Annotated in this window: 51 protein-coding genes and 2 pseudogenes (1 of these 53 only partly in view); 33 read left to right on the forward strand and 20 right to left on the reverse strand. The window is 36.8% G+C overall.

Translation table 11 applies throughout. The features are described 5' to 3' along the window. The 8 genes in view from nuoG to ACOH2D_RS07155 are tightly spaced (at most 31 nt apart) and all read left to right on the forward strand, a layout consistent with a single transcriptional unit that may run on beyond the window. On the forward strand, positions 1-853 hold the 3' portion of the coding sequence (nuoG, locus tag ACOH2D_RS07120; RefSeq protein ID WP_449534829.1) for an NADH-quinone oxidoreductase subunit NuoG. 1,820 nt of this gene lie to the left of the window's left edge; the window shows 853 of its 2,673 coding nt (coding positions 1,821-2,673); its start codon lies beyond the left edge, outside the window; its stop codon occupies positions 851-853. Continuing rightward, positions 846-1,805: an NADH-quinone oxidoreductase subunit NuoH gene (gene nuoH, locus ACOH2D_RS07125; protein WP_348036400.1), complete on the forward strand. Its 960-nt coding sequence runs from the start codon at positions 846-848 to the stop codon at positions 1,803-1,805. The genes nuoG and nuoH overlap by 8 nt, the downstream gene beginning before the upstream one ends. A gap of 31 nt (positions 1,806-1,836) precedes the next feature. After that, positions 1,837-2,352, forward strand: coding sequence for an NADH-quinone oxidoreductase subunit NuoI (gene nuoI / locus ACOH2D_RS07130; protein WP_348036401.1), 516 nt, complete (start codon positions 1,837-1,839; stop codon positions 2,350-2,352). A 14-nt stretch (positions 2,353-2,366) separates the two neighbouring features. Further along, entirely contained in the window at positions 2,367-2,909 is a 543-nt protein-coding gene (gene nuoJ / locus ACOH2D_RS07135) for an NADH-quinone oxidoreductase subunit J (protein ID WP_348036402.1), read from the forward strand. After that, on the forward strand, positions 2,906-3,211 hold the full coding sequence (gene nuoK / locus ACOH2D_RS07140) for an NADH-quinone oxidoreductase subunit NuoK (protein ID WP_348036403.1): 306 nt from the start codon (positions 2,906-2,908) through the stop codon (positions 3,209-3,211). The genes nuoJ and nuoK overlap by 4 nt, the downstream gene beginning before the upstream one ends. Before the next feature lie 15 nt (positions 3,212-3,226). Next, positions 3,227-5,098 (forward strand): NADH-quinone oxidoreductase subunit L, encoded by a 1,872-nt coding sequence (gene nuoL / locus ACOH2D_RS07145; protein WP_348036404.1) that lies wholly within the window; start codon positions 3,227-3,229, stop codon positions 5,096-5,098. Continuing rightward, complete coding sequence (locus ACOH2D_RS07150) at positions 5,095-6,708, forward strand: complex I subunit 4 family protein (protein ID WP_449534830.1); 1,614 nt, start codon at positions 5,095-5,097, stop codon at positions 6,706-6,708. Before nuoL ends, ACOH2D_RS07150 begins: the two co-directional genes overlap by 4 nt. A 3-nt stretch (positions 6,709-6,711) precedes the next feature. Further along, entirely contained in the window at positions 6,712-8,169 is a 1,458-nt protein-coding gene (locus ACOH2D_RS07155) for an NADH-quinone oxidoreductase subunit N (RefSeq protein WP_449534831.1), read from the forward strand. A 245-nt stretch (positions 8,170-8,414) separates the two neighbouring features. Here ACOH2D_RS07155 and ACOH2D_RS07160 read toward each other — a convergent pair whose 3' ends face one another. From ACOH2D_RS07160 to rpe, 11 genes are all read right to left on the reverse strand, one after another. Further along, positions 8,415-9,491 carry a tellurite resistance/C4-dicarboxylate transporter family protein gene (locus ACOH2D_RS07160; protein WP_449534832.1) on the reverse strand — a complete coding sequence of 359 codons (1,077 nt, stop codon included), beginning with the start codon at positions 9,489-9,491 and terminating at the stop codon, positions 8,415-8,417. 12 nt (positions 9,492-9,503) lie between these two features. Beyond that, entirely contained in the window at positions 9,504-10,025 is a 522-nt protein-coding gene (locus ACOH2D_RS07165; protein ID WP_348036408.1) for a nucleoside-triphosphatase, read from the reverse strand. Further along, on the reverse strand, positions 10,022-11,056 hold the full coding sequence (locus ACOH2D_RS07170) for a hypothetical protein (protein ID WP_449534833.1): 1,035 nt from the start codon (positions 11,054-11,056) through the stop codon (positions 10,022-10,024). Before ACOH2D_RS07170 ends, ACOH2D_RS07165 begins: the two co-directional genes overlap by 4 nt. A 306-nt stretch (positions 11,057-11,362) precedes the next feature. Continuing rightward, positions 11,363-11,764, reverse strand: coding sequence for a cupin domain-containing protein (locus tag ACOH2D_RS07175; RefSeq protein WP_348036410.1), 402 nt, complete (start codon positions 11,762-11,764; stop codon positions 11,363-11,365). Positions 11,765-12,031: 267 nt separating this feature from the next. After that, positions 12,032-12,508 carry a Dps family protein gene (locus ACOH2D_RS07180; RefSeq protein ID WP_348036411.1) on the reverse strand — a complete coding sequence of 159 codons (477 nt, stop codon included), beginning with the start codon at positions 12,506-12,508 and terminating at the stop codon, positions 12,032-12,034. Positions 12,509-12,543: 35 nt separating this feature from the next. Further along, on the reverse strand, positions 12,544-12,861 hold the full coding sequence (locus ACOH2D_RS07185) for a phosphoribosylpyrophosphate synthetase (RefSeq protein ID WP_348036412.1): 318 nt from the start codon (positions 12,859-12,861) through the stop codon (positions 12,544-12,546). Between the two features lie 68 nt (positions 12,862-12,929). After that, a complete protein-coding gene (locus tag ACOH2D_RS07190; protein ID WP_348036413.1) occupies positions 12,930-14,600 on the reverse strand; it encodes a molybdopterin-dependent oxidoreductase in 1,671 nt (556 codons plus the stop codon). A 136-nt stretch (positions 14,601-14,736) separates the two neighbouring features. Then, entirely contained in the window at positions 14,737-14,955 is a 219-nt protein-coding gene (locus tag ACOH2D_RS07195) for an SHOCT domain-containing protein (RefSeq protein WP_348036414.1), read from the reverse strand. A 92-nt stretch (positions 14,956-15,047) separates the two neighbouring features. Beyond that, positions 15,048-15,422 (reverse strand): hypothetical protein, encoded by a 375-nt coding sequence (locus ACOH2D_RS07200; protein WP_449534834.1) that lies wholly within the window; start codon positions 15,420-15,422, stop codon positions 15,048-15,050. Positions 15,423-15,454: 32 nt separating this feature from the next. Then, a complete protein-coding gene (locus tag ACOH2D_RS07205) occupies positions 15,455-16,513 on the reverse strand; it encodes a class I fructose-bisphosphate aldolase (protein WP_348036416.1) in 1,059 nt (352 codons plus the stop codon). 364 nt (positions 16,514-16,877) lie between these two features. Further along, positions 16,878-17,531: a ribulose-phosphate 3-epimerase gene (gene rpe, locus ACOH2D_RS07210; RefSeq protein WP_449534835.1), complete on the reverse strand. Its 654-nt coding sequence runs from the start codon at positions 17,529-17,531 to the stop codon at positions 16,878-16,880. Between the two features lie 345 nt (positions 17,532-17,876). Between rpe and nhaD the strand changes: the two genes are divergently transcribed. From nhaD to ACOH2D_RS07300, 18 genes are all read left to right on the forward strand, one after another. Next, on the forward strand, positions 17,877-19,178 hold the full coding sequence (gene nhaD, locus ACOH2D_RS07215; protein ID WP_348036418.1) for a sodium:proton antiporter NhaD: 1,302 nt from the start codon (positions 17,877-17,879) through the stop codon (positions 19,176-19,178). Between the two features lie 668 nt (positions 19,179-19,846). Beyond that, positions 19,847-20,245 carry a hypothetical protein gene (locus ACOH2D_RS07220; RefSeq protein WP_348036419.1) on the forward strand — a complete coding sequence of 133 codons (399 nt, stop codon included), beginning with the start codon at positions 19,847-19,849 and terminating at the stop codon, positions 20,243-20,245. A gap of 50 nt (positions 20,246-20,295) precedes the next feature. Continuing rightward, entirely contained in the window at positions 20,296-20,985 is a 690-nt protein-coding gene (locus ACOH2D_RS07225; RefSeq protein ID WP_348036420.1) for a VIT1/CCC1 transporter family protein, read from the forward strand. A gap of 33 nt (positions 20,986-21,018) precedes the next feature. Beyond that, positions 21,019-21,444 (forward strand): MgtC/SapB family protein, encoded by a 426-nt coding sequence (locus ACOH2D_RS07230; RefSeq protein ID WP_348036421.1) that lies wholly within the window; start codon positions 21,019-21,021, stop codon positions 21,442-21,444. Positions 21,445-21,454: 10 nt separating this feature from the next. After that, on the forward strand, positions 21,455-22,312 hold the full coding sequence (locus ACOH2D_RS07235) for a mechanosensitive ion channel family protein (RefSeq protein ID WP_348036422.1): 858 nt from the start codon (positions 21,455-21,457) through the stop codon (positions 22,310-22,312). Position 22,313: 1 nt separating this feature from the next. Continuing rightward, a complete protein-coding gene (locus tag ACOH2D_RS07240) occupies positions 22,314-24,911 on the forward strand; it encodes a phosphatidylglycerol lysyltransferase domain-containing protein (RefSeq protein ID WP_348036423.1) in 2,598 nt (865 codons plus the stop codon). A 280-nt stretch (positions 24,912-25,191) separates the two neighbouring features. Beyond that, positions 25,192-25,749 (forward strand): hypothetical protein, encoded by a 558-nt coding sequence (locus ACOH2D_RS07245; RefSeq protein ID WP_348036424.1) that lies wholly within the window; start codon positions 25,192-25,194, stop codon positions 25,747-25,749. Positions 25,750-25,789: 40 nt separating this feature from the next. Beyond that, positions 25,790-26,434, forward strand: coding sequence for a DUF998 domain-containing protein (locus tag ACOH2D_RS07250; protein WP_449534836.1), 645 nt, complete (start codon positions 25,790-25,792; stop codon positions 26,432-26,434). 165 nt (positions 26,435-26,599) lie between these two features. Next, positions 26,600-27,304 carry a Crp/Fnr family transcriptional regulator gene (locus ACOH2D_RS07255; protein WP_348036426.1) on the forward strand — a complete coding sequence of 235 codons (705 nt, stop codon included), beginning with the start codon at positions 26,600-26,602 and terminating at the stop codon, positions 27,302-27,304. 172 nt (positions 27,305-27,476) lie between these two features. Further along, positions 27,477-28,007, forward strand: a complete 531-nt coding sequence (locus ACOH2D_RS07260) for a hypothetical protein (protein WP_449534837.1) — start codon at positions 27,477-27,479, stop codon at positions 28,005-28,007. Between the two features lie 67 nt (positions 28,008-28,074). After that, complete coding sequence (locus ACOH2D_RS07265) at positions 28,075-28,749, forward strand: hypothetical protein (protein WP_348036428.1); 675 nt, start codon at positions 28,075-28,077, stop codon at positions 28,747-28,749. Between the two features lie 170 nt (positions 28,750-28,919). Beyond that, positions 28,920-29,591, forward strand: coding sequence for a hypothetical protein (locus tag ACOH2D_RS07270; RefSeq protein ID WP_348036429.1), 672 nt, complete (start codon positions 28,920-28,922; stop codon positions 29,589-29,591). 189 nt (positions 29,592-29,780) lie between these two features. Next, positions 29,781-30,314: a hypothetical protein gene (locus tag ACOH2D_RS07275; RefSeq protein WP_348036430.1), complete on the forward strand. Its 534-nt coding sequence runs from the start codon at positions 29,781-29,783 to the stop codon at positions 30,312-30,314. A gap of 98 nt (positions 30,315-30,412) precedes the next feature. Next, a complete protein-coding gene (locus ACOH2D_RS07280; RefSeq protein WP_449534838.1) occupies positions 30,413-31,084 on the forward strand; it encodes a hypothetical protein in 672 nt (223 codons plus the stop codon). Positions 31,085-31,263: 179 nt separating this feature from the next. After that, the gene (locus ACOH2D_RS07285) at positions 31,264-31,911 is read left to right on the forward strand and encodes a hypothetical protein (RefSeq protein WP_348036432.1); all 648 of its coding nucleotides are present in this window, start codon (positions 31,264-31,266) and stop codon (positions 31,909-31,911) included. A gap of 459 nt (positions 31,912-32,370) precedes the next feature. Beyond that, positions 32,371-32,880 (forward strand): hypothetical protein, encoded by a 510-nt coding sequence (locus ACOH2D_RS07290; protein WP_348036433.1) that lies wholly within the window; start codon positions 32,371-32,373, stop codon positions 32,878-32,880. 95 nt (positions 32,881-32,975) lie between these two features. Then, positions 32,976-33,434 carry a universal stress protein gene (locus ACOH2D_RS07295; RefSeq protein WP_348036434.1) on the forward strand — a complete coding sequence of 153 codons (459 nt, stop codon included), beginning with the start codon at positions 32,976-32,978 and terminating at the stop codon, positions 33,432-33,434. Between the two features lie 23 nt (positions 33,435-33,457). Then, the gene (locus ACOH2D_RS07300; RefSeq protein WP_348036435.1) at positions 33,458-34,882 is read left to right on the forward strand and encodes an AcvB/VirJ family lysyl-phosphatidylglycerol hydrolase; all 1,425 of its coding nucleotides are present in this window, start codon (positions 33,458-33,460) and stop codon (positions 34,880-34,882) included. Between the two features lie 251 nt (positions 34,883-35,133). Here ACOH2D_RS07300 and ACOH2D_RS07305 read toward each other — a convergent pair whose 3' ends face one another. Continuing rightward, complete coding sequence (locus ACOH2D_RS07305; protein ID WP_449534839.1) at positions 35,134-35,910, reverse strand: M90 family metallopeptidase; 777 nt, start codon at positions 35,908-35,910, stop codon at positions 35,134-35,136. A 185-nt stretch (positions 35,911-36,095) separates the two neighbouring features. On the opposite strand from ACOH2D_RS07305, the gene ACOH2D_RS07310 reads away from it, so the two are divergent. From ACOH2D_RS07310 to ACOH2D_RS07320, 3 genes and pseudogenes are all read left to right on the forward strand, one after another. Further along, positions 36,096-36,467, forward strand: a complete 372-nt coding sequence (locus tag ACOH2D_RS07310; protein ID WP_449534840.1) for a hypothetical protein — start codon at positions 36,096-36,098, stop codon at positions 36,465-36,467. A 242-nt stretch (positions 36,468-36,709) separates the two neighbouring features. Further along, entirely contained in the window at positions 36,710-36,997 is a 288-nt protein-coding gene (locus ACOH2D_RS07315) for a hypothetical protein (RefSeq protein ID WP_348036438.1), read from the forward strand. A gap of 114 nt (positions 36,998-37,111) precedes the next feature. Beyond that, positions 37,112-37,951: pseudogene (locus ACOH2D_RS07320) on the forward strand (arylamine N-acetyltransferase family protein). A 106-nt stretch (positions 37,952-38,057) separates the two neighbouring features. On the opposite strand, the pseudogene ACOH2D_RS07325 reads toward ACOH2D_RS07320, so the two are convergent. Further along, positions 38,058-38,459, reverse strand: a pseudogene (locus tag ACOH2D_RS07325) (fasciclin domain-containing protein). Positions 38,460-38,887: 428 nt separating this feature from the next. On the opposite strand from ACOH2D_RS07325, the gene ACOH2D_RS07330 reads away from it, so the two are divergent. After that, positions 38,888-39,556 (forward strand): hypothetical protein, encoded by a 669-nt coding sequence (locus ACOH2D_RS07330; RefSeq protein ID WP_348036439.1) that lies wholly within the window; start codon positions 38,888-38,890, stop codon positions 39,554-39,556. A 251-nt stretch (positions 39,557-39,807) separates the two neighbouring features. Here the strand turns inward: ACOH2D_RS07330 and ACOH2D_RS07335 are convergent, their stop codons facing one another. From ACOH2D_RS07335 to ACOH2D_RS07365, 7 genes are all read right to left on the reverse strand, one after another. Beyond that, positions 39,808-40,500: a 2,3-bisphosphoglycerate-dependent phosphoglycerate mutase gene (locus ACOH2D_RS07335; RefSeq protein WP_449534841.1), complete on the reverse strand. Its 693-nt coding sequence runs from the start codon at positions 40,498-40,500 to the stop codon at positions 39,808-39,810. 144 nt (positions 40,501-40,644) lie between these two features. Continuing rightward, a complete protein-coding gene (locus ACOH2D_RS07340) occupies positions 40,645-41,688 on the reverse strand; it encodes an AI-2E family transporter (RefSeq protein ID WP_449534842.1) in 1,044 nt (347 codons plus the stop codon). Positions 41,689-41,783: 95 nt separating this feature from the next. Next, positions 41,784-42,704, reverse strand: coding sequence for a mechanosensitive ion channel family protein (locus ACOH2D_RS07345; RefSeq protein ID WP_449534843.1), 921 nt, complete (start codon positions 42,702-42,704; stop codon positions 41,784-41,786). Between the two features lie 47 nt (positions 42,705-42,751). After that, positions 42,752-43,606, reverse strand: coding sequence for a carbonic anhydrase (locus ACOH2D_RS07350; protein WP_449534844.1), 855 nt, complete (start codon positions 43,604-43,606; stop codon positions 42,752-42,754). A 203-nt stretch (positions 43,607-43,809) separates the two neighbouring features. Beyond that, positions 43,810-43,977 (reverse strand): hypothetical protein, encoded by a 168-nt coding sequence (locus ACOH2D_RS07355; RefSeq protein WP_348034840.1) that lies wholly within the window; start codon positions 43,975-43,977, stop codon positions 43,810-43,812. 608 nt (positions 43,978-44,585) lie between these two features. Then, positions 44,586-44,768: a hypothetical protein gene (locus ACOH2D_RS07360; RefSeq protein ID WP_348034841.1), complete on the reverse strand. Its 183-nt coding sequence runs from the start codon at positions 44,766-44,768 to the stop codon at positions 44,586-44,588. 15 nt (positions 44,769-44,783) lie between these two features. Further along, positions 44,784-45,173 (reverse strand): STAS/SEC14 domain-containing protein, encoded by a 390-nt coding sequence (locus tag ACOH2D_RS07365; protein WP_348034842.1) that lies wholly within the window; start codon positions 45,171-45,173, stop codon positions 44,784-44,786. Between the two features lie 208 nt (positions 45,174-45,381). On the opposite strand from ACOH2D_RS07365, the gene ACOH2D_RS07370 reads away from it, so the two are divergent. The 3 genes from ACOH2D_RS07370 to ACOH2D_RS07380 all read left to right on the forward strand — a co-directional run. Next, positions 45,382-45,627, forward strand: a complete 246-nt coding sequence (locus ACOH2D_RS07370; protein WP_449534845.1) for a hypothetical protein — start codon at positions 45,382-45,384, stop codon at positions 45,625-45,627. A gap of 314 nt (positions 45,628-45,941) precedes the next feature. Further along, positions 45,942-46,607 carry a hypothetical protein gene (locus ACOH2D_RS07375; protein WP_348034844.1) on the forward strand — a complete coding sequence of 222 codons (666 nt, stop codon included), beginning with the start codon at positions 45,942-45,944 and terminating at the stop codon, positions 46,605-46,607. Positions 46,608-47,329: 722 nt separating this feature from the next. Beyond that, the coding region (locus ACOH2D_RS07380; RefSeq protein WP_449534846.1) for a DUF6600 domain-containing protein at positions 47,330-48,332 on the forward strand (1,003 nt) is incomplete at its 3' end.

Genomic DNA, 48,332 nt, shown 5'->3' on the forward strand with positions numbered 1-48,332 from the left:
CGATGGCACCGTCGTAAACAATGAAGGCCGAGCACAACGATTCTACCGGGCGCATCAACCTGATAATGATATCCAGAGTAGTTGGGAGTGGATTCAGGAAATTATGATGGATAAATGGGGACCGGCAAGCTTTGATGACATTGTAAATGATATGATACAGGAATTCCCAGAATTGAAACCGGTGCAAGATGTCGCTCCTCTGGAAGGATTTAGGGAAGGCACACAAAAAATTCCCCGTGAACCGCATCGCTATAGTGGAAGAACTGCCATGCACGCTGATATGAATGTGAGCGAACCTAAACCGCCCGAAGATCCAAATTCTGCACTTTCCTTTACGATGGAAGGTTTTACCGGAGTGCCACCACCGTCGATTACACCTTTTTACTGGACACCTGGCTGGAATTCTGTGCAAGCGCTCAACAAATATCAGGTTGAAGTTGGCGGGCCATTGCAAGGAGGAAATCCAGGTAAGAGATTATTTGAACCAAAGGAAACTTCTGATTTGAGTTTTTCAGATCATAGGCCTTCGGAATTTTTTCCAAAACAGGATGTTTACTGTGGCCTACCATTGTATCATATTTTCGGATCTGAAGAATTGAGTGCCCAAAGTCCAGCTGTAATGGAACGGATTCCTCAAGCATACATCGCGCTTAACGACGATGACGCCATTAAGAATAATCTCCAGGAAGGAGATTTAATCGAAGTTACTATTAAGGACGAAAAAAGACAATTTCCTCTAAAATTTCATAAGGAAATCCCAATAGGAATTTTGGGTTTGCCAAAAGGATTAACGGAAACGGCAGGCATCGATTTTCCTTTCGAAACCATAATAAAACGGATGAGTCATGAATGAAACATTTAAATTAACGCTTATTGCGCTAGCAATACTGCTGGTGCTTGTCAGCATCGCAGCTGGTCTAATCTGGGTAGAGCGAAGAATGCTTGCTGCCTGGCAGGATCGGTATGGCCCAAATCGAGTTGGCCCTTTTGGACTGCTTCAGGTTTTGGCCGACATGATTAAATTGTTTTTTAAAGAAGACTGGATCCCTCCATTTGCTAATAAAATCGTATTTGTTCTGGCGCCGACTATCGTGATGGTAACGATCTTGCTCAGTTTTACAATCATTCCATTTGCACCTGGAATTTTGGTGGCAGACCTCAATATTGGAGTGCTCTTTTTCCTGGCCATGTCATCATTAGGGGCGTACAGTGTGGTGCTGGGCGGTTGGGCATCCAATAATAAATATTCCCTTTTAGGTGGCGTTCGAGGCTCAGCCCAAATGATTTCTTACGAAGTTTTTATGGGACTTTCCCTGATGGGCGTTGTTATTATGGCCGGTTCGTTCAACATGACCGATATCGTATTGGCACAGGAGAAGATATGGTTTTTTATTCCTCAATTTTTAGGGTTTATCATCTTCTTTATTGCTGGCCTCGCTGAGACGCATCGGCTTCCTTTCGATCTTCCTGAAGCAGAAAATGAATTGATTGCAGGCTACCATACAGAATATTCTGGGATGAAATTCGGGATGTTCTTTGTTGGAGAATACCTCGGCATTACGTTGATTTCGGCACTCATTACGACCCTGTTTTTTGGAGGATGGCTGGGGTTTGGATTTTTGCCACCAGTTGTTTGGTTTTTAATTAAAATGTTCGCTTTTATTCTGTTTTTTATTTTGTTGCGGGCGTCATTGCCCAGACCAAGATATGACCAGTTAATGACTGTAGGATGGAAGATACTTTTGCCACTTTCACTTTTGAACCTGTTGGTAACTGGTGCGTTTGTACTGTATTTTAATTCATAATGGATTTTGGATCACATAAAAAAATAATCTCATGTTCAGCATTATAAGATCAATTTGGTTGACGTTTTTACATATGTTCCATAAGCGGGTGACGATTGAGTATCCCGAGAAAAAAGCATATTTAGCACCACGATGGCGAGGCAGAATTATACTTTCTCGTGACCCAGATGGGATGGAACGCTGCGTGGGGTGTTATTTATGTGCAGCGGCCTGTCCTGTAGATTGTATTTCACTTCAGGCGACAGAAGATGATGAAGGACGACGATATCCTGAGTTTTTCCGTATCAATTTCTCGCGGTGCATCTTTTGTGGCTATTGTGAGGATGCTTGTCCTACGTATGCTATCCAATTGATTCCCGATTTTGAAATGGCCGAATATGACCGTCAGAATCTAGTGTATGAAAAAGAGGATTTGCTGATCATGGGGCAAGGAAAATATCATGGCTATAATTATTACAAGCATGCTGGGGTTGCTGTAGGAGTCAAAGAAAAAGGAGAAGGAGAACAAGAAGATCAACCTGTAGATGTGAGAAGGCTTATGCCATAAAAATCAATAATAAGATGGAAATATTCTTTTACATAGCGGGTATTTTGGCCATTCTTTCCACACTAATGGTGGTTGTCGCAAAAAATGCAGTACATGCCTTATTGTATTTCATTGTGTCGCTATTATCAGTTTCGGTGATTTTTTTCATTTTGGGCGCACCTTTTATCGCGGCTTTAGAGGTGATCATTTACGCCGGTGCCATAATGGTTTTGTTTGTTTTTGTGATTATGATGTTGCATATAGATAGTTCAGATGACGATAAAGCATATGATTTTATGAAGCCAAAAGTCTGGATCGGGCCGTCTATTATCGCCTTGATTTTGGTGGTCGAGATGTTATATATGTTATTCAGTGATAGCTATCATCCCATGGCAAATCACACGATATCTCCCGAGGTAGTAGGCAAGTTAATGTTTACCAAATATGCACTGGTCGTTGATTTGGCTGGGTTTTTATTGACGGCCGGAATTGTGGGCGCCTACCATTTAGGGCAAAAAGAACGAAAAAATCTCCACAGATATCTAAAGGAAGAACATGATAAAATAGAAACTTCATGAATATACCTATGGAATATGGTCTTTTACTGGCAGTGATTTTATTCTGCATCGGATTGGTGGGTTTACTCATACGACGGAATATTATATTCATGTTGCTATGTATAGAAATCATGCTCAATGCTGCAGGATTGGCCTTTGTGGTGGCCGGTGCATCCTGGGGACAAGCGGATGGGCAGGTTATGTTCATTTTTATATTGGCGATGGCCGCTGCTGAGGTTTCTGTGGGCCTAGCATTGATTATACAGCTCTTTAAGCAATCGGGATCGCTGGATGTGAGCAAAGTCAATAAAATGAAAGGATGATAAAAATGCAGTAATATGAAGGATCTTCTTTGGTTAATTGTGGCATTACCTTTTGCAGGAGCACTCATCCTGGCATTTGCTGGTGGAAAATTGCCTCGTGCCCTCAGTGCCGCAGTCGGAGTTGGATCTGTCAGTCTTTCAGCGATTTTGACCTTAATTGTGGGCTATGAATTTTTGGGTGATACTACGCCTTATCTTCAGGTGGTCTGGCAATGGTTTGACGTTTATGGTTTGTCTCCAAATATTGGATTCCATCTGGACACTGTTTCGCTTATTTTTATTTTTATTATCACTTTTGTCGGGGCTTTGATTCATTTGTATTCGGCAGAATTTATGTGGAAAGAGGAAGGCTTCGTGCGCTTTTTTGTCTTTATGAACCTGTTTGTTGGCTTAATGCTAATACTCGTTTTGGCAGATAATTTACTCTTTCTTTATCTGGGATGGGAAGGGGTAGGTTTATGCAGTTATCTGTTAATAGGGTATTGGTATAAAGATCCAAAAAATGGTTATGCTGCGAGGAAAGCATTTATTGTAACACGCATAGGCGATGCTGCCCTCGCTGTCAGTTTTTACATCCTATTCATGAGTTTTAATACGCTAAATATCCAAAATATACTTATGGAAGCTCCTGAAACATGGACGGTAGGATCAGGTATTGCAGTGGCTACGGCTTTTTTACTATTGGGAGGAGCGGTTGGTAAATCGGCACAACTTCCTCTGCAAACCTGGTTGCCCGACGCCATGGCGGCACCTTCGCCAGTTTCAGCATTACTCCATGCTGCTACAATGGTCACCGCTGGGGTTTATCTGATTGCCAGAACGCATGTGTTATTTGAAATTGCTCCCATCGCACAGCATACGGTTGCTATTATCGGAGCGGCCACATTGCTTATTGCAGGTATGTCAGCATTGTATCAGCATGATATAAAAAAGGTATTGGCCTATTCTACGATATCACAAATTGGTTATATGTTCCTGGCGCTGGGAATAGGAGCATGGTCAGCAGCTTTATTTCACTTTATGATTCATGCATTTTTTAAAGCACTTTTGTTCTTGGGAGCGGGAGCTGTGATATGGGTGATGCGGGATGAACATAATATGTTTAAAATGGGAGGTTTGTGGAAAAAATTGCCCATAACTTTCTGGACGTTCTTGATTGCTTCAGCATCTCTTTCTGCTTTGCCCTTAATTACGGCAGGATATTATAGTAAAGATAAAATTATATGGTTGGCTTATGCCAGTGATAAAGGATCGAAGGGCTTATGGCTGGCTGCAATAGTAGGTGCTTTTATTACTGCACTTTATACTTTTCGAATGGTTTTTCTTACGTTCTTCGGAAAAGCGAAGGCTGAACCTACACATCGTCCTGGGTGGATGATCACTATTCCTTTGGTGGTCTTGGCCTTTTTCTCGTTCGCCGGAGGCTTTATCGAATTGCCTGATAATATGGGACATCTGACATTAGTTTCAAATTTTGTAGAAAAGACCTTACCGGCAACCACACTTTTGTCATTACAACCTTCAACGGAATTGATTTTCCAGATAATATCTGCAGTCGTTGCTTTGGTAGCGGTTTTTATAGCTTACAAACTCTTTTTTAACAAACCGTTTCCTGCTGCTGTGCCCCAACGAAATGCAATACAACAATTTTTCTTTAAAGGATGGGATTTTGATTTGGTTTATGACAAACTGATTGTAGAGCCCATGGTGTTTTTGTCTAAGATTAATAAAAATGATATTATCGATAAGTTTTATACAGGATTGGCATATATCGCCAGACAGTTAAACGTCTTATTGAGTGCTACTCAAAATGGCCAGTTACGTTGGTACGCCATGATTATAGCGACGGGAGCAATACTTATATTAACCATAATCTTTTTTCCATGATACTCGTTTGGATCCTCATATTGTTGATAGGAACAGGTTTGCTGGCTTGGCTAGCAAGCAGATGGAGCACTTTTCTTCCTAAGTTGATTAGTCTTGTTGGGACACTTGTGTATTTTGGGATTACACTGTGGTTATGGCTTGGACATGATTCAGGTATCGATAGTGAGGGATGGATTATTAGTTATACCGGGAATTGGATGCCATCTTTTGGTATTCAGTTTAAACTTGGGATGGATGGACTGAGCTTGCTGATGTTACTACTGACTTCTTTTTTGAGTGTGATTTGCGTATTGGTCTCATGGAAGGAAATAAAAACAAGGGTCGGTTTTTTCCATTTTAATCTGCTTTTAGAATTGGCGGGAATTACAGGGGTATTTCTTGCCTTGGATCTGTTTTTATTTTATTTCTCTTGGGAATTGATGCTAGTGCCCATGTATTTTCTGATCAGTATATGGGGGCATGAAGATCGAATTTATGCTGGTAAAAAGTTTTTCCTGTTCACACAAGCAAGTGGTTTGTTGATGCTTCTTGGTATTTTGGGATTATATTTTATCCACGGACAAAATACGGATGTATATACCTTTGACTACGAACAGTTGTTGGGTACTGTTATTCCGAAGGGAACAGCTTTTATACTCATGCTTGGTTTTGTAGTTGCTTTTGCCGTTAAACTCTCTACCGTGCCGCTCCATAGTTGGTTGCCCGATGCGCATACCCAAGCACCTACTGCAGGTAGCGTGATCCTTGCAGGTTTATTGCTAAAAACTGGTGCTTATGGTTTGATACGATTTGCCTTGCCATTATTTCCAGAGGCATCTCATCAGCTTGCACCTCTGGCAGTTTTATTAGGCGTTATCAGTATTTTATATGGCGCTAAACTCGCATTCGCGCAAACCGATTTTAAGCGGCTAGTGGCCTATATCAGTGTCAGTCATATGGGTTTTATTTTGTTAGGCATCTATTCTTTTAATGAGATGGCTATGCAGGGCGTTGTCATGCAGATGATTGTTCATGCGGTCAGTACCGGTGCACTGTTCATTATCGCAGGATCTCTTTACGATCGCATCCATACCAGAGATTTGGCTCAAATGGGAGGACTGTGGCGTCAGGTTCCTAGAATGGGAACAATGGGGTTGGTATTTGTAATGGCTTCCATGGGATTACCAGGACTTGGAAATTTTATTGCAGAAATTTTAATTCTGATTGGGTCTTATCAAGGGCCTTTTAAAGTGCTGACCATCATCGCGACCATGGTTCTTATAACAGCTACAGCCTATGCACTTCGAATCATTCAGAAAGTATTTTACGAAGAAGAACGTAAAGTCTGGGTGATTCCAGATTTTGGGGTGCGTGAAATGATCGTCATGCTTTCTCTTACGGGTGTCATTCTTTGGTTAGGTTGGTATCCTTCATCGGTATTGCGTATGTCTGAAGTTCCGGTGCAAAAAGTGATTCAAGAAGTTAGGATGTCGAAGTCAGGCGAAAAGGAAGAACTTGGAAGTATCGATAAAAATACCGTTTATAATGGGGGAGACTTTCTGAATGAAAAATCTATGGATGTGAAAAAGGAAAATCAGGCTCAAAAAATTAAATCAATCAAAACTGAATAAGACATGTCAGAACAAGATATAACCAGCTTATTGCCAGTTGTGATTCTATGCGGAGGAATTCTTTTGACTCTGCTTTTAATCGCTATGCGGCGCCGTCATGTTTTGACATTTGCATTGACCTTGGTTATTTTGCTGGCTTCACTGATCGCGGTATTTATGAGTTGGCCTGAGACATCTTATGCTATCAGTGATCTTTTTATTATTGATGCTTTTGGTTATTATTACCTGGCCTTGATTTTGTTAACCACTTTTGTTGTGGCCATTTTTAGTTATATCAGTTTGAGAGATTTTTATCCAGAAAAAAGAAAAGAAGAGTTCTATCTCTTATTGATGTTGGCGAGTTTGGGTGCGGGAATGTTGGTTTTTAGTACACATTTTATAACCCTTTTTGTGAGTTTGGAAATCTTGAGTATCTCCTTATATACGCTCATCGCTTACTATAGAGAAAGAGAAAAAGCCATTGAAGCCGGATTGAAATATCTGATTCTCGCCGCTTTGGCAGCAGCATTTTTATTGTTGGGAATGGCTTTGGTTTATGCTGCTTCTGGCACGATGTCCTTCAGCGCATTGTCAACAATTTCTTCCGATTTAACAGGCACGTCACAGGTGATGCTGATTGCCGGAATTGCCTTAATGATTGTAGGTATCGGATTTGAGTTGGCGGCTGTTCCTTTCCATATGTGGACACCAGATATTTATGAAGGCGCTTCCTCGCCGATAAGTGCATTTATTGCATCAGTTGCCAAGGGAGCCATTGTAGCCATATTATTAAGGTTTTTTATATTGGCTGACCTGTATAGATTTGAAAATATTGTATGGGTATTCACAATTCTATCTGTTCTTTCTATGGTAGTGGGCAATTTATTAGCGTTGTTGCAAGATAACGTAAAGCGGATGTTGGCGTATTCCTCTATTGCTCATTTCGGATATTTATTGGTGGCTATCATTGCTGGTGGAGAAATGGCTGTTCCGGCAGCTACATTTTATCTAACAATATATGTAATCTCTATCCTGGCGGCTTTTGGATTAATTACACTTGTTTCCAAATCAGAGGAAGAGGCGATTGATATTGAAGATTACCAAGGATTGTTCTGGAGGAAGCCATTTTTAGCACTTGCCTTTACCGTGAGCTTGCTTTCCTTGGCCGGAATACCTTTAACTGCAGGTTTTACAGGTAAGTTCTTTGTTTTGACAGCAGGAGTAGGGCAATCTCAATGGTTGCTTGTTATCGCTTTAGTGATAGGAAGCGTTATAGGTTTATATTACTATTTGCGAGTGATTGTTGTGATGATGCGTCAAGAAAAGGATGTCGTTCCTACCATACGACTGGACCCAAAAGGCGAGAGCAAAGTTTCTTCACTTCTTGCGGGTAGTCTGGCATTGATGCTCTTAACGGTATTTATGATTTGGTTGGGTGCCTATCCAAGTTGGCTTTTGGATATTATCAATGGTCTGCCTTGATACAGAATTTCTTGGGTACGGTTTGGGCTAAAGCCCTTTCCTCTTCACTTTTATGCCCCGAGCTAAAGCATGGGGTTATTGGGTTTTTTAACTTTGAATAACCTACAGCATTAGCTGGAGGTCAGAAAATAAAAAGTAAAAGGCTTTAGCCAAAAAATCCTATTTTGGTACAGTTGGGCTAAAGCCCTATGCTCTTCTACATTTCTATATCCCGAGCTAAAGCTCAGGTTTATTGGGACTTAAATTTATTGTTTTATGATGCCATTTAAAACAATAGTATAAATCAAACCAATAAAAATAACCGCCCATACACCAATGGCAAAAAACACGAAAACTGAAGAAATACCCATTAAAAAAGGCAACGCTATAGCTTCAGATAATCTTAGGGTACATACGGTGTACATGCCCAAAGGGAATACCATTCCCCAATATTGGGAGTTATATCTCAATGGCACTTTTTTTATAATATGTCGCCATACACCCAAAATTAAAATCAACGGAATCCACCAAGTTCCAATAGCCCAAAACAACAATGTGAATCCTTTAAGAAAAGGAAGTAATTCGGTTAAAAAAGGCCATTTTTCAGCACTGATAATGAGAGCAGAACCTGCTAAAACAGTAATGGCATCAGCGCCCATGTTGATCCAATAAGGAGGGCCAAGTTCTTCGGCATGCAGATTGAAAAATATAAGTCGATAGATGATCAGTGTTATGATGATGATATAAAACATGCATCCGCATAAAAATAACATAAGAGAGAAAAAGAGAACTTCTTCATGAGAAAATGGCAGGAATTCCTCCAGTTTTGTACTCAATATGGAAACTGACTGCGTAGCAACTACAAGTAGAAGCCATGTGCCACTTATTGCTTTTATTGTTTGCTTCTTGCGCTTTTGTATAAGAATGGCAAACAGTGAATAGCTAAGAGTTATCCAAGACAAGAATCCTATTATTAAAAAGAAAATCCCCATCTGATGATTATTCTCAATCAAAAAAAACTGGTTACCAAGGATACAACTTGCCGCAACAAAAGAAAGAAATCCCATGTTTTTTCTGTCGTCAATAACGTCAGATCGAAATTCCTTTTTGTAAGAAATGAAACGAAAAACGAATAAAATACAAAGTATGACATAGGCAATCCCATTAATAAAAAACAGTGTGCTCGCCAAAAGTGTATAATGGTATAAATGTGCAGCAATAGATACAATTCCCGTTGCCATAACCATTGAAAAATAAGCTGGGGATAATTCAGCGATACCACTAAACAAACGGTTTGACTCCATCTGTTTGTTTTCTTCTATTGGTTTAAAATTTTTTCGCATCTTCCTTTAGCTTCAAAAATTCTTTTTATTCCTGTTTTCTATGGGAAATTCTAACTGTTTGTTTAAATCTTTAATCGTAATGAATTGGTAATCTGTAATATGATATTTTTTGATTATTTGTGATAATAATGATGTTCGGATGATTAAAATGAGATTTAAGGCATTACTGTTAATAGTCGTTTTTATAGCCAAAGTTGTTGCTTCGTGAAATCCGTCCGATTGTAATTCTAGTTTGCCCAGCTCATCAATGATGATATATCTTGATTTATTGTTTTTTAGGGCTTTTTTTAGGATGCTATTTCCTGTTTTAAAAGCAGACTTTAAAAAGTGGTAACGACCAACAGATATCGTATCGGCCGTTGCCAAATCTGTTTGCATTTTAAAACTATCTGTGGTATGCACATCTAAAATATAGCGGTAATTATTTTCGTCTCTTGGCGTCAAAATTCCAAAGGTGTCTTTTCGGCCTTCTGACCATTTTAACAAGGCATTGGTTTTTCCTGTTTCGATATGATCAGAGAGTATATAAATCATTCTTTCGTATGGTCAAAATAGAGACTGTAAGCGATACTTTTTGCCAGGAATTGCGATAGTCTGTCCCACCCTTTAAAGGGTTTGCAGTCTTTCCATGATTGATGTATAATGGCTTTTAAGGAAGGAAAGATATTTAATATGCTCTGAACGTTTGCTTGATAAAATTGACGTTTTTTTGAAAGTGACTTATTTAAAGATTTTATTAATAAAGGCCCTAATACAGTGTACCAAACAATTAAAATCAAAGTACTGCGAGTTATTAAATAAACAGCCTTTTGCCAACCTTTAGAATCATTATTAAAATACAGAATCGGTAGAAGCACAACAATCATCAGAATTGTATATAAGATGATTTTTTTATTCTTTTTTTTGGGAGATTTAAGCTCCGAAATGACTATGTCTAATTTGAAATCCATCTGCGAGATGTGCATCTGCTGTAATAAATTCAGAGTTCGGATAATTAAAAAACCTACTAGAATACCACTTATGAAATAGGTCAGAAGAAAAGTATATGCCAAGGTTTTGCTGTTTAAATTGAACGAAAAAAAAGACAATTGCTTTTCAATCCAAGCCATATAAATATCTAAGGCTTCCCAAAGTGATTGTCCGAAAATAATAGTTAAGGTGATTAGTTTTTGGAGTCCAGATTCCAGAAAAGTGACAGCACTTAAACTAATAATTGTAAGCTTATTAATAGAAAACAGGCTATACAAGAGCATTCCTAAGAAAGCCTGAAAGGAAACCGCAACATATGCGGTAATTGGCGAATAAGGACTGACACCAGCTTTGATCAATAAAACAATGGTTAAAGCTTTGAGCAATGTTGACCAAATATGAGTGGTGTAAAAAGCAATTAAGGTAATGAGCAATACCGAAATACCGCCAACAAGAATTCCAGTAAAAGGCAGATTAAAAGCATGCATTAAACCTCCTAATGCACATTCGTTTAAAGCCCATAATGCTGTTAGGCGTTCAACAGCCATTTGACTGTTGATTCCATTCAATTTCAGAAAAGCTTTCTCTTTAATCATTTTATGATTTTAATGGAATTTTTATTAGCCTTAAATTATGTAAAAACCCAGTTTGAATTTGGTCGGATAAGTATGTACATTCAATCCTTTTCCTTTCTCCGAATAACTGGGAGCTAAAAATTTTTTGACACTAATTACACGAATTTTCACAAATTCACTCGGTTACTGATAATTCGGTCATAAATTATTTGCTATAAATTTCAAAAATGCAACAGACTTTTAGTCTGTTTTAAAAAAATTTGATCGTATTTTACTTCATATTGACTTATTCATTTTTGATGAAGAATTAAATGTGGTAAACAAATTTTAAACTTCCAGAGCTGTAGTTAAAGTCAATAAAAACACGGATTCTTCCATGGCCTCTACACTATGATTTAAACCTTCATGCAAGGCAATCATTTGGCCTGTTTTTAAAATTATGGATTCGTTGTCGGTACGGAAATTTATTTCACCTTCAAGGACTTGTACGCTTATAATGCCATCGGCGGTATGTTCTTGCATGAAAGCGTCTTTATGAAGAGCAATCAACACCATACGTAAACCATTGGTCTTGTAAACAGTAATGGCATTTCGGTCGCTGGTTTGCCAAGTGGCCTCCATTTTTAACTGTTTTTTAAATTGAGGAATATCTATGCTTACCAATGGTGCGTCCATAAGTCGTCGGCCTTCTGGTCTTAGATCTGTTGGGTCATTATACTTTTTTTCCATGACTATGACTATTAATGGACATCAACAAAATTATTACATGACAAAAGACATTGAGACGTATGATTAAGAACTCTGACAATTTTCAGTTGAAAGTCGGTCGTTTCAATATTTTTTACACTTATGGGCAGCACTGAGCTTCTCGAAGTATCTTAGGTCTTAATGTCTTAAGTCATTTTTATATTTCTAAACGGATAGGCCGACATAACTTTAATGTGTATCTCCTTTTTCTATTAAATAGAAGTTTTTTAAAGTTATTTTCAACTTTTCTTAATTTAAATGGGACCGAAGCATCCATGCGGTTTTTTCATGATATTCCAGTAATCCGGTAATATAATCGCTGATGTCCTCTGCTTTTAACTTATCGGCAGTAGGTCTAATATTTTCTCTTAAAAAAATAATGATACTTTCGTGGTCTTCCAATAATTCGGCAAAGAGCGATTTGCTATCGTTCTTATCCAGAGATTTTTCAGAAAGATGGGTAAGTTCAAGATATTTAGAAAGTTGCCCCGGAGCATAATGTCCGATTGCACGAATCCTTTCGGCCACGGTATCAACAATTTTCTGTTGTTTGTTATAGAGTGTTTCAAGATAGACATGAACGGTATGAAAATCTGGACCTTCGACATTCCAATGGGCATTAAGCGTTTTGTTATAGAGCAAAAATTCATCTGCCAGTATTTTTGATAACTGCTCAGCTAGAGCTTCTCTATTTTTATCGGAAATTCCGATGTTAGCTTTTTTCATTTTATTTAAGTTTTAAATTAATTACATGAGTGATTTTAGTGTTTCCTTTCATCTAATGCCTTTATCATTTCATCTGAAATGCTATCACTGGAAATTCCATAGCCATTAATCAATACGCCTTTCAAATTGTGTTTTGGACACGAAATGGCAAAAACAATGGCTTCGTCAGCAGGATCTGATTCTCCTTCAAAACGGTAATGTTTATCTACAATAAATTCTCCAGGAAATATTTTTAAATGAGTGCTCATGCATTCTAGGTAGCTTTGTTTTAGATTAAAATCTATCGTATATCCTGCGTCGTTGAGAAAATTGGTAACCTCCGAAAGCGTGGTCATCGTGTTATTAGTTGTCATGGTGCATGTTTTAGTGTTCGTTAATCTATCTGAAATTATATGTTTTAAAAGGATGTCCTTTACGATTTTTAACTATCTGCCAGTAAGTCAAAATATTCGTCATCTTCATTTTTTCCGCCAAAGCCTTTGCCTAAATCTTTAACTGATTTTACAAATTCGATACGTTCTATCCATTTGACCATCTTATAGCCTAACTGATTTTCGACACGCAACCGCAATGGTGCGCCATGTCCAATGGAAAGCGGTTCATAGTTCATTTCCCAAGCTAATATGGAATCAGGTTTCAGGCAATTGTCCAGTGTATGGGTATCGTAATAGGTGCCACCGTATAATCCTTCGCCGAACGAGAAAAAAGCAACGGTGGTTGCCTCTGGATTTGGTTTTACCAAGGCGATGATTTTGCTTAAAGGTAATCCGCCCCATTCAGCAATACCCGACCAGCCTTGGATACAATGGTGCATGGTAATGTTTTGATCTTTGCCCATTTGTTTTAGGTCTGCGAGGGATAATTCTACTGGATTTTCCACCAAGCCTTCAATCTTAAGTTTGTAATCTGCAAAGTTGTTTTGAGCCAAGTTTCTCCACTCCGCTGAATCCGGTTCTTTCCCATTCAGCCAGAAATAAGACGTAATATCCTTTTTCTGATAGTTTTTTTTAACTTTAAAACGGTTGATGGTGTATTTCCAAAGTCGTCCGTTTATCGATGCTTGCAGGTATTGCAGAGAACGTTGTTTGTGCCATGAAAGCCAATGGGCTAAAAAGGCAAAAGCAATCGTTGATAAAATAATGGCTATTCCTATATAAAGTCCAGTATAACTTTGTGCATTATCAGTTCCCAGTACAATGTGGTTCATGTTTCTGACCAATCCTGTGGCCGCTATCAAGCTGATATGGATAATAATAAAAATGCTAAACGCAATCAATACTAAAAAGTGAATGGAACGGGCACTTTGTCGGTTGCCAAACAATTTTGGATACCAATGAAAACGATTTTCTATGGCAGGCGACATCGCCATTCCTGTGAGCATGGCAAGGGGCGCCAAAATAAATATCGTTCCAAAATAGGAGAGTTGCTGTATGGCATTATAATGATAAAATCCATTGGGTTCAAAAGGAAAATTAAAGGTGGCATAATGCACAAAAACATTCCAAGCGTCTGGGACAATTTGCCATGATACAGGAACTAACCGTTGCCATTGATTGGTGTAAAACAAAAGAAAAATAAAAACAGCGCCGTTTAAAACAAAAAAGGGAACGGTTAGAAAATGCCATACTCTTGCAATTCCCACGGTGTGCTTGTAACCTGGCAAACCCGCAATGGGACTGATATAACGGGCATCTTCTTTGGCGGTCCAAAATTTATCCTTGGGAATTTTTAAAGGAGTAAATCGTATCCATTGCTTTTCGGGATCGCTTGAATTATTCCAATACAAACGCGGATGGTCAAACAATATGGAAAGTCCGCTTCTTATAATCAACATCAGAAAAAAGAAATTGACCCAATGACTGAGGTTAACCCATATGGGGAAACCTGAAGCTTCGTTCGGCGTTATCGTTGAAAGTACAGCGGAAGGATCGGACGGTAAACCAAATACCAAATATTGTAGCCATGCCGCGCCGATTACACCAATTAAAAAGACCAGCAAAATCAGCTTCATATAAGGTTTCATTCCTAAATGGAATCTTCTATCTTCAGGATAATGAACTGCTTTTTCGGCCTCTGTAAAATGTGGTATCATTCGTTAGAATTTCAAAGATAATTTTGCTGCGAATCATCAAGTGATGATCATCTTCCATCCAAAACTCGTCGGGTTAATTTTTTTATGAAAGTTAATTTGAGGAATCTTGTTCTTGCTTAAATGAGAATGGTTTTGGTTAATCCTTCTCTAATAATTTCTTCTGTTCTAAGTATTGTTCTGTGGTTATTTTCCCTGCAGCATAGCGCTTTTGTAAAATTTCAAGTGGGGTATCTTTCGTTCTTCTGTTTCCAGGAATGTTCCAGGGTGTAAAGAAAATCCAGAAAATAAAAATCATCCAGATGAACCACCATATGATATGCATTCCTCCAAAATTATAACCGTGATAAATGTCCATGACTTTTGTTTTTTAATTAGTGAATAGGTTGGCTTTTTCCTAAAGTTTCACTGTTGCTAAGTCAACTAGATGGTAGTTTGTTACTGTTAGTTTTATTCGCCTTTGTCTTCCTCAAGATCCTTATGATTGTCGCCTCCTAAACTGTAATAATTGTTTTCTTCATCTTCGCTTCCGGCATTATTTTCTTTCTCGTCAGCTTTGGATCCTGGTATGTCAAGGTCTTCGCCGGTCATGTCCTCACAAAAATCCTTTTCGTTTTTCTTCCCGGGTTTAAATACTTTATGCTTGACTTTTTTAAGATCTTCAGGATCTAAATCGACTTCTTTTTCATTGTTGAAAATATCTTCGAATGGAGGATAATGTGGATAACCTGGAAAATCTTGGTTTTCTGATTTATCTTTTGCTGGACTATTTTTTTTGCTATCCGATGGTTTTTGTTTATCGGATTTTTTATCTGTATTTTTCATTTTATCTTGTTTTTTGATTAAACTTTTACACTTTATAAAAACTCTAAATCTCTTTCGTTTGCTGATGAAATAGATTTCTCCAGTATTTCAGAATATTCTCCAGAGCAGGCTAATCGATTGCAAATGGCACGATGGTGCAATGCTTTTTGTGCCCTTTTAGAGTTTTCTTCTTTCCCATTCCAAATATCCATTGCAGGATACTGCAGGGCGCGACTAAAAGAAAACGTAAGTGCCCATGGCATTTCTGATTTATAGTTGGCATTCATCGCATTTAAGCGCTCAGAAGCCTGTTGTGAAGTTTGTCCGCCAGATAAAAATGCTATTCCTGGCACCGATGCGGGAACGGTTCGCATTAAACACTTCACTGTGGCATGTGCAATTTCTTCGGTGTTACTTTGGTCTTGGCAATTTGAACCTGGCAAAACCATATTGGGTTTTAAAATGATGCCTTCGGTTAAAACGCGCTGTTTGTACAATTGATCAAAGACCGTGTGTAATACATGCTCAGTAACGGAAAAACACCTTTTTAAATCATGTTTGCCATCCATCAAAACTTCTGGTTCAACGATTGGCACTAAACCCGCTTCTTGGCAAAGCGCTGCATATTGTGCTAAAATAATGGCGTTATTTACAATACCGCGTCGTGTGGGAACTCCGTCGTCAATAGTTATTACGGCGCGCCATTTAGCAAAGCGAAGTCCCATTTCACTGTATTCAGCTAAGCGTTCTCGCAAGCCATCCAAACCTTCAGTTATTTTTTCTTCCGGAAAACCGGCCATGTCTTTTGCACCCATGTCCAATTTAATTCCGGGGATAATGCCCGCGTTTTTAACTGCTTTAACGAATGGCGTACCATCTGAAAGTTTTTGCCGAACAGTCTCATCATATAATATAGCGGCGTTGATGCCTTCGTTAAGTCCGGGAGTTGTGATGAGCATTTCGCGGTAAAGCAGACGCATTTTTGGAGTTTGCGGAATATCCAAAGCGGCAAATCGTTTATTGCACGTGGGATTGCTTTCGTCCATGGCGATCAAGCCCTTGTTACCGGTAACCATGGCTTGCGCAGTTTTTATGAGTTTGTCTTGATTCATTTTATTTTGGTTTATAGTAGTGTGTATCTTTTTTATAGTAGTGTGTATCTTTGGAACTTTTCCAAATAAAAATTGCACGCTGTCGAAGTATCCTTATAAAGATAACCCTCAGATATTTGAACGGTTTATAAGGCGCGATTTATAATTTATAATATTCCCACTTGATGCTGAAAATGAATTATTACGAATGAAAATAACCATTAAGAATAAAATTAAGGGATTAAGGGCATTAAGGGTTTGGTTAGAAATATGACATCTTAATATTCTTCATGCCTTAATGATTCAAAGAGTATAACCATTAAGAAAATTATTAAGGGATTAATGGCATTAATGGTTTGATTAAGGAATACTACTTCTTAGTGATTCAAGATATTCCTTTTAAAGCGCTAATAGTTTCCATGGGATTGACGGATCCAAAAATAAAGCTACCTGATACCAGGATATGAGCACCGGCCGCGAGCAGTTTTGGAGCGTTTGTTAAATTCACGCCGCCGTCGACTTCAATTTTTGTATTGGCACCCGTTTTCTCAATTAAATTACGGACAAGTTCAATTTTTTGATAGGTCTGTTCTATGAATCTCTGTCCACCGAAACCAGGGTTTACCGACATAATCATGAGCTGATCAACATCGTGAATAATGGCTTCGAGATTGTTGACCGCTGTATGCGGATTAAGCGCAACACCTGCTCGCATGCCTTCCTGTTTAATAGTTTGAATGGTGCGGTGTAAGTGGGTGCAGGCTTCAAAGTGAACAATTAAATTATCGGCACCAGCCTCTTTAAATCGATGGATATAGCGATCAGGTTTTATGATCATTAAATGCACATCAAGCGGTTTTGCGGCTAGCTTTTTTATGGCCTTAATAACAGGAAAACCAAAGGAAATATTGGGAACGAAAACGCCATCCATAATGTCCACATGAATCCAGTCGGCAGCGCTATTATTGAGCATTTCAATGTCCTTGCCCAGATTGGCAAAATCGCCCGAAAGAATTGAAGGAGCTATGAGATGAGACATTAGATCTAGTTTTACTACAAGATAAATAAAAAAGCAAATACAATCGGATAAACTCTTGTTTTATCCTTTTAATCAGTTCTGATTTAAGCAAGTGTTTTCTTTTTTGTAGATTTATTATAAGTTTAAAAAGTTCTATAATTCTATCATTTTTTAACATGCTTCTCATGCGGCAAAATTAGACTCAATTATAATGTAGGAATGCTACTTAGGTAGCATTACAATTTAAGTGTCCCATTTAATTTTGAGTAGTGTCAGCACTAAATATTTAACGTCTCAAACGGTATGAATTAAGTGCCGCTTACAAATGAAACCTACGGATACGTGACTTAATTAAATAGAGAAAACATGTACACGGCCATTATAATCGTTTTTGTATTAGGGTATTTTGCCATCGCTTTAGAGCACAATATCAAAATTAACAAGACGGCTACCGCATTGCTGTTGGGAGTTTTGTGTTGGACCTTATTAATTTTCGGACATCCTAGTATTTTTCCAGATTTAGATACCACCACGGCATATCAATTTCTGTCTGATGCATTATTAGAACATATTGGCGAAATTTCAGAAATCCTATTCTTTCTATTGGGGGCCATGGCCATTGTTGAATTAATGGATGCCCATGGCGGATTTACAATTATAACAGACAAAATTAAGATAACCAAGAAGGCTCATTTACTATGGGCACTTACTCTAATAACATTTTTTCTATCGGCTTTGTTGGATAATCTGACAACCTCCATTGTTATGGCTGCAGTTTTAAGAAAAATGGTAAAAAATAAAAACGATTTATGGCTTTTTGCATCGATGATGATTATTGCTGCCAACGCTGGTGGCGCTTGGTCGCCCATTGGAGATATTACAACAATTATGCTCTGGATTGGTGGGCAGATTACGGCGCTTAATATCATAACCCATATTTTTATCCCAAGCATGGTCGCTGTTATTGTGCCGTTGATTATTTTTAGTTTTAAAATGAAAGGAGTTATCGAGACTGACTTTTTAGGATCAAAGGATGAAGATGAAATTAACGTCAGTCATTTGGAGAAATACTTGGTGTTTTATATTGGATTAGGGGTTTTGTTATTTGTTCCAGTTTTTAAAACCTTAACCCATTTACCTCCGTTTATGGGGATATTGTTTGGATTGAGCATTGTTTGGATTTTAACTGAAATTCTGCATAAGAATAAGGAGCATAAACACAAAAAAGCCTTATCAATTTCAGGCGTCTTACAGCGTGTGGATAGCACAAGTATCTTATTCTTTTTAGGAATATTAATCGCCGTTGCCGCTTTACAAACCTCAGGACATTTAGCACAGCTTTCAGGCATTTTAGACGCTAATTTTAAAAGCATTTATACTGTTAATATCCTCATTGGCCTTTTATCTTCTATTATCGATAATGTACCGATGGTGGCGGGTGCCATGGGAATGTATTCCATAGAAACCTATCCAGTGGACCACGCATTCTGGGACCTATTGGCCTATTGTGCAGGAACTGGCGGTAGTATTTTAATCATTGGTTCGGCAGCAGGAATTGCTATTATGGGCATATTCAGGATTGATTTTATGTGGTATTTAAAGAAAATTTCGCTGGTCGCTTTGATCAGTTACTTATGTGGTGTAGCCGTCTATTATATGCTAAATTAACCGCGATAAACTCACAAGTTTATGAGTTTTAAATAGAATTTAAACGACGTGCTTTTGCTTCTGAAGTTTTTATAAAGCTAGAACATCTTTTTTTGAAACAAGCCGCTGTTAAAATGCGTCGCTAATCACGCTGATGTCACTTATATTTTTAAACCCTATTGTCCAATAAAGAACCAAGACCATTTCATTGATAGAACATAGAAAATAGACTTGTGCTGTAAAGACTTGAAGGCGTTGATTTTAAAATTCAAGACCCGCTCCAAATCTTCTTTTTTAAAAGCGTTGTAATAAAAAATAATAGAAACTTATAGTTGAACAAACTTTAAAAACCTCTATGTATAGAAGGTTACGAGAATTACTGCAAGTTTTAATCGGGCAACAATAATTTTTAGATAAAAAAACAAATATCAATTGTTGATTCAGATGGTTTAAGGAGGCTTAGTGAGAATATTGTAAATAATATCTCAGACTTTATAATTCTTACGCTCTACAGAAATCTACCTTTATTAGAGTGATTTTTAAAAGCTTCTTAGAGCATTAATTAGGCTTCAAAAGACAATTTATAAATTGATGAGAAATTGAATCTTTATAAACGTTATAAGGCTTTTATGTGCGAAATTCTATATGACATTCCAATAAAATTAATCATAAATAAAAACTGAAAACTAATGACAACAACAAATAAATTGGGCATTTGGATGGATCATGCACATGCCCACTTAATAGAAAATTCTGAACCTATGGTTTCAAAGGTCTTGACTTCAGATTCCACTTATGAGGAAAAAGAAAAAACTTTGCTGAAAAGCGAAAGAATAATGCACAATAAGGATCAGCACGAAGAATCTGAGTATTACAAAGAAATTGCGGAATACATCAGAAAATATGATCATGTATTATTGTTCGGACCTACGGATGCAAAAGTTGAGTTATTGAACATTTTAGAAGCCGATCATCGTTTTTCAAAAATAAAATTTGAAGTCATGCAGGCAGATAAAATGTCGGAGCACCAAGAACATGCTTTCGTTAGAGACTATTTCAAACATCATAAACATGATTTATTGCCATAAAAACCATTTGAAGTATAGTATCCAAAGTAAAACGATCATAGCCATTTAAAATGCAATATGAAAAACATTTCGGGACGCGCAGTAATTGGTTAAGAGCTGCTATATTAGGTGCTAACGACGGGATTCTGTCGGTTGCTAGTATTGTTATTGGTGTGGCAGCCGCAAGTTCTACACGAGAAACCATCATTTTGTCAAGTCTGGCAGGATTGGTCGCAGGAGCGTTCTCAATGGCTGCTGGCGAATATGTATCGGTAAGTTCACAATCGGATATTGAAAAATCGGATTTGGAGCGTGAAGAAAATGAATTGAAAACCGCCCCGGAAGAAGAATTACAAGAGCTCTCCAACATTTACAAACAAAGAGGTTTGGAGAGTCAGTTAGCTTTAGAGGTAGCCACACAATTAATGGCACACAATGCCCTTGAGGCACATGCCAGAGATGAATTGGGTATCAATGATATTACACAAGCCCATCCCTTACAAGCAGCATTGTCATCGGGTGCTTCTTTTACACTCGGTGGATTGTTGCCGGTTTTAGTAGCCGTTTTTGGTTCCTTACAATTTATGGAATACATACAATATTGTGCGGCAATCTTGTTTCTTGCTTTTTTAGGTGCCATTGCTGCAAAAGCCGGAGGTTCTCATATAGCAAGAGCGGTAGTTAGGATTACCTTCTGGGGTACAGTGGCTATGGGAATGACCGCTTTAATTGGTTATCTCTTTGGTGCGACGATTTCATAATAGCATAGAAAAATCAAAAACCAACTTTAACTGATGATGACGTCAACTGAATTTTTTTTAAGGCTTAGCGCCGCAGCCTTGGCTGGGCTTTTTATAGGGTTTGAACGCCAGTGGCAACATAAATCTGCGGGACTAAAAACCAATATGTTGGTCGCCATGGGCGGCGCGATTTTCACGATGTTATCCATTCAGTTCGATCATTTTTCCAACGATGTGGATGTGACCCGAATTATCGCGCAAGTGGTTTCAGGAGTTGGTTTTTTGGGAGCTGGTATTATTTTTAAAGAAGGTTTTAGCGTTCATGGATTGACCACGGCAGCTACCATTTGGTGCAGCGCAGCTATCGGTTGTGTGGCGGCCTCTGGATATTTTTTGGAAACATTGATTAGTACGGCTTTAGTGCTTGTTATTAACGTTGGATTGCAGCCTTTGGATACGTGGATGAAAAACAGAAAATAAATTAAAGTTGATGAAATCGTTTTTAGAAAGTTTAAGGCAAGACACATTTCTTTTAACGCATGTAATCAGCATTATTGTGATTACCATAATTGTCTATTTCTGCTTTAACCGAATGATAGGACGAGGGATTAAAAAACACATGACCGATGACGATTTTGACGCCACCAATTTAAAGTTTTTGCAACGTGCTCTTGGGTTTGTCATCATTATGGTGGGGTTGAGCTTTGTCATTTTCATGATTCCCAATTTAAAGCATATTGCCACAACCATATTAGCGGGTGCAGGAGTTTTGGTGGCTGTTATTGGATTTGCTTCCCAGCAAGTGCTGTCAAATTTAATCAGTGGCATCATGATCGTCGTCACAAAACCGTACCGCTTAAAAGACAGGGTAACCGTGAGGTCAAATAGCGGTGTGGTTGAAGATATTACCTTGAGACATACCATCATCAAGAATTATGAAAACAAACGCGTGATTATCCCTAACTCGATCATGAGCAATGAGGTCATTGTCAATGCCAACTTTGCCGATGACATGTGTTGCCAATGGGTGGAAATAAGTATCTCTTATACGGCCAATATTAAAAAGGCCAAAGCCATTATGAAGGAGGAAGTGGTAACCCATCCTTTATTTATAGATCATAGAAAATATCTCAACAAAAAAATGGATACCGACATTGCACCAATTCGTGTGATTGCGGTAGGGGAATTCTCCATCACTTTGCGGGCTTGGACCTGGGCGGCCAATCCTGGAGATGCCTATGTCATGGGCTGTGATTTGTTGGAAAACATCAAAGAACGCTTTGACAAGGAAGGTATTGAAATTCCTTATCCTTACAGTAATGTCATTTGGAAAAATACCAGAGAATAACATGGAAGTCCGTTTAAAGCTTGTTAAATCACATTGGAAACTTATTTTGCAAATAGCCCTTGGGGTATTTTCTGTTTTACTGGCGATTTACTTTGTAAAACACGAACGCACTGAGCTTACTCAAGTGAAACAAGTCCTAATGCAAGCAAAGATTTTATGGTTTATTGTGGGCGTTTTATTAGTGTTTTTATTTGTGGCAGTTCAGGGTTGGATGTATCAATATAGTTTTAAAGCCATTCAAAAACGGATTCCTTTTAAAGTGGCGATGTTGCTTTATCTCAAACGTAATTTTATCAGTGTGTTTATTCCCGCTGGTACGATTACGAATGTTTTGTTTTTTAATAAGGATATTGAAGAAAAGCAAGGCATTGAAAAAGGCTCTATTTATTACGCTTCCACGTTGTTTTCTATATGTTCTATAGTCTCTAGCATTTTGGTGGCGCTGCCAGCAATTTTGATGTTGTTCTTAAAAGGCGATCTCAAGAAAGATATGGTCTATGGAATTCTTGGTTTACTTGTGGTTTTTGGACTGCTTACCTATCTTATAGTAAGCCTTATTAAGAAAGGCTTTGTTTTTAAATTCATAGAACATAAAGCACCAGAAGTTGCCAAAATCATTGATGATTTACAACAGCAAACTCTCAATAAGTTAGAGCTTTTAAAAGTCCTGTTATTTTCCTGCGTTATTGAAGTTATCGGGATTGCGCATTTGTACATCGCCATGGGCGCTTTGGGTTTAACACCATCATTAATAGTGGCGGTTATTGGCTATGCCTTGGTGCTTATTCTTTTGCTGAGTTCTCCGTTTTTAAAAGGAATTGGAGCCATTGAACTGGCCTTGACCTATGCGCTCACATTGTTCAATTATGATGCTGTTTCTGCACTTTCTGTGGTGTTTTTATTTCGTTTTTTCGAGTTTTGGAGCGTGATGCTTCTTGGTGTTTTTGCGCTATTGTTTAAGAAAGATGGGCTTTTTATGCAGCTATTGGCACCCATTTTATTATTGTTTCTTGGTATTGTCAACATTCTTTCTGCATTGACGCCTGCATTGGTTTCGCGCCTAAAGCTTTTAAAGGATTTTATACCTTTTGATGTCATTGAACTATCCAATAATGCAGTGCTTGTTATTGGTGTCATTTTAATGTTTACGGCGGTAACACTCATCAAAGGCTATAAAAACTCCTATTATTTGGCACTTTTACTGACCATTTTGTCTTTGGTAGGACATCTTGTTAAAGGGATTGATTATGAGGAGTCTATCTTGGCGTCTTTTGCCATCGGCGTGCTTTTATATCAGCGTAAATCCTATTATATAAAATCGATACCATTAAAATATCTAAAGTTAGAAAATGGATTGGTTTTTATGACGTCTGTTATCATTTATGGCGTCATTGGGTTTTATTTTCTTGATAAACGCCATTTTAATGTCAACTTCACAATGGGCGATTCTATTATTGAAACCTTGAAAGCGGCGGTGCTTATTGATGGCGATTTACTTCCAGTAACGGCTTTTGGACGCTATTTTTTAACCAGTATTAATCTTTTGGGCGTATCAAGTTTGCTTTACTTTTTTTGGTTGATTTTCAAGCGACTGAAGCAGCCGAATCTGGTGGATGCTGCTAGTATTGAAAAAGCTAAGCAAATGGTCAAGGATTTTGGCGATTCATCACTAGATTATTTTAAGACTTATGGCGATAAAAACTTCTATTTTTTTCAAAATGACGACGGATTTGTATCCTACAAGACCACGGCAAGTTATGCGGTGGTATTGGAGAATCCTGTTTTAAAAAGTCATTCGTCAGAGGTGATTCAAGAGAGAATTAAAGAATTTGAAAGTGCAATGTTATCAAAAAACCTCAACGCCATTTATTACCGAATTCCTGAACAATCTTTAAAAGTTTATGAGGCTCTGGGCAAAAAAAAATTGTTTTTAGGAGAAGATGCCTTTGTAGATCTTGAAACCTTCAACTTAGAAGGCGACGATGGGAAATCCATGCGCAATTCAATTAATAAACTTAAAAAGGCAGGGTTTTATTTTAAGGTCAACCCAGCGCCGCAATCGGATGGCTATTTGCAACATCTGGCTTTTGTTTCCGATAGTTGGTTGAAAGACTTGGATCGGACGGAGCTCTACTTTTCACAAGGTGTGTTTAATGCCCATGAGCTAAAACAACAAACCATTTTAACCATTGAAAACGGCGAACATAAAATAGTGGCCTTTGTTAATATTGTCGACAGTAGTGTAGAAGGGCAAATTAATTTTGATTTAATGCGAAAAACGGCAGATGCGCCAAGCGGAACGATGGATTTTCTGTTTGTTGAAATGATGCAATATTACAAAGTTGAAGGATTTAAAACCATCAGTTTGGGAATGGTGCCCTTGTCTGGCATCGACAAACCAGAAAACATCCAAGAACAGGCCCTAAAACTGGCCTACGAAAAAATAAAACAGTTTGGCCATTATAAGAGTTTGAGGTCTTTTAAGGAGAAATTCAATCCCTATTGGGTCAAAGTGTATGCGGTTTATGATACCGATTTGGATTTGATTAATCTAACCCGAGTATTGGGCAAAGTGATGAAACAGAGTGAAGACATCTAAAAAATCACGATTGTCCGGAAAAGAATTAAGACACTTCGACAAGCTCAGTAACCGCCGCTTCGCTGATAGAACCAAGAACAAAGACTAAACACGTAATTAATTGAAAATAAGGGCTGTGAAATTCATAATTAGAATGGGTTATGATGTTTTAGCAATAGTTTTCAAAAAACCTCGAAATGAAGGAGATTGAGGATCAAAAACATTGGAAGACCTTTATTTATGACTATTCTCAGTTGATCAACGCAACTTTAATCGGACAATAATGCTAAAAAAAGAAAAAATGAAAGCCATCTTAATCATTCTAATGATATGCGCGGCATCAATAATGACAGCGCAAAGCCTTCCCAAAGCGGTAGAAAAGGCATTCCATGCGCAATTTCCGAACACTGAAATTTCGTCGTGGAAAAATAATAATTCTTACAAACCTTTAACGACTGATGTTTTATATCCAACCGATGATATGAATGGCGCCACGGCGATTGAAACAAGTCATGTGCCTGATGATACAAAAGAACTTGGATTGAAAGATCCGCTCGCGGCCACTGAATATTATATTTTTTTTACAAAAGATAATACCAACTGGACAGCAACCTTTAGGACGGATGGAATGTTCATTGTTGCCCATGCTAAGGTGGATGCATTACCTGAAAAAGTATCGGAAGCCATTGCAGATGCATTTAAAGGCCAAATCATTAAAATAGTAGACGATATTCAAAAAGTCATTGTCCCCAGTAGTGAAACACCAATTTACAGAGTTTATGTGAAACCTAAAAAAGGAAAAAAGCACATTGTAAAAGTAAATACAGACGGCACGGTATTATCAAACAAGAAAAAATAATTGGAACGAGAGTAATCTAATGAAAATAAAATGGATTGGTATGGCAGCTATTGCAGGCGTTATGGCTTGCGTTATGGAGTTGATAATTGAGTATTATGCCGCTTCAAAAAACCCAGGCTATTCTCCGATTTCTCAATCTATAAGTTATTTGGGTAATCCTGAAAGTCCAACCCATCATCTCGTTAAAATTGGGAGTGTCATTTTTACAATTTTGTTCGTCTTATTTGCCTTCGGATTTTTTAAGGCTTTTAATCATTCTTTTGATAAAAGCAAGATGGCCACTTTGTTGCTTGTGCTTTATGGTTTCGGTCAAGGAATGGGAGCAGGCCTATTTAGTTTGGATGCCTCTAAATCAAAAGTCAGTTGGATGAATATAGGCCATGATATTTTTAGTGGTATTGGCGATGTGGCTTTGGTGCTCTTTCCAATGGTTATGCTATTCTTTTTTAGTAAAACCAAACGGTATTTTACGATGCTTATTTCGGTATTAGGAATTGCTTTTATGCTCCTTTTTCTATCTGCAAAATTTGAATGGACGCCTCAAACAATTCCTTATAAAGGACTTTGGCAACGGCTGTTTCAAGTTGTTTATTTTGTGTATTTCATGTTTATCGCATATCAAATGAATATTAAAAATACATCTCAGATGCATTCGCTCTCGAATACTTCGAATGTTAAGATTTAATTCGTTAAATTTATACGAAACAATGTCGAGTTAATAGTGTGATTGTCAATAGTCAAGGCGCGTGCGTAGATGCGCTTTAACAACTTTATGGATGTTTTTTAAAGTGGAACATCTGAAAAGGACAACGCGTTTTTAGAGGATTAACAGTACTAACAAGAAGATAGAATGACTGCAAACGACCCGCATTACGAGTATTGTCTCAATAAACTTCGGATAAATCCACTGTTTGAGAATTTAGATGATGAAACATTGGAGTCATTAATGGGCTGTCTATCATTAAAAAAATGGAATAAGAATTCAGAATTCTTCTATGGAGATCAAACCTTTTATAAATTTTTTATTATCATTTCCGGCCGATTAAAAATGTATCAAATTGATATTGAGAACGGACGGGAGTTTACTGTTTTTCTTTTAACCCAAAATGATGTTTTTGACGTGGTTTCGCTTTTGGATGGTTTAAAACATTCCATGAATTTTGAAACAATTGATGATGTAGAAGTGCTTTATGCACCCATCGATTTGATGCGCGATTGGATAGAAAGCCATCCGAAAATCAACAAAACGCTGTTGCCATATCTTGGTAGATGTATGAGAATGTTAGAAGTCAATCTTACCGATAATGTGCTCTCAGACATTCCCACCAGACTTGCAAAACTAATCCTTTCCAATGTCAATGAATCTTCTCAGCAACTACAGCTTATCAATGACTTGTCCAATTATGAAATTGCAAACATGATTGGCTCTACACGAGCGGTTGTCAATAGGCAAATACAAGTTTTCAAGAAAGCAGGCATGTTGGATATTCATCGCAAGAGTATAAGCATTAAGGATTTAAAGTTATTATTGGACGAAGTTTCTGGAAAGTATTAAGTTTTTTATAAGTATAGCGCGCTGGGTCTATTCTGAAAAGGATGGCCTTTTTTTATTGTGAATAATTTGTTAAAACTATAGAAGTGCTACTTAGGTAGCATTTTACTGATAATAAGGATGGTAGTTTTATGTTAGTATTAAAATAAATTACTAACAATTAAAATTTTTCGCGATGAGACATTTCTTCATTGGTTTATGTTTTTTGGGCCTGACCAGCTCGGTTTTTGCTCAAGACGGCATTGTTTTTAAGGAAACTCTTAAAAAAGAACAAGTGCCAACTGTAGTTTTAGAAGCTATTGACCTTGATTTTCCAGGGTATGTTTTAAGAGAATTTGCAGCGTCTCCAGTTGAGTATGTTGAAAAGGATGTTTACGTTAATAATGATGTGGATGCTGATATTGACACCTATCAAGTTTCAATGGAAGGAAATGGCAAAATGATTATTGCAACTTATAATAGTGAAGGTAAGTTATTGTCTACTGTTGAAAATCTTAAAAATGTGACACCGCCTTTAGCTGTTCAGCGAGCTTTACTTAAAGCATATCCAGGATGGACTATTTCAAAAGATAGCTACCATATGTCTAACCACAGCCACGGAAAAGAAAGAGAGCGTTATAGATTTGTGCTCACTAAAGATGGACAAAAAAAACATGTCGATACCGATGCCAATGGTGTCATTTTGAAAGGAGCCCATAAAATGTAATAATTAAACTATTGAAATACATGCGCATCTTTAAATGATGACGGTGTGTTTGTAATATTAAATTGAAATGAAAACTCTGAAATTTCTGATTTTAATAAGTGTCATAGGCTGTTTTGTAAGTTGCAAAAAGAGCGAAGATCAAAAAAGTGTAGCAAAAGTTGCGGTCGTACGGGGTGAAAACAACATGGAATTACCCAACAAATCTGACGTCGCTTTTTTCAAGGCATTTGAGGCTTTAAAAAAAAAGGAATACCGGCTTGCCGGAGAACATGTGTTGCTTGGAGTACAAGAGCTGACTGCCGAAGCCAAAGGAGCACTATTCAATGATCAATTAAATACGAATCTAAAACATCTTACTGATGTCGCACATCAGCTTCAAGCCGGAAAAAATGTTAACCAAGAAGCCCTGCGCAACCTGATTGCCAATGCCGAAATTAATGTGAATCATGAGTATTTGATGTCTGACAATGAACTTGTCATGATGAAGTCAGAAAAAGCAAATGAAGCAAGATTGCATGAATCTTTAGATCGTAATGTGATGAATCTTGAAACAGGGATTGAAAAATTGGAAGGCAATGCAAAAAAAGAAAGCAAAAAGTTAGAGGAGGAAGGCAAAAAGTTGAAGGAAGAATTTGAAGCTTGGAACGAACGTGTTCAGGAGCATACTAAAAATGCCGAAGAACATTTCAGAAAATATCAACCAGAGAATGTTTATACCTGGGGACTGTATCCTTTACAATAAATTTGTTTTTTTATTATAAAAGTTGGTTAGTTTGAGAAAGGGGTTGCCTATAAAGTAACCTCTTTTTTATGAAAAAAAACACGACTGCTACTTAAGTAGCAGTCAGTGATATAAAGTGAGAATACCTTTATGTAGAGAATTAAAATCATTAACTAAAAAATATGAATATTATGAAAACTATTAAACTATTACCAGCTTTACTTATAGCCTTATCACTGATCGGCTGTAAAGAAAAGCAACCTGATGTAGTTACAGATGAGGTTATTGAAGAAACCGTGGTTAAGGCCATACCAAGAGCATCAGACACGTATTTTGAACAAGCCATCAACGCTTATGAAAATGCCGATAAAGTCGAAGCAAAGAAAAAAATAGACGCAGGTATTGAGGCTTTGGACAAAGAAAGTAAGGACGTTTCTGGACTTAACAAAGCCAATCTTGATATGTCAAAAGACCAATTAAGAAATATTGCAAGCAAATTGGATGGTAATTTTGATATTTCGGTTGAAGGATTGAAAGAAGCCATTGCCAACGCCGAAATCAATATTGCACATAACTATTTGGCAACCGATGATGTGTATGTATTGACACCAAAAGCAAGGTTAAGAGAAAACTATTTGCAAAATGCTTTAGATTATAATCTCAAAAGTCTTGAGGCAGGGACTTCAAAACTAACAGGCGAAGCAAGAATAGAAGGTGAGAAACTTGGTGCTGAAGGCAAAAAGCTAAAAGAAGAATTTGAGGCATGGAAAAAACGTGCTGAAGATCATGCAAAAAGAGCAGATGAGCATTTCAAAAAACACCAAACAGAATACAGCAATTATGATCGAGTCTATGCCATGTGATTTTAATGCGATCTATTTATTTCAAGCACTCCACTAACATTAGAGTTACTTTTTAGTAGCCTCTTTTTTTATAGATAAAACTGCTACTTAAGTAGCAGTTAGCTGATAGTAAGTATGATAGATTCACTTTAAAATCAAAATATAGAGTCAAGAATTAAAATTAATTATTAATAACTAAAATTTATCGCCATGAAAAACTTTTTAATCGGTTTATTTATTTTGGGTCTAACCAGCTCAGCATTTGCACAAGATGATATTGTTTTTAAGGCCAAACTTAAAAAAGAACAAGTGCCAACAGTAGTTCTAGAATCTGTTGATGTTGATTTTCCAGGCTTTGTTGTCGAAGAATTCGCCGCCTTGCCTATTGAATATGTAGAAGAGGATGTATATGTCAATGATGATTTCGATTATGATGATGTCGACACCTATCAAATTTCATTAACTGGAAAAGGTAAAACGCTTATCGCAACCTATAACAGTGAAGGAAAATTATTGAATACTGTTGAAAATCTTAAAAATGTGGCCCCACCAGCAGCTATATCAAAAGCCTTAGCCCAAGAATATCCAGGATGGGTAATTTCAAAAGATTCTTACCACATGTCACATTACATCCATGGCAAAGAAAAAGAGCGCTATAGATTTACAATGACGAAAGACGGAAAGAAAAAACACATCTATACTGATGCTGAAGGTAAAATGTTGAACAGATCTAAAAGAATGTAAATAATAAACTGCCGAAAATGCGCCATTGTTCGTAAACTATGATGGCGCATTTTTTTTAATATCTAACTGAAATGAAAGCACTAAAAATTTTAACATTCATGTTTTTTTTTACATTGCTTATTGGATGTAAAAAAATTAATGAAAATATAGATAGTAATGAAAGCTTAAAAGCTGATGAGAACATCGGTGTTATAAGTGACCAAAATGGTACAGAGCAGCTTAATAAATCAGATGTATCTATTGGCGAAGCGCTTTCAGCATATAGCAATAAAGAGTATAAAAAAGCAGGAGACCTCATTGCTACTGGAGCAAATGAATTGACTGAAGAGGCCAAAACAAAAGGTTCAGAATTTAAGGAGGAGTTAAATATCAGTATTAAACATCTTACAGATATCGCTAAAGAAATCCAAAATGGACAACAAGTGGATGAAAAGGTGCTCTGCAACATGATTGCCAATGCCGAAATCAATGTCAACCATCCCTATTTGGCTTCCGAGAACTTTTATATGTTAACAGAGCCTGAAAAAGTTAATGATTATAGATTTGACAATTCATTAGACTACCACCTCAAAAGTCTTGAAGCTGGTACCAAAAAACTAGAAGGCGATTCAAAAAAAGAAGCCGAAAAATTAGACACTGAGGGCAAAAGACTAAAAGAAGAATTAAAGGTTTGGAATAACCGAGCTGAAGCACATGCCAATAAAACCTTGGAACATTTTAAAAAGTACCAACCAGAATATGTTCCGAGAATGTATCCGATGATGTATTAAAATATTGTTTTTCATTTTTAATGGTTGGTTAGATTGGAAAGAGGTTGCCTAGAAGGGAGCCTCTTTTTTTTATGAAATATTAGTCCAACTGCTACCTAAGTAGCAAGAAATGATATAAAGTGACCATAAATTTGTTTGGAATAAGTCAATAATAACAATTAACTATAAAAACTCATATTATGAAAACCATCAAGCTGTTATCAATTCTCTTTATTGCCCTTGCATTTGTTGGGTGTAAAGAAAAAGAAGCAAATATGGACACGGTCATTGAAGAAACTGTGGTTAGTCCGTTGCCAAGAACGTCAGACATGTATTTTGAACAAGCCATAAAGGCCTATGAAAACAAAAATAAACCAGAAGCCCTTAAACAACTAGATGCAGGTATTGCTGCATTGGAAAAAGAAAGTAAAAATGTGACTGGATTAGATGGTGAAAGCTTTGAATTAGCAAAAGATCAATTAAGAAGCATTGGAGGTAAATTAGATGATAATTTTGATATTTCTATTGAAGGGCTTAAAGAAGCCATTGCCAATGCCGAAATCTATGTTGCTCATAATTATTTGGCATCTGACGATGTTTACGTCTTAACCCCAAAAAACAGAGCTGAGGAAAGGAAATTACACAGGATTTTAGACCACAATATTAGAAGTCTTGAAGTTGGTTCCAAAAAATTGGAAGGCGATGCCAGAAGAGAAGGCGAAAATCTTGAGAAAGAAGGTAAAAAGCTAAAAGATGACTATGAGCAATGGAAAAAACGTGCAGATGCCTATACCCAAAGAGCAGCGGCGCATTTTGAAAGTAATAAAGACGTTTATGAAATATATTAAATAGACTGGTCGATTGCAATACAATTGATTTGGTAAAATTAGATGTGTTAGGGTAGAAAGAGGTGGTTTATTAAAGCCACCTCTTTCTAATAAGTAGGTGGGTTGATTCAAAAAGGCATACAACCAAAATATTTGGTACCTGTTGGTTTATCGTTTTTGCGACCTTCTGTATGATGACCGCACATATCATTTCGCCAGATACAAGTCAGAAATCGTCATGTTGAGCGAACAAGTTTATTTAGTGACTTATAAGGATACATTTATGACCTTAGGTGTTTTTTTCTTGGTGTGTATTCCGATTATTTTTGATTAAGAATGTCAAAAACAATGGGTCTGTGGAGTCTATGCCCATGCACTAAATTGCTGTTTAAATTAATTTCCAACTGCTACTTAAGTAGCACTATTTATCATTAGTTGAGTCTAAATTTATAGTATGGATAAACATAATCGCTTTTTAAAATGGAACATGTTGTCACTTCGAAACCAGGTTTTTTTAGTTTTAAAAACCGTCATAATTGGTCAGATAGCAGGTTTTGTTGGTTTTACGCGTTTATTATTTTTCTAGCGGTTGTGGTATTTGCTATTATACTCAAAGTTGCAGGTATTTATGAGTCCATGGGATGGCGCGTTGTGAATGTTTTATTCATTATTGGTGGTCAAATATTAATGGTCATAGATTATAAAAAGCATAAAGATTTTAAATTGGAATTTACCCCTGCCGTTTTTCTTTGTATTCGAACAGGACTTTATTTTGCCCTCTTATTTTTGCCTACAATTGCCATTGTCATCGCCGGATTTCCATTAGAACAAGCAATGATCAATAAAAAAGAACTTTTTAATACCAGTGAATTTCCAGTACAGACCATGGTTTTTGTAAACTGGATTGAAACCATTGCGACGCTATCAGTTTCATGTTTTTCAGCACCACATATTGTTGGTTTTGTAAAGCCTTCAAAAAATTATAAATAAGACTTGTGAAATTAGTGTGCAGCCCCTTGGATTATAGACGTTTCAATAGGCTTTAAATTTGTACCAGCTAAAGATTAATCTTAAAAATATTTAAAATGAAAAAAATATGTATTGCTTTAGACACCAGCCCATCTGCCGAAAAAATTGCAACATTGGGTTATGAATTTGCCCAGGCTTTAAATGCAGAAGTTATATTGGTCCACGTCGTTTATGACGTTTCAATGTATGTTTCAGATTATGATCCGATCATGCAATATGATGGTTTCCTCATAAAAAATAACATGGATCTTATTGAGGATATACATAAGGAAGCAGAAAAGTTTTTAATTGCAACCGCCAAATTTTTAGGAGAGCCCGACCTGGAAACCAAAGTATTGGACGGTAATACCCATGATGAGATATTAGACTTTGCCAAAACTTGGGAAGCCGATTTGTTGGTATTCGGCACCCATAGCCATAGTCGCTGGGAAAATTTGCTGTTAGGAAACATTGCTACCAAACTCGTTAAGCATTCCACAGTCCCATTGTTGGTAGTGCCTATCCGAAATTCATGAACACTTATGCCTTGACATGGTCTATGAAAACAAAAGGGCTTCATTTGGCGTTTTTACTTATCGGAATTGGATTTTTTTGGAATGTGAATGCACAGGTTAAAGTCGATTCCTTGGTTTTTGCTCCTTTTGGAAAAGTTCATCTTTATATTCCACAAGGAATGCCATCCTCAGTAACCATCATGATTTCGGGCGATGGCGGATGGAAATATGGGGTCATCGATTTCTCTAAACATTTCGCCAATCAAAATAGCTTGGTCATAGGTGTTGATATTGTTCAATACAATAAGAATCTTCGGTCAAGATCTGAGGAGTGCTATCATATTTCGGGCGATTTTGTAGCATTGGCGACCAATATTGAGAAAAAATATAAGTTTAAAAGTTATCAAGAACCGCTCCTAATGGGGTATTCCAGTGGTGCAACCATGGTTTTTGCGGTATTGGCACAAGCAAGGCCAAACACGTTTAGAGGAGGTATATCCTTGGGGTTTTGTCCAGATGTGGATTTGCCAAAGCTTTTTTGTGAACTCAACGGACTCAAAGCACATCGATTGCCGAATGACAAATTGTTTTATTTGGATCCGGATTCAAAACTTGGAAATAGATGGATTGTCCTGCAAGGTAAATTGGATAACATCTGTAATTTCAACGATACGAAGAGCTTTTTAGATAAAACCTCCGATGATGAACTTATAATATTAAATAAGGTTGGACATGGTTTTAGCAATTGGTCAGATTTTATGCCGCAATGGGATAAAGCATTCCGCGAATTGACCTCTGAAAAGGAGGTGCAAAAATCGAGTTCCATAAACTCTGAAACTAATAATTCCATTATTGACCTGCCTCTTGTGCTTACACAAAGTGAAAATGAAAAGGAGGGAAGTGCACTTGTTTTCATGATTTCGGGTGATGGCGGATGGTATAGTTTTGAGCAGAATTTGAGCGATCGGTTTTTAAAAACTTGTATTCCAACCATTGGATTGGATGCTAAAAAATATTTCTGGGAAAGAAAGACACCACAACAAGCGGCAGATGATATCTCAAATGTGCTCCATCATTATATGGAGCTTTGGAAGAAACAAAAAGTAATATTGGTGGGTTACAGTATTGGGGCTGAGGTGTTGCCCTTTATTTTTGAAAAGCTCCCGACCGATTTACAAAAATCGTCGCGTATGGTGTTATTGTCGCCCGATGAAAAAACCGATTTTGAGGTGCATTATTTAAATATGCTGGGACTGAAAACCAAAGATGATTATTATGATGTTATAAACGAATTAAGGACTGTCAGTCACATGACGTCTATAAAAGTGATTTTTGGAAGCGAGGAGAAGTCTAAAATGCCTGTTGCACTTTCAGATTATAAGATTACATTTTTGGAGATGCCAGGCGATCATCATTATAATAACGATTACAACGTCATGTTTGAAGCAATTAACAATTCAGTTAATTAATCGGAGTTTATCTTACACGCAAAGATTTTCCCGCAGATCGCGCAGATTTTAAGAACCTACTTCTTTGTGCAACTTTGTGTTTTTCCTTTGTGTAACTTTGCGTCATAGTTTGAATGTTTTCCAGCAGATTGCGCAGATTTTCGCAGATTCTTGATTGCAATCTAAATCAAAAACTTACATTTCTCTAGTTTCTAGTTTCTAGTTTCTAGTCTCTAAATTCTATCCTCTATCCTCTAAGCTCTAACCTCTTTCTATCCTCTCTCCTTTATTCCAAAGCACTTCCTAAGCATCTCATACAATTCTGGATGCTTTTTTTTCATTAGTTTTGGTTGTTCAAAAAAGTATTCCGAAGCGACTGCTAAAAATTCAGCTTCATTGGTGCCACCATAATTCCGGATATCCGATTTGTTGTTATTTATGGCTTCCATTTCCTTATGGATGAGTTTTAGCCATGGAACGATATAAGGTTTAGCAATCAATTGTTCTGGAACGCCATCAGTAATCCCGTCTGATTTATCAATTAAATGCACAAATTCATGAATGCCGGTATTTGTTTTATGAGACCCAGGATAAAATCCGAAATGAAGAGCTTTACGAGATAAAATCATCTGTTTTTCAAATCGGCAAGTGCCTACAATTCCTGAAATCTGACGTTTTTCATCGGTCTCGGCAAAACCAAGATCTTCATTAAAATCTTCAGGATATACCAAAACCGTACTTAAATTGGCATAATGCCATTCTGAAAAATTAAAAACGGGAATCACTGCACTCGCAGCAATCAGGACTTTATCGAGGTCTTCAAGTTCAAACCCAACACTATCTAGGTAAACTTCGCTTAAAAAAACCATCATGCGCTTTTGAAAACGCTTTTGTTCAACAAGGGGCAGTTCGGTATAATATTGGACATGCTCCAAAAGTAAGGTGTGCCAGGTTTCTGGAAATGGTTCGGCGGGTTTTTTATTTGTGGAGACAAAAGCATATACCGCAAAACCAGCCAGGACCATAAAAGCGATTATTGTAAACGTCATAAAACAGGGCTATTAGATATGTAAAAGTACCATAATTTTCATTATGGAAACTGAGCCTTGCGGCCTTGTTTTTATTCTGATTAGGAGTTTTGGTTGGCGCTTGAGTTAACGGAATTTGTTCTATGTAGCGTTGCCTTATTTAGATGGATTAATTAAATTTATGAGGAATTAAAAAACAATAAATTATGAAATACTTTAAATATTGTCCGCTATTCGTTTTCTTAATGGTATTAAGCAGTTGTTCAGGTCCTATTACTGAGAAAGATAATCGGAAAACCATATCATTAACAGAAGAAGAACCTTTTAAAATTGTTCTCAAAGGCGCTGTTGATTCTGGCTTTGAATGGAAATTGAACTCAGAATTACAATTTGTGAAAATCGAAAGTCCGGTGACAAAAACGGTATCAGGAGGCACTGAAACCTATACGTTCAATTTCAAGACTGATTCAGACGGAGAGGATTGGATTGAACTTATTTATACCGATGGAGAGACCATTGCAAAAACTTTTGAAGTCCATATTATTGTTGGAGCCATGGGACTTATTGAAGCAAAATAAGTTTCGATTTCGACCTATGAATTGGCAAATTCTGAAAAGAAACTCATCGTGAACTTCAATTGAAAATCTTTTGTGATGATCATGTAGAGTCGTTGATTGATGCCACTCATCGGAATGATGTTTCATCGTTTTTTATGTTTTTTTCAAAGTAAATTTATAATCAGGAGTTGTTGTTTTCTGCTATCTAAGTAGCATAACAATCAAGATTATCTCTTTATTTTTATACTCTAAAGCATATCTAAATGGCACGGTCAATACGATTTTTCATGTTAATTATATTGATGCTCCTTTTAGTAGGATGCGGAAAACCATACACCGAGAAGGATAATGGTAAGACCAATGAATTGAGTGAAGACGATAATTTTCAAATTGTTTTGGAAGGCGATAACAGTTCTGGTTTTAAATGGGTTTTAGAATCAACACCAGATTTTATTGTGTTGCAAAAAACCGACGTGGTTAAGGACAAGGGGAGGGTCATTGACTATGTGTTTAGTTTTAAGACGGTTTCATACGGTGACGCTGTAATCTAAAATGAATAGAATCACAAAAGAAAATATTCTCAACAGAACTTTGGAGTTATATTCGCAAGGACAAGTAATATTGGGAAAGTGAACTGATACTGCCCAAATCCTTTAAAAATAAGTATGCCAGTAACGGTCGATTTAAACGCCTATTTTCAACGCATCGGTTATGATGAGGAGGAAACCACAACTTTAAATGTGCTTCAGGAATTGCACAGACTTCACACACAAGCGATTCCTTTTGAAAATCTAAACTCCTTTTTGGGCATTCCGGTAAAGTTGGACATGGAATCCATTCAGAAAAAACTAGTTCATGATGGACGGGGTGGCTATTGTTTTGAGCAGAATTTATTGTTCAAACAGGTGCTGGAACAACTAGGGTTTTCGGTAAGAGGACTTTCTGCGCGCGTTCTTTGGAATTAGCCAGAAGATCGGATTACGCGACGCAGTCACATGTTGCTGCTCATTGATTATAATGGAGAAAATCTTATTGCTGATGTTGGTTTTGGTACGATGACGCTTACTGGCTCTATGCAATTGAAAACCAACGTGGTTCAGAAAACCCCACATGGTCAGTATCGTTTGTTAAATCATAGTGAGGGAGACTACTTCTTGCAAATAAACATCGGCCAGGAATGGAAAACCATGTACCGTTTTGACTTACAGGAACAATTTTTGCCCGACTATGAAATGGTAAATTGGTACGTGTCGACCTATCCTGAGTCGCGTTTTGTAACCGATTTAATTGTTGCCCGAGCAGATATCGGTTGCCGATATACACTACACAACAACCAATTTAAACTTAACTATCTCAAGGGTAAAACCGAGCGTAAAGTAGTAACAACTCCCAGTGAATTGCGAAACCTACTCGAAAACGAATTTCAATTGAATCTTTCCAATATCTCAGGGATAGAGAAGGCTTTTGAAAAATTAACGACGTCGGAAAAAAAAGGACGGTCTTAAAAATAGTTCTTTTTCTTGCTGACGAGCTCCTGTTTTTTAATTACAGAATCCAATGATTATTTTTTCTTTATGTGAGCTGAATTTGAGGTCATTCCGCCCGTTTTTTTTAATCCATTAAATCATTATCGCTAGGTTCAAAAATAGCATCGACAATATCAAGGATGCCATTGGACGCCTGAATATCCGCTTTGATAATCTGTGCCCCGCCTATGCTGACCACATCCCCAATAGATCTATCTACTGAAACCTCAAATCCTTTATTAAAACCGATTTAGATAACATCCCATTCTTGAATTCACTTTTCATGGTTTCTTTTGGTAAGGTCGATAAACTTAACTAATTGCTCTCTATTGTTCGGATCCATCAGCTTTACATAATTTTTCACCTTCATATTCTCAAAGGCTTTATTGGTAGGTACAAAAAGCGTATGTGGACGCTCATTCATAAATTGCTCATCCATATTGGCCAAAGTTACCAAATAGGCAAAAGTGGACAGTTGTGGATCCATATGTACCAAATCAATGGTGGTGTAATCCTTAGTATTGCCTATATGATCTAAATAGAATTTTTTTGAGAATAGGCACTCAGGTTAAAAAGAAGAATGCAAGCTCCCACTGCAAATACGTTGTTCAAATGTGTTTTCATGATTTTGTTTTTTTATATTGATATACTAAAGATTTAATCCATACCGCGCAATGAATGCTACTTGAGTAGCAGAAGCTTAAATTTTGCTCTAAAATTTAACTGCAATTTTTTTTTAGATTTTATCAATGGATTATCCTGAAATCGGAGCCTGAATTAATTTTCATCCACAATTAAATTCAACGGGGTGTCAAATTAACGAGCGTTGTGCTACCTACGTAGCAAAACGCTATCTAATAGAAAGTTAATTTTAACGGAATACATAAAAAATTGTGTAATATAAGAACTTTTGACATGAAAAAATTAGCGCTAATTGTTGTTTGTGTTGCTCTGGTAGTATCTTGTAAGGATGCTAAAGAGAAAAAACTCGAGGACGAAATCGTCAATGATGACGATATGATTTTAGAACAAGAAGATATTGTCTATGACATCCAAAACTCGTCAAATACTAGTTTTATGGCAGCTTTGGATGAATATCAAAAAGGCAATTTTGAGAGAGCGTCAGAATATATCGAAAATGGCGTGATTGAATTACGAGAGGAAGAAGAACCTACAGAACTCGTCAATGGTCTTTTGTTGGATAGCGAAATTGAGAAAATTCGTAGTCTTGAAGAATCGGTTAGAACAAATAAAATCAAAGATATAGATGTTTTGACTCAAGCGATGGCTAATGCCGAAATGCTTGTGGCACATAACTATATTGTTTATACGATTTCAACGCTAATAGAGGAGCCGGCGAAAGGGACTTATTATTTTAACAAGGCTTTACGCTCTTTAAACAATGCCGTGTTCAACTTAAAGGGCGAGGCTAAAGATGAAGCCATGCGCATCAGAGCCGACAGTGAAAAGTTGGTTGGAAAAGTAAATTCTGAGCCAAATGCCAAGGATCTAGATAAAGATCTTAAAGTACAAACAAAAAGAATGGAGGATTTTTTGAAAAAATATAAAACCAATTTAAAGTGATTTTCAGAGTATTATTTTAATCAGAAATCATCTCTAAATTAATCTGATTTTGATGATCTTAAAAATACATAATGCTATAAACTGTCATGTTATAGGAGCTTTTTTATGTCGCCATCAATAACGATTATTTGTTTTATTCTGGGTAAATTTGCGAAATCTGAAGGATGATTTTTATTTTCCGCTGATTTCTCAAACGCACGGAGATTTTTTTCTCTTACATGACAAAAATAACGGATATACTAATCGGGTTTCTATGGGGTTAATTTCTCATGCGCAACTAAGTTCAATTGTTTGTCAAATTCATATGAAAATAATATTCCGGTTGGTACATCAATGAGCGGTGTTTCGGCATCAGATCTATTTTCTAGCTTTGCCATCAAGGCTCTAATTGAATTTCCGTGTGCGGTAACCAATACTGTTTTATCCTGAGCCAATTCAGTTACAATAGCTTCGTAAAAATAATTGACCACTCTATTTTGAGTGTCTTTCAATGATTCCGTTGAAGGTAAGATGTTGGTTTCAATATTTTTGTAATTACTATCGTATTGTGGATGCCGTTTATCGTCTAACGTAAGCGGTGGCGGTGCTTGATGCATTCCTCTTCTAACAAATAAATAATCATTTTCACCAACTAATTTTAAAATCTCATCCTTATTTTGGCCTTGCCAAGTCCCATAGTGCCTTTCATTAAGTTTCCAACTGTAAATGCAATCTACATGCATTTGGTCGGCGTTTTCCAAAACGATCCATTGGCTGCGGATGGCGCGTTTTAAATAGGACGAAAAACAGATATCAATGTTTATGTGTTGTTCTTTCAAGAGTTGCCCGACTAATTTTGCTTCTATAATACCTTGAGGAGCCAGGTCAACGTTAGTCCATCCTGTGAAAATATTATTCAGGTTCCAAATGCTTTGGCCGTGCCTTAACAATAATAGCTTTCTCATGGTTTCATTTTTAATAATGACATTTGTGTTTGGATTTTATTCCGCTATGCGCCAAACAAAGACCAATAACAGATGCTTTTACAGTCATCATTTCAGTGTTCTTTGCCTTTAATCAAAAGATTAATTTGGTTTTTTAATTAGATCTCATGAGGTTTTCGACTCTTGCTTTTCTGGACTTTGAGAGTTTCGTCCATATTCCTGAGTGTATAAATCAACCAAAAGAATCACGAGACTCAAAAGTAACGGACCGAATATCAATCCTAAAAAACCGAATAGCGGGAGGCCAATAAGTACACCAAATACGGTAATGAGAGGATGGACATCGCCGAGTTTTTTCAAGGCTAGAACCCTTATGGCATAGTCAGTTGCACCAACCACGACCAGGCTGTATATTAAGATGCCCCAGGCTTGAAAGTTATCGCCATTGTTAAGAGAAATCAAAAATATAGGAATGAACCCTATAAACCCACCTACCATCGGTATTACCGAAGCTACTGAAACAATAGCAGCCCAGAAAAATGGATGCTCTATCCCAAAAATAAAGAAGCCTATTAGTGAAACAATTCCTTGGCCAACTGCAACAAGGGGAATGCCGATAGCGTTGGATCGAACTTTAGAGGTAACTTCCTTGCCAATAATGTTGATGTGCTCGTTTTTAAATGGCGAAAATTGGATCAGTGTTGCGTTAAATGCTTTATACTGCGTTAACATGAAGTACAGGGCAAAATACATGACACCAATGGAAATTAAGACACTAAGCGAGTTTCCAGCCAAACCTTTAATACCTTCTGTGATAGTGGTAGAAAGTTGGGACGTGTCCATTACAGAGGATGGATCAATACCTAAGTGGTTTCCCCAAAGGGTCAATTTTTGTTCTATGATTTGGAAGTATTTGTGATAATTTTTAAAGCCAGTAAAGACCTTTGGCCACAACATAAGAATCACCGCTGTAAAAGGTAAAATAATGCAAAGAAAGGAGCAAAGCATCAGCGTCAATGCTGCAAGGCTTGGCCACCATTTTCTTTCAAGCATTTTTTTCATGATTCCTATTAACAAAATATAAAGTGTGATCGCACCTAAAACTCCTGTGAGAAATGGGATCATTTTTACAAATATCAGTCCTCCTAAAAGCATTAAAAGAGCTATGAAAAATAATTGCCTTAAAAGCGAAGGGGGAATGGTTTTCATGGTGGTACGTTTTTCTACATAATTTCTATGCTAAGCTTTTTTTGAAAGAAATTCGAACATCTTAAAATTCATCTTTTGATTATTAAAAGTTTCACTTAATCTTTCGTTTTCTCTTCGTTATTAGTAGCAGGCGCGGCATTTAATTGGGAGTTATTTATATCAATTTTGATAGGTTTGGAGGCCTCATAGTATTTTAATGCGGTAATATTTGCTGGAAGATTATAGCCGTGGCTTTCTAAAAAGATTTTTGTTTTGGTAATTATTCTACCGCGAACCTCCAGCATATGGCGCATAAAATCTTTGGTTTCTACCCATATATAAACGCGAAGATTCACGGTGCTTGAGGCTATTTCATCTTCTGTCACAAAATTGACATGCTTATCATCATGAACGAGTTCCATATCTTGGTCAAGACATTGCTGTATGAGCTTTTTGGCTTCTGTGGCATCATTTTCAAAAGCAATACCCAATACAAAATCAGTTCTGAAAAAACCGTTTTGGGTATAATTGTATACGGGCTTGGTCAAAACGTCAGAGTTGGGGATGTAAACGTCCTTACCGTCAAAGGTGGCAATGCGGGTATAGCGAAATTCCATTTCCATCACTTTCCCAAACACATCCTCAATTTGTACCGTATCTGCAATATTAAAAGGTCGGTTAAAAGCAAGGATAATACCCGCTAAAAAATTTTGTGCAATGTCCTTAAAAGCGAACCCAATAATTACGGCAGAAGCACCAGCAGTCGCAAAAATCGCTTTGGATATCCCACTCAATCCTGCAATATTGAGGACGACCATAAAAATAATGACGAGCAGTACAATTTTAATGGATTTAGCCAGAAAGCCGCCCAGCAATTTATCGCGGGCTTTTGATTGTATTCTTTTTTTTAATCGATCGGAAATCCAGTTTGCTATCAGTATTCCAATCACAAATATGAGTATGGCCAGCGTTAGCCTTGGCAAGAGTTCCAACAAGTCGTGGTAATAGTTATCTAACTTTGTTATAACCTCATTCATGATATCATCTTATTATTTAACTTTTATTTTGAAGTCGCAATTTTTGGTTAATGACTTGTGTGTGCCACGCGTCCATTAAGAGGTTGTACATTTCGATAGTTGTTTAAGGGCATTGAGGACTGAAGATGGTTGAGTTGATCATTAGAAATGGCGGTTTGGTTTTTGAAAACAATCCATTGTACACCTTCTGAACATGGCGGTGTTGTGAACGATCCTTTATAGGAATAGTAGGCTCTGTTATCTGGTAATAGTGATGTGACATCAAAAGGAATGTCTAAAGGGATGGTTATATTTTTTTCAATGGGCAAATAATTTTCAAGAGTTGTCCATGGTGTGTTTTCTTTTCCTTCTTCAGATAAAACACCAATAATTAAAGTTTTTCCTTTGTCATTTTGATGTAAGAAATCGGTTTCAATGGGGAAACGAATACCATTTATAGTATGTTCTGAAGCCTCATGAAAGTAGAATTTTAGCAGGTGATAGGTTTCGCCATTATAAATAACAGTATTACCAGGTTCAAAATTAAACTGAATGGACCGCCCATTATTGGTAATATCACGGATTTTGGGTTTTTTAGAATACTGAAACTGAAGAGCGCTGAGCGTATTCTCAGATTTGGCACCACGACTTGTGATGTTAATTGGTGATTGCGCCAGCCCACCACAATCTGAATTTTCTAAAAATTCCGCCCAATGTGATGGTCCTGTTTCGCCATCATAGCTCCATTGTTCAGTGTCGTCCTCATGGATGAGTTCATCCGCTTCAAGTCGGTCATTTAGGACGTCTCTTTTTTGGATTTCAATCGTTTCATTGCCAGTATCAATAGCATTGGTGCTTTTATTTTTGCAAGCAACAATGAACAGTAACAATAGCAAACTAAAAGCTGTGTATTTGAATTTCATAATCGAAAAGCTTTTATAGAATTGATGTATATGTTTTAGAGCTTGTGTACCAGTAGTTATGTAGGCGAGAAATTGGATCCATTTTGAAAGATGGAACCAATTTAATAACGACTTAATTTTTATGCACGTTGAAATAAAAACTATCAAACGTTTAAAGTTTGATAGTTTTTGGGACTTAAAAGGTTAAATTATATACCTAGTTTTCACATCAAAGCCTCAACATCTATAACGGTTTGCTCTAAATTTGTTTTGGCTTCTTTCAATTTTCTGGAATTACGGCTATCTTTATGGTCGTAAACCTCAATTGAGAAATTTCTGTGACGGTCATGTAGCTGTGCTAACTGATTGCGTTCATCTGGATGATGTCTCATAATATCAGATTTAAATTAAATTTGCTTTTTCGTTATAAATTGATAGGCCTTATCGATTTCTGAAATGTCAAAATATTTTTCCTATCTACCTTTTGATTTGTTCTTAAAAATAAATTATCAATTGTGATCAGGGCTTCCATAAACTTAAAAATCCAACCTAGGCGAGATGTTCCAAGCTTTTTGACATTGTAAATTTAGCTATATTTTCATCTTTAAAATAATACTAAAGTAGCATTAGGCATTATATTTTTTTTCCAACTACAACCCAAACTTTGATACAGATTAACTACGACAACCAGTTTTTGCTTTTTTTTTGATCCGTTCAAAATTATACTGAAATTGAAATTCTGCCTGTTCTATGTCTGGTCAGTTGGTCAATGACTGTACTGAAATTTAGACATCTAAAAGGATACTGAGTTTTTGTGCTTCAATTAAATCTTTATCTAAATAACCTGACGAATAGATTACTTAAATTGTTAAGGACCGAGCATACTATCAGTTTTGGCATCACGACTTATGATGTTAATTGGCGATTGCGCCATTCCTGTACAATAAGATACTATCAAACTTTTAAAGTTTGATAGTGTTTTAGGACTTAAAAGGATCAATTAAATACCCAATCTTTTCATCAAAGCTTCGACTTCCCTAGCAGTTTGCTCAAGGTTTTTTCGTGCTTCCTTCAATTTCTTGGTATCGGTATCATCTTTGTGGTCGTAAACTTCAATTGAAAAATTTTTGTGACGATCATGTAGCAGGGCTATTTGATTGCGTTCGTCTGGATGATGTTTCATAATATTTGATTTAAATTAAATGTTCTTTTTATTTATAAATTGATAGGCTTTATCGATTTCTGAAATGTCAAAATATTTTTCCTCTCTCCCTTTTGATTTGTTCTTGAAAAACATATTATCCACTGGAATAAGAACTTCCATTAACTTGGAATTTCCAACATAGGCGAGATGTCCCAGTTTGTCCATTTTTTTGATCACAAAGACCATTTCTTCAAAAAACGACTTGAATTCCGTTTTTGTGACTTTATATTCGTCGAATTTTATGAGGATGTTTATGCTGTCATAGCCTTCGTCGAGTTTTTTGTTGAACATTTTTTTGAAGAATTTCTCATCGGTTTCTGTAAAACCATCAATAACTGTAAAAGCTAGTGTGTTGTTTTCAAATGTTTTAAGCTGTTCTATCATTATTGAAAGATATTTGTCATATTAAATTTAGTCATCCTTAAATTGTGTCAATGTTACTTAAGTAGCACTAATGATCATTTCTTTATTTACAGAAATTTTCAAATACACCTCTTTTTGAAAACAAAATAAGCCTATTCCTGCCTTTTAGGAAATTCATGAAGAGGCTTGCTTTCTATTTTTTATTGCGATTTTATTAATAACAATTTCTTTGGGGCTGGGAACTTGGGGTTATCATTATTATGGTAATCTTGCTTGGATAGATTCCTTTTATAATGCCTCACTCATTTTAGCAGAAATGGAGCCGGTGGATGAATTGAAAACCGACACGGCCAAGTTATTCGCGTCTTTTTATGTCCTTTTCAGTGGGATAGCATTTTTAAGTACTGCCATGATCATTTTCACGCCTATTGCACACCGACTTTTACATATTTTCCATCTAAAGGATTATAAATAGTTTATTGGCTCCATAATACATAGTCAGAATTCATGTAATTTATGATGGATTATCTGATAGTATTGCTTTAGAAATTTTTTCTTTCAAACGGTAATAAAACTGATTCCTCATAAAATTGAATGCTAATATAAAAGCACTTCCAACACGATAAAAGCATGTGATGTTTTGTTTAAAAATGGAATGCCATCTATGGTGTGATTTTCCCAATGAAAGGATACAATCATATTTTATAAATAACTGCTACTTAAGTAGCAGTCAAAGAGTGAGCTTGAAAATAACTTTAACTTGTTGATATTTATAAAAGCAAAATTACCATGAAAACAATAACACTGATTTTAGCATTTTTGGCCTTCTCAATGGGTTGGTCACAAGATTTACCAACAGCGGTCACAAACTCGTTTAATAAACTGTTTCCTACATCTGTGATTTCGTCTTGGACAGACAATAGTTTCTATAATTATGAAGAGGATTGGGATGACGATATCTATTACAATGATTTCGATTATGATGGTTTTGAAGATGGATTTTATAGTGACTATGATGGTTTTTATGATAGAGGCTTTGGTAGAAGCTATGATGGCTATTATGAAGGTGGATACGGTTGGAGGTTTCCTTATTATGGCGGTTATGGATATGAATATAATGTACCTGTTGATTATGTTATAGAAACAAAGGTAGCTCCTACTTATTACCAATTGTCTTTTACAAAAGATGATATCAAGATGACAGGTATTTTCAAACCAGATGGTACTTTTATAATGGCCAAAGGACGTATAAGAACCCTGCCAAGTAAAGTGAGTTCAGCGGTAATGGCGCAATTTAAAGGCAAAACAATCAGGTTTGGAGGTGCTAAGGAGCTTATCATTGTACCCGCAAATAATATTCCAGTTTACCGATTTAAAGTAGACGTTAAGCACGCCAAAAACCACATCATGAAAGTGGATGGCAACGGCAAAATCGTTTCAGATACTGTAAGGTAAAAGTTTATTGTTCACTTGAAAAAAGTGGCTCTGTTGGAGGCACTTTTTCATAATTATTTTTCACCATGTCACGGAAGACGAAAATTATCATCACCGTTATTCTTATTATCATTGCACTAATGGTGGCTGATCATCTCTATGCACAAACGTCCTCTTATTTTGAAAATACACTTTTTTTGAACGATTTTATATAAGCCTGTTTTTAAATAGGTGAAGAAATTGGATTGATATAGAATTTGTCATTGGATAGCCTAGAGTCTGCTTTTTTATTGAAAATCCAATCTCGAGCTGGGAATGAAAAAGCAGTTTTCGAATCAAGAGGATAGGTGCACTTAAAGTGTTTTTTCCCGCATAAAAAGCATAAAAACTAGATCCGATTGAAGCGCTTCACTATAAATTCAAAACACCCCGAGTTAAAGTTCAGGGTAATTTATGAATGGCATTAAAATAATCACTAAGATCTTTCAGAAAATTTCAGTGAGTAGTATGAGCTAAAAGCAACCTGTTAATGTTGGTTGACGCGTTTTTGTTTTGACCTTTTGACATCAGTTTTTCCTGATTGAAATCTAACTATATGTCTTCCTAAAAAGGACCAGTTTTTTCTAAATAATCTTCAATTGTGCTACCTAAGTAGCATTACTTGTTTTATGTGAAATGTACTTTTACTAAGGTTTCTTTTTGGAGATCATTTATTCCTAGGACATAAACTTAAAACGGAAAAAATGAAATGGAATTTTAAAATAAACACAACGCTAATGGTGGTGTTTATAATGTTGTTTAGCATTTCAACAGTAGAGTCACTAAGCTTTGAACAGCAGGAGGATGTAACAATTACCTATCAAGATTTTTACGACGGACTTTCCCCTTATGGCACCTGGATCGAATATCCAGGCTATGGACATGTATGGAACCCAAATGTCGGAGGTGATTTTAGACCGTATTTAACTAATGGCTATTGGGATTATACAAATGAAGGATGGATGTGGAATTCCAATTATAATTGGGGTTGGGCACCCTTCCATTACGGCAGGTGGATGAATGACAGTGCTTACGGCTGGTTATGGGTACCGGGATACGAGTGGTCCCCAGCTTGGGTAACTTGGGGAGATGTTGATGATTATTACGCTTGGGCACCAATAACGCCATTTGTGAATGTGGGTATCAGTTTTAGCTCTTATCGTCCTGGCAGCATTTATTGGAATGTGGTCGGTAGAAATCATATTTATGACCGCAATATCAATAACCGCGCCCTGCCACGTACAGAGATAAATAACTATGTAAACAAAATCACGATTATCAATAATTATAATAGAACACCAAATCATAATCATTATTACTCACGAGGCCCAGAAGTAAAGGATGTTGAAAGATATACCAAACAAAACATTAGGCCAGTGGCTATTCAAAACTCAAAAAGATTTGATCAGGTCTCAAGAAATGAAAATACCTCTCGCGTGTACCGGCCAATTGTACAACATGAGCAACCAAGAACTTACAGACGTATCGAAACTCCAATGGTACAGCCAAATGAAGCAACCTCACGAGAAGCACAATCCAGAGAAGCGCAATCCAGAGAAGCGCAATCCAGAGAAGCGCAATCCAGAGAAGCACAATCCAGAGAAGCACAATCCAGAGAAGCACAATCCAGAGAAGCGCAATCACGAGAGGTTCAATCCAGAGAAGCACAATCCAGAGAAGCACAATCCAGAGAAGCGCAATCCAGAG

Source organism: Gelidibacter sp. (assembly GCF_053579655.1).

Bases quoted from the DNA above. Each gene is read 5' to 3' on its own strand.
- nuoH (WP_348036400.1), top strand. From the start codon at position 846: ATGAATGAAACATTTAAATTAACGCTTATTGCGCTAGCAATACTGCTG.
- nuoI (WP_348036401.1), top strand. From the start codon at position 1,837: ATGTTCAGCATTATAAGATCAATTTGGTTGACGTTTTTACATATGTTC.
- nuoJ (WP_348036402.1), top strand. From the start codon at position 2,367: ATGGAAATATTCTTTTACATAGCGGGTATTTTGGCCATTCTTTCCACA.
- nuoK (WP_348036403.1), top strand. From the start codon at position 2,906: ATGAATATACCTATGGAATATGGTCTTTTACTGGCAGTGATTTTATTC.
- nuoL (WP_348036404.1), top strand. From the start codon at position 3,227: ATGAAGGATCTTCTTTGGTTAATTGTGGCATTACCTTTTGCAGGAGCA.
- ACOH2D_RS07150 (WP_449534830.1), top strand. From the start codon at position 5,095: ATGATACTCGTTTGGATCCTCATATTGTTGATAGGAACAGGTTTGCTG.
- ACOH2D_RS07155 (WP_449534831.1), top strand. From the start codon at position 6,712: ATGTCAGAACAAGATATAACCAGCTTATTGCCAGTTGTGATTCTATGC.
- ACOH2D_RS07160 (WP_449534832.1), bottom strand. From the start codon at position 9,491: ATGCGAAAAAATTTTAAACCAATAGAAGAAAACAAACAGATGGAGTCA.
- ACOH2D_RS07165 (WP_348036408.1), bottom strand. From the start codon at position 10,025: ATGATTTATATACTCTCTGATCATATCGAAACAGGAAAAACCAATGCC.
- ACOH2D_RS07170 (WP_449534833.1), bottom strand. From the start codon at position 11,056: ATGATTAAAGAGAAAGCTTTTCTGAAATTGAATGGAATCAACAGTCAA.
- ACOH2D_RS07175 (WP_348036410.1), bottom strand. From the start codon at position 11,764: ATGGAAAAAAAGTATAATGACCCAACAGATCTAAGACCAGAAGGCCGA.
- ACOH2D_RS07180 (WP_348036411.1), bottom strand. From the start codon at position 12,508: ATGAAAAAAGCTAACATCGGAATTTCCGATAAAAATAGAGAAGCTCTA.
- ACOH2D_RS07185 (WP_348036412.1), bottom strand. From the start codon at position 12,861: ATGACAACTAATAACACGATGACCACGCTTTCGGAGGTTACCAATTTT.
- ACOH2D_RS07190 (WP_348036413.1), bottom strand. From the start codon at position 14,600: ATGATACCACATTTTACAGAGGCCGAAAAAGCAGTTCATTATCCTGAA.
- ACOH2D_RS07195 (WP_348036414.1), bottom strand. From the start codon at position 14,955: ATGGACATTTATCACGGTTATAATTTTGGAGGAATGCATATCATATGG.
- ACOH2D_RS07200 (WP_449534834.1), bottom strand. From the start codon at position 15,422: ATGAAAAATACAGATAAAAAATCCGATAAACAAAAACCATCGGATAGC.
- ACOH2D_RS07205 (WP_348036416.1), bottom strand. From the start codon at position 16,513: ATGAATCAAGACAAACTCATAAAAACTGCGCAAGCCATGGTTACCGGT.
- rpe (WP_449534835.1), bottom strand. From the start codon at position 17,531: ATGTCTCATCTCATAGCTCCTTCAATTCTTTCGGGCGATTTTGCCAAT.
- nhaD (WP_348036418.1), top strand. From the start codon at position 17,877: ATGTACACGGCCATTATAATCGTTTTTGTATTAGGGTATTTTGCCATC.
- ACOH2D_RS07220 (WP_348036419.1), top strand. From the start codon at position 19,847: ATGACAACAACAAATAAATTGGGCATTTGGATGGATCATGCACATGCC.
- ACOH2D_RS07225 (WP_348036420.1), top strand. From the start codon at position 20,296: ATGCAATATGAAAAACATTTCGGGACGCGCAGTAATTGGTTAAGAGCT.
- ACOH2D_RS07230 (WP_348036421.1), top strand. From the start codon at position 21,019: ATGATGACGTCAACTGAATTTTTTTTAAGGCTTAGCGCCGCAGCCTTG.
- ACOH2D_RS07235 (WP_348036422.1), top strand. From the start codon at position 21,455: ATGAAATCGTTTTTAGAAAGTTTAAGGCAAGACACATTTCTTTTAACG.
- ACOH2D_RS07240 (WP_348036423.1), top strand. From the start codon at position 22,314: ATGGAAGTCCGTTTAAAGCTTGTTAAATCACATTGGAAACTTATTTTG.
- ACOH2D_RS07245 (WP_348036424.1), top strand. From the start codon at position 25,192: ATGAAAGCCATCTTAATCATTCTAATGATATGCGCGGCATCAATAATG.
- ACOH2D_RS07250 (WP_449534836.1), top strand. From the start codon at position 25,790: ATGGCAGCTATTGCAGGCGTTATGGCTTGCGTTATGGAGTTGATAATT.
- ACOH2D_RS07255 (WP_348036426.1), top strand. From the start codon at position 26,600: ATGACTGCAAACGACCCGCATTACGAGTATTGTCTCAATAAACTTCGG.
- ACOH2D_RS07260 (WP_449534837.1), top strand. From the start codon at position 27,477: ATGAGACATTTCTTCATTGGTTTATGTTTTTTGGGCCTGACCAGCTCG.
- ACOH2D_RS07265 (WP_348036428.1), top strand. From the start codon at position 28,075: ATGAAAACTCTGAAATTTCTGATTTTAATAAGTGTCATAGGCTGTTTT.
- ACOH2D_RS07270 (WP_348036429.1), top strand. From the start codon at position 28,920: ATGAAAACTATTAAACTATTACCAGCTTTACTTATAGCCTTATCACTG.
- ACOH2D_RS07275 (WP_348036430.1), top strand. From the start codon at position 29,781: ATGAAAAACTTTTTAATCGGTTTATTTATTTTGGGTCTAACCAGCTCA.
- ACOH2D_RS07280 (WP_449534838.1), top strand. From the start codon at position 30,413: ATGTTTTTTTTTACATTGCTTATTGGATGTAAAAAAATTAATGAAAAT.
- ACOH2D_RS07285 (WP_348036432.1), top strand. From the start codon at position 31,264: ATGAAAACCATCAAGCTGTTATCAATTCTCTTTATTGCCCTTGCATTT.
- ACOH2D_RS07290 (WP_348036433.1), top strand. From the start codon at position 32,371: ATGGAACATGTTGTCACTTCGAAACCAGGTTTTTTTAGTTTTAAAAAC.
- ACOH2D_RS07295 (WP_348036434.1), top strand. From the start codon at position 32,976: ATGAAAAAAATATGTATTGCTTTAGACACCAGCCCATCTGCCGAAAAA.
- ACOH2D_RS07300 (WP_348036435.1), top strand. From the start codon at position 33,458: ATGAAAACAAAAGGGCTTCATTTGGCGTTTTTACTTATCGGAATTGGA.
- ACOH2D_RS07305 (WP_449534839.1), bottom strand. From the start codon at position 35,910: ATGACGTTTACAATAATCGCTTTTATGGTCCTGGCTGGTTTTGCGGTA.
- ACOH2D_RS07310 (WP_449534840.1), top strand. From the start codon at position 36,096: ATGAAATACTTTAAATATTGTCCGCTATTCGTTTTCTTAATGGTATTA.
- ACOH2D_RS07315 (WP_348036438.1), top strand. From the start codon at position 36,710: ATGGCACGGTCAATACGATTTTTCATGTTAATTATATTGATGCTCCTT.
- ACOH2D_RS07330 (WP_348036439.1), top strand. From the start codon at position 38,888: ATGAAAAAATTAGCGCTAATTGTTGTTTGTGTTGCTCTGGTAGTATCT.
- ACOH2D_RS07335 (WP_449534841.1), bottom strand. From the start codon at position 40,500: ATGAGAAAGCTATTATTGTTAAGGCACGGCCAAAGCATTTGGAACCTG.
- ACOH2D_RS07340 (WP_449534842.1), bottom strand. From the start codon at position 41,688: ATGAAAACCATTCCCCCTTCGCTTTTAAGGCAATTATTTTTCATAGCT.
- ACOH2D_RS07345 (WP_449534843.1), bottom strand. From the start codon at position 42,704: ATGAATGAGGTTATAACAAAGTTAGATAACTATTACCACGACTTGTTG.
- ACOH2D_RS07350 (WP_449534844.1), bottom strand. From the start codon at position 43,606: ATGAAATTCAAATACACAGCTTTTAGTTTGCTATTGTTACTGTTCATT.
- ACOH2D_RS07355 (WP_348034840.1), bottom strand. From the start codon at position 43,977: ATGAGACATCATCCAGATGAACGCAATCAGTTAGCACAGCTACATGAC.
- ACOH2D_RS07360 (WP_348034841.1), bottom strand. From the start codon at position 44,768: ATGAAACATCATCCAGACGAACGCAATCAAATAGCCCTGCTACATGAT.
- ACOH2D_RS07365 (WP_348034842.1), bottom strand. From the start codon at position 45,173: ATGATAGAACAGCTTAAAACATTTGAAAACAACACACTAGCTTTTACA.
- ACOH2D_RS07375 (WP_348034844.1), top strand. From the start codon at position 45,942: ATGAAAACAATAACACTGATTTTAGCATTTTTGGCCTTCTCAATGGGT.